We start from the raw sequence: 57671 nt of genomic DNA, 5'->3' as shown, positions 1-57671 counted from the left end.
GTCCATAAACTTGTAATAAGCATTTGCAGACCAGATATACTGATTAGGAACATATCGGTAGCCCAGGGAGAAATAATCTGAATGTTGTGGTTTAATCGTTTTTGAGGCTGGAATCCAGGGTTCCAGGGAAGAAAAGGCCAGGGTACTATTTTGAATCAGCTGCAGGTATTGATAATTCCGGTTATAGGTAAAAAAATAGCGCTGGTCTGCTGTCGGAAGATAGCTGAAATTTAGGCGCGGTTCTGGATTTACAAATAACTTTATCTCATGTATTTTCAACCTGTTTCCTTGTGGGTCAAACACATTATTACGCAGCTCATTATTTTTAAACAGGCTCAGGCGAAGGCCGTAGTCCAGTTCAAAATGTGGACTTAAACTGAGGCGCTGGGCATAATACAGTGCAGCCTCGAAGCTCTGGTCTCCACGGATATTAAATTCATCATTTGGCGATTGCTTTACCTCTCCGGGGTTGAACATATGATAGATACCAGATCCCCCAAATTTAATCTGATTCAGTGGGCTGAGGTAATACGTATAATCTGCTTTCAGGGTGACATCTCTCACCCGCGTTAGCCACTGTGTTTTTTGCGATAAAGTATCTGCATTCAGGTCCAGCACATTATTGTAATTGCTATAGATCAGAGATACATTCTGGAAGATGGTGGAGTTAAAAACATGGTTCCAGCGAAAGGTGGAAGTCAGGTTTCCCCAATTGTTGGTATAGGCATTTTCAGAAAGCAATTTATCTTTTCCGGCATATACAGAATAGAAAATGGTATTGTTCTGATTGAGCTTATAGTTCGCCTTGGCATTGATGTCGTAGTAAACAGAAAAGGGATTAAACAATTTAAATTTGCTACGAAAAACGTCCAGCAGACTTCTTCTGAAGGCGAAGATAAAAGAGCTTTTATCCTTTACGATAGGTCCTTCAGCGGCGATACGGGCAGAAAGGAAATTGAGCCCTCCGGTTAAATGAAACTCTTTATTGTTCCCTTCGGTCATGCGGTTGATCACGACAGCCGAAAGTCGGCCCCCAAAATTTGCGGGGATGTAATCTCTGTAAACCTGGACATTATTGACCACATCCGGATTAAAAACGGAGACCAGTCCATATAAATGTGAGGGATTATAAACAATGGCCTCATCCAGTAAAATCAGATTCTGATCGGAATTCCCTCCTCTTACAAACATTCCGGAGCTGCCTTCCGACAATGCTTTGATGCCATTCTGCATTTGCAGTTTTTTCACCACATCAATTTCTCCGGCATAATAAGCGGCATTATTTAACTGACTGGCGCCAAAATTCTGCTCATTTAAAAGAATTGGATTTGGGTTAATGTTACTGGATTTGATTTCAACTTCCTCCAATCGATTGGTCTTTAAAGTAAGTTCCAGATTGAGTTGGAGGTCCTGATCTAAGCGAATATTTTCTTCCCTTGTTTGAAAACCGGTATTGGAGACCAGTAGCTGATGGATGCCTTCGGAAATAAATAGAGAAAAGAAACCATATTGATTGGTATTGATGCCCAGCCCCAGGTGGGGAAGATAAACAGTAGCGCCAATCAACACCTCTCCACTAGCCTGGTCACGAACATGGCCACTGATGGTCCATTTCTTTTCTTTCAGGGGGCTGATCACGATATCATTCCCCACCAGTTTAAAGCCCAGATTAGTTCCAAACAGGACCTGACTTAAAACCTCCGACAATGGGGTTTGCAGAAAATTCAGGGGAATTGTTCTTTTATTTCGCAATAAATCCGGGTCAAAGGCAAAGCTACATTTTGCTTTTTCTTCTAACAGGTGTAATACCCTGATCAGGGAGTCAGCAGGTCTTTGAATACTGACAGGCTGACTTAGTATCGTTTTATGCTGCGCGAAGGCAGCAGATGTACTAACCAAAAAGAACAGTAAAAAGAGGCTAAAGATCCGCGAAGAGAAAGTCATTATTTTACGGATAAAACGAATTTACCACCGGCCTTAGAAAGCTTACAATCTAATGAGGCAGAGATTACTTCAAGCGCATTATCCAGGTCCTGATACTGTAGTTTAGCAGTCAGTTTTCTATCTTTCAGGCTTTGTCCTTCGATCTCAATCTTCGTCTGGTACACTTTTTCCAGCTTTTGAACCACCTCTTGTAGTGGAACTTCTGTGAAAACAAACCTTTTGTCGAGCCAGGCTTTATAATTAAGATCCGGATTATCCAGGGCAACCAGGGTTTTATGTGTTACATCATAAACACCTAGTTTCCCGGCAGTCAGATTCACCTTCCTGGCGGTACCAGATTCCCGGAACTCCACTTCCCCTTCTTCTACGATAACCGTCGATTGCGCATCGTTTCTACTGATATTAAAGCGTGTTCCAATATCTTTTGCTTCCATTGCGCCCATTTCCACTCTAAACTGTGAGTCGGAATTGGCGGCCACCTGAACAAAAGCTTCTCCTGTTACCAGCACCAGTTTACGGTCTGCCAGGAAATTATTTTTGCTATAACTGATGATTGTTCCGGCATTAAGTTTCAGGTCTGTCCCATCCGGAAGCACCACATTGCTGAGCACTGCTGTTCCGGTATTGATCACAACATCCTTATTTTTCCAAAAAAAGTAGCCATAACCGAGTGTTGATAAAATCAGTAATGTAGCGGCGATTTTCATCCAGAAATAAGGCAGGGTTTTATTTTTTATCAACTTCAGTGGCTGATCTTTTATGCGGTTTTCTGTTGTATTTTCTATAACTACAGGAGATGCCTGCTGGTTAAGTTTCTGATCCAGTATAGTCCAGGATTGATGGGCATCAACCTCATGGCGTTCCACCAATTTATCCAGGTTGGTCTGCAAGCCATGAAATTCCTGATAGAGTGTTTCATTTTCAACAGCATCCTTCCTCCATTGATCGAGGATTATTTTATTTTCCGCACTAATTGTTTCTTCCAGATCTTCTATGATCAGAGAAAAAATAAACGATTCATTAGCTTCATTATTATTCATAGCAGGCGGTTTATCGTAAAATCACTTTTAGCATCAGAAATATCGACATCAGTATTGCTCCGGATTTCGCTAGCTCTACTCTCAATTTCTGAAAGCCATAGGTCAAATGGTTTTTAACAGTTTTCAAAGAAATATTCATCTGATCTGCAATTTCCTGTTGTTTTAATTTACCAAAGCGGCTGAGGTACATTACCTCTTTGCATTTGGGCGGCAGCAATTCCAAAGCCTCCTCCAGATTTCTCAACAGTAATTCTTCCTCATTGCGTCGGTCGTCTTCCGGATTTTCAGGCTGTTGAAGGCTAACATATCCTCTTTGCTTTGCAGCATTCCGCTTTTCCTTTTTCAGGAAGTTGAGGGAGGCATTTACAATTGACCTGAACAAATAACTTTTCATCGCATACTGAATATTTAACTGACCGGCTTTATTCCAAATATTAATAAACAAATCATGTACAATTTCTTCTGCAGCTTCTGTTTGCCCTACATACCTGAAGGCCAGGGCAAACAACTGCCGGTAATACTTTTTATAAAAGGCTTCAAATACCTTTTTATCTTTATTTCTGATGGCATTCATCAGCAACAAATCATCATCAGGAGCGGTATTCATCGGGTCATTGCTCATGATCTGCCTTTAAATTTGTTTCAAGGTAAGAACTCCTGAAACTTCAGGTGATCGTTGCAAAGTATTGATGACTACAAACCAGTACCCCTTCAACAGATTTCGCTCTTGCAGCGGAGTTAATACAATTACTCCTGACAAAGGCCCCGGTTTAGTTGTTTCCGCCGGCAATTTTATCTCCTGTATTAAGGTCCCCTTTGAACCTTTTACGCCATTTCGAAAACTGATCTGCTCAGGAACAATAGCGTCATACTCCAGAGAATAGCTTAATAATTTACTCCCCTCATCATATTTGCCTTTCAATACTGCTGTACCTTCCGAATCCGTATTCGCACCTTTTTTATCTATTCTGGCGGTAACCACATAAGACCTTACAGGGGGTTTAATTTTCTGACTGCTTTCCGATTGCTTTTTACAGCCTCCAAAAACCATGACCATGCATAACACCCCTATTTTGAACAACGTAAACCCCTGACCTTTAACACCCCTCATATTAGTATTTTAACAGGCAACTAAAATACTAATTTATTAAAGATCCGTAGGGTTACATTTTATTAATATATAAATCCATATTGAAAAGATCTTTTGGTGTAAAAATTCTTATAATAACCCCGCAAAGAAAACACCAGATAACGGCGCATAACATTCCTCACCCATGCAAATTCATTATTTATGTGATAAGGAACCAATCCCTCTACAGAGATTTTAATTTGATTTTCTGCAATAGAAAGTGCGTGTACATAAGGTTTGTAAATATGTTTGATCTGATTTCTGCCCAAATGATATCCGGCTGGTGCAATCATATAGCTATTGTTCGAAGAATAACTAAAGCCATGATAATGATAGAATACCAGATCGAATTCCTGATTTCCGGATAAAACCTGTCCCTTTGATTTCCCTGATTTAAGCTTAAAGGCATACTGTTGAACATTCCATGGCGCGATACCGGCACCCAGATGCTGACAAACATGTACGCAGCTGAATCGCGTTGTCCAATCGTCCAGATATTTCTGATCTCCAAATTTACCGTCCTCCATCCTGGCATAGCACCATTCTAAACAAGCAGAAACCCACCAGTTCAATACTTCCATCCCTTCTTTTGTATTTTTAAAGGTCATAAATTGCACACAGTAAATCCCACTTGTGCCAGACTGGTCATAACAGGGCGTGTACCGATGTTCCGTAATCAGCACTGATTTCTCCCCCATCTCTTCGATTAAAACCTGTGGATTGCTAAAAAAGAGCAGGTCAGCATCCACATAAGTGCAATGATCCAGTTTAAAATGCTCAATACAATGCTTAATTGTGTAAGAACCGGCAGTCCAGCAATACTCCTGCTCCGTACGCGTTGGTTTTACCGCCAATAGCGCTTCATTTTCAAATTCCTGCAGGGAGATGATGGTTGCTTTTGGCAATGCCATGTTTGACAATGCTTCATAGCAATGGGAATCAAACGCAAAGATATACAGGTGAAAATCAGGGCAAAATTGCTCGAGAGAACGATACATTGCCAAACCACGGGAAAAATAAGTAGTATTAAAAAGTGTACAGAAGTTAAGCATATATTGATTTGTTTTGAAAGTAAAAACCTTTGTCGTAACCCAGTTCCTGCCCATTGATTTGCATGGTTTCTTCTCCTTTTACGTAGGAGGTAAATTCAGCGACCAGCTGGTAATGATCCTGAAAATGGTTCAGAAAACGGGGCTGATTAAAGAACCAGGAGGGATAAGAAGCCTCATAAATTTCCGGCGGCACAATTTGCAAGGTGAGTCGATCCTGATCACCATAATGAAAGGCGGTACGGTCGAACAGTAAAAAAGGAAATTGATAACTGGCCAGCTGACTCAAAAACTCATGGGGTTCTTCCAGATATTGTGTTACTGAAGAGAGCACCACCAGGTCGATCGCATTCGCTTTCTGGCAATCGGCTATGCTGTGGTAAAACTTAAGCCGGTCGTCTTCAAAATGTTCTTTTCCGGTGGCTACGTAGTGATCCTGCTCTACCACATTCCAGCTGGCACAGATTTCCGGTGTTAAAAATTCTTTAATCTGGAAATAGGTACTGCCGAGTGAACCTCCAAAATCAAGCACATGAAGTGGTTTCTTTTGGAGTGCAGCGCTATGCAACAAAAAAGAGATTAATGGAAATGGATATTGTTTCTCATTAAAGTTGACTGAGTCTCTTTCATATACCGCTTCCCCGTTTTTCACTTTCAGAATGGCTGTTTTTGTTTTTTCAAGAATCACTCCTGCGTCATATCCGCTGGTTTCTGCGGCTACTTCTGCCCAGGAGGAGTAATCACCGAACCATCCATACAATTGCTTAGGACTTTTTGCGAAGAGGCTTTTAAACATATTTAGAGGGATTTTAATCAATTTTACCTCAAGGACAACCGATCATTAAAAAAGTCCTATAGGTTTCCCGGAATATTTCATAAAATTTTCTTTCCGTTTAAGACCCTGCCACTTTGTCATTTCTGAAATTAATTGTGTATTTTTGGAACCCAGAAAAATGTTAACCATTTATGATTGATTTACAGCTTACCGATAAGACACACGATGAAGAGCGCCAGGGCGAGGCTTTAGTTATTGATGCACCAGAGGTCCTTAATGGCCGAAAGTTGTACATTGAAAGCTATGGCTGTCAGATGAATTTCGCAGATAGTGAGATTGTGGCCTCGATTTTAAAAGATCAGGGTTTTGAGACCACTAGTGATTATCACGAAGCAGATGTAGTATTTATCAATACCTGCTCTATCCGCGAAAATGCGGAGCAGAGAGTCCGCAACCGACTGTCGCAGTTTTCTGCGGAAAAACGCAGAAACCCGAAATTGGTGGTTGGCGTTTTAGGGTGTATGGCAGAACGTTTAAAATCAAAATTTCTGGAAGAAGAGAAATTGGTGGATATGGTGGTTGGCCCTGATGCTTACCGCGACCTTCCTCAATTGATCAACCAGGTGGAAGATGGCCATAAAGCCATCAATGTGTTGTTATCACGCGAGGAAACTTATGCGGACATTAGTCCGGTCAGGTTAAACACCAATGGCATCACTGCCTTTATTTCGATCATGCGTGGTTGTGATAACATGTGTTCTTTCTGTGTAGTTCCATTCACCAGAGGACGCGAGCGTAGCAGAGATCCTTACTCGATCCTTGCAGAAGCACAGGATTTATTCGACAAAGGCTATAAAGAGGTGACCTTACTTGGACAGAATGTAGATTCTTACAAATGGAAAGGTGCCGATGCGGAAGAAACTGCGGAAATCGAAGTGAATTTCGCACAATTACTGGAAAAAGTAGCTTTGATCAGTCCTGAGTTAAGGATTAGATTTTCTACTTCACACCCTAAAGACATTACTGACGAGGTATTATATACCATCGCCAAATACGATAACATCTGTAATTATATCCACCTGCCAATCCAATCAGGAAGCACCAGGGTATTGGAATTAATGAACAGAACTTATACCAGAGAGTGGTACATCAATAGAATCGAAGCCATCAGAAGCATTATTCCTGGTTGCGCAATTTCCTCAGATATCATCGCCGGCTTCTGTACAGAAACGGAAGAAGAACATCAGGAAACATTGAGCATCATGGATTATGTAGGTTATGACTTTGCCTTTACCTTCTCTTATTCTGAAAGACCAGGTACACTTGCTGCAAGAAAACTGGCAGATGATATTCCTGAACCCGTGAAAAAACGCAGGTTAGCGGAGATATTATTGAAAGCACAGGAAACTTCTTTAATGCGCCTACAACAATTTGTTGGAAAAACTGTTAGAATTTTAGTGGAGGGTACTTCCAAAAAATCTGATCTTGACCTTTGTGGTAGAAATGACCAGAATGCGATGGTAGTTTTCCCTGCAACGCCGGGTGTTAAAGGTGGTCAATATGTGAATGTTTACATTGACCGTTGTACCTCTGCAACCTTATTAGGAACCATTGCCGTTGAAGTACCTGAAATTGTTTAATCAATAAAGACAAATTACTTTGGACATACAAGACATTAAAAACCGGTTCGGCATCATCGGAGGTTCTCCGCTATTGAACCGTGCAATAGATATCGCCAGACAAGTTGCGCCAACAGACATGTCTGTACTAATTACGGGAGAAAGTGGAAGTGGTAAGGAGGTTTTCTCCCATATCATTCACCAGATGAGTACCCGCAAACATGGTGCTTTTATTGCGGTCAACTGTGGAGCTATTCCGGAGGGAACAATAGATTCAGAGCTTTTCGGACACGAGAAAGGCTCTTTTACCGGTGCTCATGAAGCCCGTAAAGGATATTTTGAAGTGGCCAATGGAGGAACGATATTTTTGGATGAGGTTGCTGAATTGCCATTAGGCACGCAGGCACGCTTGCTGAGGATTCTGGAAAGTGGCGAATACCTGCGCGTAGGTTCTTCTAAAGTACAAAAAACTGATGTCAGGATCATTGCAGCGACCAATGTTGACGTTTATAACCGCGTTAAATCTGGTAAATTCCGTGAGGATTTATACTATAGATTGAATACAGTGCCTTTGCGCATTCCTGCTTTACATGAGCGTAAGGAAGACATTTACCTTTTGTTCAGAAAATTTTCTGCTGATTTCAGCGATAAATACAGAAGTCCGGGAATTCAGCTGGAACCAGATGCGATACAAATGCTCAGCAATTACAGCTGGCCGGGTAACGTCAGACAGCTGAAAAACATTGCCGAACAAATCTGTGTATTAGAAAAAGAACGTAATGTAACGGCTGCGGCCTTGCTAAACTATATTCCGAATGAAAGTGCGACCAATTTGCCGATGGCAATCAATGGCAGTACTAAGGAAGACTATACCGAGCGCGACATCCTTTACAAGGTGCTTTTCGACATGAAAAAGGACATGATGGAGTTGAAAAAACTGGTTGCGGAGATCATTCAAAGCGGCGGAAATACTTCCCATGTCATCGCAGACAATACGCATTATATTAATCAGCTTTATCAGGAGGTAGACCAAACGGTTAATGAGCCTACGTTTACCATTAAGAAGCCGGTTCAGAATGCGCCTTTAGATTATAATTATACGCAGGAAGCGGAAGAGGTGGAAGAGTCTTTGTCGCTCATCGATAAAGAATCTGACCTGATCAAAAAGGCATTGAAGAAACACAAGGGAAAACGCAAGTTTGCGGCACAGGAACTTGGTATTTCGGAACGTACGTTATATAGAAAGATTAAAGAATTGAATTTAAACTAGAGGAATGAAAAAGATATTGTTGTTGCTGGTTGTAGTTGCTTTTAGTTCCTGTTCCATTAAGTTTAACGGAACTTCTATCCCTACGGAAATGAAAACGGCGAATGTGCTCTTTTTTGAAAACAACGCGACTTTAGTTGTTCCGACTATGGCGACTAACATCACGGAGGCTTTAAAAAACATGATTCGTAACCAGACCCGTCTGAATATTACGACCAATAATCCTAATGCGGTGTTTTCCGGGAATATTACCAATTATGACATCCGTCCAACTACGATTATTGATGCGAATAACAGCGGAGTTGCGAATACTTCTCCAATGAACAGGATGACCATTCGGGTGAATGTAAAATACACCAACAACCTGGATCCTAAGGCAAGTTTTGAGGAACCTATTGAGCGGTTTATTGATTTCCCGACTACAGGTGGGAATTTTACGCAGCAGGAGCCGGAACTGAATAGAAAAGTGATTGAATTAATCACACAGGATATTTTTAACCGTGCATTTGAAAATTGGTAGCATTTGAAAATTCAATTGTTAACTTAGCAACGTGGAGCAGGAAATAGACATGAGACAAGAACTGGAAGTATTATTAGCGGAACCTGAAAAGGTAAGACCCGATCATGCGCCTATGCTCAAAGATCTGGTGTCGAAATATCCTTTTTTTCAACCATTACATCTTTTACTGGCGAAAGCGAGTCTGGAAAGTGTAGAAAAGAATAGTGTACTTGCTACCGCAGCCTTATATACTAATGGGCAATTGCTTCATAATTTCCTCAATGAGCCGGAATATCTTGTAGATACTAAATTCAACGTTGTTTTTTCTCCTGCTTTTGACCAGCTGAGCAATCAGCCGGAAGCGTTAGAGGAGAACTTGCTGGATGAAGTACCTTCGGAATCTGAGGAAACGAATCCGGTGATGGAAGACTTAATGCCGGAGACCGACGATTTTGTATTGGAGAACATTGTTTCTACTGACTTTTTCGCTTTTCAGGATAACTTTAGTCCGGAGCCGGTTCCTGAAGCTGTTTTACAGGAAGAGGAGCGCATTGCGGCATTAGAAAAAGAAATCGCCCAACAGGAAGATCCGGTGGTGGTCAGCAAATATGATGACGACCAGTTGCCTTTCACCTTTTTGTGGTGGTTACATAAAACAAGAAAAGAATACCAGCAGATTTTTCAGCCTTATACCACACCAAAGGTGGCTGTTGAAGCCGCGTCGGGTAATTCTGCGGAGACTGGCAAGTCTAATGAGTTGCAACAACAGTATGTGGAGCACATCTTCCATTTACAGAGTCCACTGGCAGAGGAGCCTTCAACGGAATATATTCCGGGGAATCTGCACCATAAAGGAACGGATATCATTGATAGTTTCCTGAAGAATGATCCGCAGATCAGTCCGCCAAAAGCGGAACATATTAACACAGAGAACAAGGCTAAAAAGAGCGCAGAGGATCATAACGACCTTGTCTCGGAAACACTGGCCAAGATCTACATTGAACAAATGCTTTACGACAAGGCCATAGAGACTTATGAAAAATTAAGTTTGAAGTTTCCAGAAAAAAGCCGTTACTTTGCCGACCTTATCCAATCCATAGAAAAGAAAATTTAACCATATAACCGATTATGCTATTTTTAATTATTTTACTAATCATTGTTTGCGTTGCCTTAGGCCTATTTGTTTTGATACAAAACCCTAAAGGTGGTGGTCTTGCAACAGGCGGAACCGGCAGCAATATGTTTGGCGTTCAACGTACAGGTGATGTTCTTGAAAAGGGTACCTGGGTATTATTGGCATTAATCGTAGTGCTTACTTTATCTATTACGACTATTGCAAAAACAGGTGGATCAGCGGCATCAGCTGTAGATTCTAAAATCCAGGAACATTTGGACAAAACGCCTACACCATCTCCACTAGGAGGAGCTGCGCCAGCTACAACGGCTCCGGCAACTGCTACTCCAGATTCTGCAAAGAAATAAGAGATTCTCAAAAAGATATCTAAAGTCCGGTATGCATATGCCGGACTTTTTTTGTGCTTTCATTTTTCTCTCCTTTATCCACAATTCTGCCACTCTGACACGAAAATAGTTTTCGTCTAATCTATTAGCTGACAATGCCGTGTAAATTTGGCAAGGCAGCCTGCCTGGCATAGAAACTGATGTAGCTGGGGCACGTAATACTTTTACATTAATTTTAAAATTAAAAACAGAATAAGTTATGGCTTTAAACATTAAACCCATTGCAGATAGAGTAGTAATTGAAGCTGCTCCTGCCGAAGAAAAAACAGCTTCGGGTATCTTTATCCCTGATACAGCTAAAGAAAAACCTCAACAAGGAACAGTAGTTGCAGTAGGTCCTGGTAAATATGCCGAGGCTACTGGTAACTTAATCCCATTGAGCGTTAAAGCTGGAGATGTGGTATTATATGGTAAATACGGTGGTACTGAAATTACTTTCGAAGGTAAAGAGTATCTTATTATGCGTGAGTCTGATCTTTACGCTACACTTTAGTCGTTGAATTAACCTATTCAACCTTATTACAATCAATCATTAACAACAATATTTTAAAATGGCAAAGCAAGTAAGATATAATGTAGAAGCCCGTGACGCCCTGAAAAGAGGAGTTGACATTTTGGCTAATGCGGTAAAAGTAACTCTAGGTCCAAAAGGACGTAACGTAATTATTGACAAGAAATTTGGTTCACCTTCTATTACTAAAGATGGTGTTACTGTAGCAAAAGAGATCGAATTAAAAGATCCTATTGAAAATATGGGTGCTCAAATGGTTAAAGAAGTTGCTTCTAAAACTGCGGATATCGCAGGTGATGGAACGACTACTGCGACTGTATTGGCACAAGCAATTGTAACTGCTGGTATTAAAAACGTTGCTGCTGGTGCAAATCCAATGGATTTGAAACGCGGTATCGACAAAGCGGTTACAGCAATCGTTGCTAACTTAAAAGCACAATCTCAGACAGTAGGTGAAGACAATAACAAAATCAAACAAGTTGCTTCTATTTCAGCAAACAATGATGAAGTTATCGGTTCACTAATTGCTGAGGCAATGGGCAAAGTAGGTAAAGATGGTGTAATCACTGTGGAAGAAGCAAAAGGTACTGAAACTGAAGTAAAAACAGTTGAAGGTATGCAGTTTGACCGTGGTTACTTATCTCCATACTTTGTAACTAACGCAGATAAAATGGAAGCGGAATTAGAAAGCCCTTACATCTTAATCTACGACAAAAAAATCAGCAACATGAAAGAATTGTTGCCAATTTTAGAGAAACAAGTACAAACAGGTAAACCATTATTGATCATTGCTGAAGACTTAGATGGCGAAGCATTAGCTACATTAGTAGTGAACAAGATCCGTGGTTCTCTGAAAGTTGTTGCTGTTAAAGCTCCAGGTTTCGGTGACCGTAGAAAAGCAATGTTAGAAGACATCGCTATCTTAACTGGTGGTACTGTAATTTCTGAAGAAAGAGGTTATAAATTAGAAAATGTTGACCTTAGTTACTTAGGTACTGCTGAGAAAGTTCTTGTTGATAAAGACAATACAACGATCATCAATGGTGCAGGTAAATCTGAAGACATCAAAGCTCGCGTTAACCAGATCAAAGCTCAAATCGAGACGACTACATCTGATTATGACAAAGAGAAATTACAAGAGCGTTTGGCTAAATTAGCTGGCGGTGTTGCAGTTCTTTACGTTGGTGCAGCTTCTGAAGTTGAAATGAAAGAGAAAAAAGACCGTGTTGATGATGCTTTACATGCAACTCGTGCAGCTGTAGAAGAAGGTATTGTTGCAGGTGGTGGTGTTGCTTTCATCCGCGCAATCGAAGCTTTAGAAGGCATGAAAGGTGTGAATGATGATGAGACTACTGGTATTGCAATCGTTAAACGTGCAATCGAAGAGCCATTACGTCAAATCTGTCAGAATGCAGGTATTGAAGGTTCTATCGTAGTACAGAAAGTTAAAGAAGGTACTGGTGACTTCGGTTACAATGCCCGTACTGATGTATATGAAAACTTAATCGCTGCCGGTGTTATCGATCCAACTAAAGTAGGTCGTGTAGCATTAGAAAACGCAGCTTCTATCGCAGCGATGTTGTTAACAACAGAATGCGTATTAGCTGACGATCCGGAAGATGCTCCTGCTGGTGCAGGTATGCCTCCAATGGGTGGTGGTGGTATGGGTGGAATGATGTAATTCCAATCCAAAAACATTTAAAAAGCCCCGGAATTTCGATTCCGGGGCTTTTTTTTATGCGGAACGTTAGTTATTAATTTAAATTGTTAACATTAGCAAAAAAAGTTTTAAATTCATCTAAATATTATTTAGATGGCAAAACGTTCGCTATTTTTAACGCTTGTAGTATTCTTTACTACGCTCTTGAATTCTTATTCACAAATCACGACAGTAATAGTCGATCCGGGGCCGTATACTCCGGGATCCAGTATAGCGGCAACTTTCAAAATAGACTCTGCTAGTCCCAATTGCATCAGGACCAACAATGATTTTGAACTGTACCTCTCGGATGCTAATGGTAATTTTGTTTCCCCTACTCCAATCGGAACATATAAAGGGTTTTATTCTACGTTTGTAAATGGGACCATCCCTTACCTAACGCCAGCGGGGACAAATTATCAATTGAGAATTAAATCAACCAGTCTCGGAACATTTACCGGTCCAACAATACCGATCACTATAGTAACTGGAAAACCTGCTGTAGAGGCAAAACTAACCTCTTTATCCACTATTGGGACAAATCCTACTGCTTTTGGATCCTGTAATACCGATGAGAGAAATCCTCTTACTACATATAGTTTTAACAACGAGTCTACGGCTGCAAATGCAACTGTTAGTATTACAAATGAGCTAGCTACCCCTCCCACAACCGAACAATTAACATTCAGCTCAAAAGGCGACGACGGAACTCAAATCTTTGATGCAAAACTTGCACATTATACGATGTATGTGAAGGCTATAATGACTGATGGAACCATCGGAACAAAAGCCTATTTTTTAGTAAATAACCTTGCAGTTACTGCATTTACAACAACCAGTGGAAATACCGTTTGCTTTCCTACCGGGACGTTTGAATACAGGGTGACAACTTCGATTGCTGAGAATGGCATTGGCTTAAACTTTCCAGGAAATATTTACCAGATAGATTGGGGAGATGGAAACATTAATGACTTTACGTACTGTGATATTGTAAAAAACGGGAATAAGGTAAGTCACTCTTTTAGCAAATCTTCCTGTGGTTTACAATATACCTCAGGTACCCAAATTATATACAATGCTTTTGCAGTAAATGTTGGACTGATAAGTCCATTTTGTGCCAAAACCGGAGCACCTCTTTCTACACCGGCAAGGGTAGTCACCAGACCGAAAAATGAATTTATCGCACCGACCATTGCCTGTTTAGATGACGAAGTCCTCTTTCGAAATTCGTCAACCGCAGGAGAACAAGGAAATATCAGCTCCGCAGGCTGTAGCCCAAATAATATGTCATACACCTGGTGGGTTGATGGCGTAGCTATTGCATCAAATAAACCAAGATCCTTCGATTTCAAACATACTTTTACGACAAACGGCCCTCATGTTGTTAAGCTAACCTCCAACACACTCGGTGGCGGTTGTGTAGCAGACGATTTTTCTTTACCAATTTGTATTCAAAAGAAACCAACACCGATTTTCACTTTACCGGCTACAACTATTTGCCTCAGCTCTGGAACAATTACACCCACTAACAATTCCATTTTTGATAACATTTGTATCCCAAACGTAACCTATACATGGAATGTGAGTCCATCAACCGGAGTTACATACAATGTTAACGCCAATGCTCCTCAATTTACGTTTACCATACCAGGAATATATAACATCACATTAAAGGCAGAATCAGGTGCTTGTGCAGCAATCAGTCTCCCACAAAGAGTCGTTGTAAACGCACCTCCCTTTGCTGATATGTCTGGGCCAGTGACAATTTGTAAAACTGGACCTTTAACCTTCGATGCATCCGATGGCATAACAAAAACGATCGTCAGTGGTACACAAGAAATACTACCTGCCACCTACTTCTGGGAGGTAAGTGGTGGCGCTTATTCCTTTGTTGGTTCTTCAACGCCAAACTCCCAATATCCAACAATTAACTTTTCCGAATTCAAAATCTATACTGTCAAACTAACTCATACTAACAACTGTGGTACTTTCTCGGATAGCCAGGAAATCAAGATTTCTGCGGCTCCTGTTCCTGAAATTGACTTGGTTCCTCAGATCTGCTATGATGCTTCTGTCACATTAAATGCCAGGATAACCAATGGCAGTTTCAGTTCTTATATGTGGAGCAGCACAGCAGGTGGAACATTTACGAATACCAATACCTTAACCCCAACATTTACGCCATCCCCTGCTGAACGTGACGCAGGTAGCGCAACTATCACCTTAATGGTTAACACAGGTATTGAAGGAGAGTGTAAGTTCGTCCCGGGAACAGTCACTATTTTAATTTCCCCTAAGAACTCGGGTAGAAATGCGGCGCAGGAAATTTGTTCGGGAACATCAGCCAGTTACGACCCTTCATCAAGTGGTAGTCTTCCATTGAGCACCTTCAAATGGACTGCCCGTAATTTGGATGGGAATGCGACAGGTTTCAGCACTAGTACAGGTACAGGCATTATAAATGAAACCCTGTTAAATATAAGCCCGACAGTGAATGCGGTAGTTGTTTATGAAATCACCCCAATGGCAAACAACTGCGATGGTATTCCATTCACCTTTACAGTTACCATATACCCTAAACCATCTGCAATTGCGACAGCTGCCGAAGCTACCATTTGTAGTGGTAAGCCATCCGGAATCAGCTTAACCCCAACTTTACTAAACACAAAATATACCTGGATAAGTAGTGCTACCGGCGGAATAACAGGCCAGAACCCGCAGCTGATCGCTGCAGCAAGCACCTCAATAAATGATGTGTTGATCAATACTGGACCCACACAAGGTACAGTTACCTATGACATCACCCCAGTCTATAATGATTGCCCTGGTGTAGTATTCTCTATTACTATTAAAGTAGATCCTGCCATAACAGACGCAAAAGCAGGTCTAGATGAAGAAATTTGTGCAACCAACGTCTATACGTTGGCAGGGAATCCCGTTAAAACAGGAGAAACAGGCACCTGGACACTCAGCTCAGGTCCCAATGCCATAACTTTTATAGATATAGATGAGCATTCTCCAACTACTACTGCACAGGGATTAGTTGCTGGAGGAACCTATGTATTCAAATGGACCATCACAGGATCAGGCGTATGCGATCCTACGTCAGACGAGGTAAGCATCCATGTGAATGAGCCAACAGTTGCAGGAATTATTAATGGAGGGACTGTCAATGGCGGAACTACTGTTTGTTCAGGAACCAATACCGGTCAAATTAACCTGACTGGAAATAGAGGTTCTGTTGTCGAGTGGAAAAGCTCTATTGACAATGGTTTAACCTGGCAGACTGCTGCCGGAAACAATACTACTGGTACTTTAACTTATAATAACCTGACCACAGCTACTCAATATTATGCAGTGGTTAAAAACGGAAGTTGCCCGGAGGCAAGCACCAATACTATCACGATTAATGTTGCACCGCCAACCAGTCTGGCTAATGCCGGCCCGGATCAGGAATTATGTGAAGTGGTATCGGCCGACCTGAGCGCAAATGCACCTGCTGCCGGAGAATCCGGTCGTTGGGAATATGTTAGCGGTCCTGCAGCACCAACTATTGTAAGCCTTACAGATCCAGAAACCAAGGTAACAAATCTTCAAATTGGTGGAACTTATGAATTTAAATGGATTATCACCGGTAATGCACCCTGTGGTCCAACAGAAGATTTCGTCATCATCAAAAGTCTGGAACCAATTGACCAAAGTATCAGCAACCCACGTCCTGTTATTTGCTATGATCAGACCATACACATCACTGGAATTGCGCCCACTGGTGGCAACGGCGTTTATACCTATATCTGGGAAAGTAAAACACCTACGGGTTCCTGGACAGTAATTCCTAATGAAACTGGTCCAAACCTTGATATAACGCTCAGAGAAAGCATCAGTTTCAGAAGAATTGTGAATAGCGGTTCCTGTACGAAAACCAGTAACGAAACTGATATTATTGTTCAGCCGCCAATCACTAATAATGTAATTTCTGCGGACCAGAGCATTTGTAATGACGTTGCTCCTGCTGTCATTACAGGAACAACTCCTGTAGGATCCGATGGCAATTTCTTTTACATCTGGGAGTCTAGTACAGATGGAGGAGCCACATGGGCAAACCTAAATTCTTCTGGTCCGGATTACCAGGCACCAAGATTAACCACTACTACTGCCTACCGCCGAATCGCGTATACAACGATCTGCAATGGTGCTCAACGAAGCATCAGCATTCCGGTTACGATTACCGTTAGACCAGATCCAATTGCCTTTTTTACTGCTACTAATCAGACTGGCTGCGCACCTTTCCTGATTAACTCAGCTAATGTAAGGGCAGCAGAACACCCATTGATCAATGACATCTATACCTGGTATATCAATGATGTACTCCATAATACAGGTCCAATTTTCAGTGACTATACTATCACCGAAAATGGACAGCCCATCACCATCAAACTAGTGGTAACACCTAAGGTAGGTTGTAATACCAAAGAGTATATCCTGGTTTTCAATACCAGACCAGCGGTTCCTGCTTCGTTTACCCAGAGTGATACCGAGATTTGTGGACCAGCGGGGGTAAGATTTGTCAATACTTCCTTGCTAAGTGCTGGAGCTACCTTCTTATGGGATTTTGGAAACGGACAAACCTCTACCCAGGCAAACCCTGCACCCGTTAATTTTAATCCAGATCCGGCAGGGAGAGACCTGACCTATACCATCAGTCTAACTTCTACTACACCATGCGGTAGCAACACAGTTACCTCTACCCTCCTGGTTAAAGCTGTACCGATTGCTGTATTCTCTCCAAGTAAAACGGTAGGATGTTCGCCGATGTTGGTTAATTTCAGCAATACCTCTCCGGGAGGAACGAACACTTATACTTATGATTTTGGTGATGGAAGTCCTACAATTACCACAACAAATAAGCTCCAACCGATAAGCCATACCTACAATACTACAGTTACCACAACTTTTGTTGCGACCATGACAGCAGTAAATGATTGTGGAACCGATATCAAAAGGTATAACATTCAGGTTTCTCCACAAAACATCACCCCTGAACTGGTGGTTGATGCCAATGAGAAAAAAGGATGTGCACCATTAACCGTAAATTTCGACAATAACTCTATCGGGGCAACGCATTTCACATTCGACTTCGGAGACGGCGGAACCATGAATACCACGGCACCAGGAAGGGTGCAACACATATTTACCAAACCAGGTAAGTATACCATCACCATGACCGCCTTTAACAATTGCTCAGAAATTATCGAAACAGAAGAAGTGGAAGTATTGGAACAGCCTCTTGCCGCTTTCAACGCAGACATCACTCTGGGTTGTGCCGGACTTGCCGTCCAATTTAAAAATACTACTCAGGATGGCTTCAGCTATGTATGGGACTTCGGCGACGGAACTACTTCCAACGAATTTGAACCTAGACATGTTTACAATGGAGACAAGGAATATTATACCGTCACCCTGACCGCAACCAACACACTAGGTTGCAGCATCGCTGTCAGCAGGAATCAATACATCCATATTGTTCCGCCTCCCGTAGCGGCCTTCTTTGTGAACCCTTCTACCCTCATCAGCATCCCTGATTATACCTTCAAATTTGAAGATGAGAGTACCAATGGCCCGACCACCTGGGCATGGGACTTTGGAGATGGAACGACCTCTGAGAAACAACATCCGATCCATACTTATCCAGATACAGGAACTTATAAAGTAACCTTAACTACCTTCAATCAACAAGGTTGTTTCACCAGCACCTTTAAACATGTTACGATAAAAGGCGTTCCGGGCTATCTGTTTGTACCGAACTCCTTCATTCCCGGTAGTGAGTATCCGGAATTGAGAACCTTTAGCGCCAAAGGATCGGGAATTGCCACCTGGAAATTCAGTGTTTTCAACAAATGGGCTGAGCTCGTGTGGGAAACCACCAAATTAGACGAAGGCAGACCCGCAGAAGGTTGGGATGGCAATTATAAAGGCAGTCCTGCGCCACAAGGCGTTTACTATTGGAAAATAGACGTAAAAATGATCAATGGAACGGAATGGAAAGGCATGACTTACGACAAGTCTGCCCCAAAACGTACAGGTGCAATACATTTAATCAGATAGCCATGAAAAGAGGACAGCAATTGACAATGATCATCCTGATGATGGGGGCCAGCTTATACGTTCAGGCACAAGACCATATTTATTCTCAGTTTTTTAATGCGCCAATATATCTAAACCCCGCTTTAACAGGACAATTTGAAGGAGATATCCGCGTGAACATGATCTATAGAAATCAATGGTCGGGACTTAGTGGCGATTTATCTTATATCTCGGCCTCCGCAGATTTAAACATCCCAAGTTTTGCAGGTGGTGTAGGTCTGATTTTTAACCGCAGCAGCGAAGGAACTGCATTTCTGGTTAAAAACAACGCAGCCATGACTTATGCCTACAGTGTAGGTAGTGATGATTTTCTAGTTTCCTTTGGGATACAGGCCGGTTTCACCAATCGCCAGATCAACTGGGATAAACTGGTATTCTCTGATCAGATCGACCGTAGATTAGGTTACATTCCCGGAAGTGTTTCTTCTGCGCAACCACCGCAAATCGACAATAAAATCTTCTTTGATGCCGCAGCAGGTACAAATATTATCGTCCATAATTTTATGATTGGACTAGGTGTTCATCACCTCAATCAGCCCGACGAATCCTTTACGGGAACAGTCGCCAAGCTACCAATGCGTTTTAGCGCTAATGCCAGTTACCGCCTTTCTTTAAACCCATATAGTGGTTACGGTGATGATGAAGGCCCCTATATCATTCCTTCGGTTGTTTATTACAAACAGGAAAAATCAAGCTCACTAAGCCTGGGTGCACAGTTTAAATACAAAAGTGTAAGTACCGGGCTCTGGTACCGCAACAACTCACAGAGCGGTCCGGATGCGGTTGTATTCTCGCTCATATTCGACCTGTTTAAAGGCAATCGCAATGGCGAAAAATTAAGATTAGGGATCAGTCATGACGCCACCACTTCCGGCATCAATTACACCAATACCAGCGGAACAACGGAGGCAAGTATTGGTTATGAGAAATATTTCCCAAATAGCTCCAGCTATAATAAATTTAATGGGCTACGCTGTTATGACTTCTACTAACCGGCATCTACTTTCAGGCAAATCTTTGTTACCTTTAGCTGAGAAATAAGCTATGGACAACATTTTAGAAAGCAACCACTTCCTGACGCAGGCAGAAGTCAACAAGTTTTTACTCGCCACGCTTTTGTGCGGCCTGATTGGCGCGGAAAGGGAGCTCAGAAGCAAGCAAGCCGGATTGAAAACGATGATCATGATCGGATTGGGTTCTACCCTTTTCACCATTCTATCGATAAAAATCGGGATGACCAGCCATGACCGGATCGCTTCAAATATTGTCACAGGAATTGGTTTTCTCGGAGCAGGGGTCATCTTTAAAGAAGAGAACCAGGTAAAAGGGCTGACTACAGCCTGTGTGATCTGGATTGTTGCCGCAATTGGTATGGCCACCGGTGCCGGCTATTATGAACAGGCGACCGGCGTAACTTTAATCGTTCTTGCCGCATTACTGGTCTTTCCTTTTCTGGAGGAAATGGTAGAACAACGATTCACCAAACGAGTGTACCGCATCGTCAAGAAATATGAAGATGAGAGCCTCGAGAAATACGAAGAAGACCTTAAAGGTTCGGGATTAAGGCTAACCAGGGGGAAACAGGAACTGGCCAACGGCACCATCAGTGGGACCTGGGTGGCCATCGGAAGTCCCAAAAATCACAAGCGATTTGTAGACCGCATGCTCCAGGACAAAAAGATCATTGCCTTTGATTTTTAAGGTCCTTAAAGGGTCACAAAATCATTCCAAAGCAGCATTTATCACTTAAACCATCCAATTAGTAGCCTAAAATGTCACTTAACTATCTTAGCTTTGTATTATGCAAAGGGAACAGATCTCAGTTTTTGATATTTTTAAGATAGGTGTTGGGCCATCCAGCTCACATACCTTAGGTCCATGGCGGGCTGCTCAACAATTTACTGCATTATTAAAACAGAAAGATCTGCTGGAACAAGTAGATCAGGTCAAGATCTTATTATACGGTTCCCTCGCTAAAACCGGAAAAGGTCATGGTACCGATGTGGCTATCCTTTTGGGGTTAATTGGCGCAGATCCGGTAACCTTTGACGTGAATTCTATTGATTCTACCGTAGAAGAAATCAAAACTTACAAAGTATTGAACTTAAACGGCGAAAAGGACATCCCTTTCAACTACGAGGAAGACCTGGTTTTTCTTTTCTTTGAAAGCCTTCCCTTCCACCCCAATGCGGTTACTTTTCAAGCCTTCTTAAACACCGGAAAAGCCATTTCTGAAACCTATTATTCTATAGGTGGCGGTTTTGTGGTGAAAGAAGGAGAAACAGGTAGTGATAAAGAGCAGGTAGAGCTTCCCTTCCCTGTGGAGAAAGCCGCAGATCTTTTGCACTGGTGTCTGACTACCGGATTGAAAGTTTCGGAAGTAGTGATGGAGAATGAACTGGCCTGGCGTACCGAAGCGGAAACCAGAAAAGGCATCATGCAACATTTCAACGTGATGAAGGACTGTACTTACAGGGGTTGTCATACTGCGGGCTTCTTACCCGGCGGACTAAACGTAGCCAGAAGGGCCTGTGCTTTGAATAAGAGATTGGTTGGCAACCATGCCTATACGAATTATGACAGATGGTTGATGGCGGTCAGAGCCGGTGGAAATGGCTTCAACTATATCCTGGATTGGGTGAGTTGTTTTGCCCTGGCGGTGAATGAAGAAAATGCTTCATTTGGTCGTGTAGTGACTGCACCTACCAACGGTGCTGCGGGCGTAATCCCGGCAGTTTTACAATATTATATTGCCTTTTGCGATGGCTATACCGAGGAGAAAATCGTGCAGTTTATTGCCTGTGCTTCTGAAATAGGCAGCATTTTCAAAAAAGGAGCAACAATCTCAGCGGCAATGGGCGGCTGTCAGGCAGAAATCGGAGTTTCTTCCGCAATGGCCGCAGCAGCATTAACAGAATGTTTAGGCGGTTCTCAACGTCAGGTATTAATGGCGGCAGAAATCGCAATGGAGCACCATTTAGGTTTAACTTGTGATCCGATTGGAGGTCTGGTACAGATTCCATGTATCGAAAGGAATACCATGGGCGCAATTAAAGCCATTACTGCCAGTCAGCTGGCCTTGCAAAGTAATCCTGATAAAGCAAAAGTAAGTTTAGATGCAGTAGTGAATACCATGTGGGAAACGGCACTGGATATGAACTCCAAATATAAAGAAACATCAGATGGTGGTTTGGCCACCAATATTCCAATCAGCTTACCGGAATGTTAACCGGACAATACTGATATATTTATTAAAGGGCTTAGTTTATTTTAAGCCCTTTAAAATTTTTGATTCTAACTGAACTGCCCAATCGAGGTACATTTTTTCTGAAGGATGTAATCCATCTGAAGCCACTAAAGATTCGTCTGATTTTGCCAGACGCGAAGCCGGAGTGATGTCCGTATAACTGACTCCTTCCGCCAGTGTTTCTTCTCTGTTGATCATATTAAAAGCATCTATTTCTTTCGCAATATCTTCCGTATCCCGGCCACTTTGACGGCCAAAAGGAGTAGCTCCCCAATCCGGAATAGAAACTACAAATACCCGTGATTTTTGTCCGCCGGCAAATGCGATTGCCGTTTTCAGCAAATCCCTGAATTCAGCACGGTAAGTGGTTTTCGACGCTCCACGGTATTGATTGTTTACCCCGATCAACAAGGTAACGATGTCAAATTGCTGTTGAATTCCCGCAGCTTTTATTCCTTCCTGTAGTTCGGAGGTTGTCCAGCCTGTTTTGGCAACAATCACTGGTCTACCCACATCCAGCCCTTTATCATTTAAGCGTTTACTCAGCTGATGCGGAAAACTGCCGGACAGCGGAAGAGCCTCTCCAATCGTATAAGAATCGCCAATGGCTAAATAAGTCAGGGTATCTGCAGGCATCATGGTTTTTATATTGTTTTTTTCGCAAGCCAATAATACCAATAATAACAGAGATATCAGAAAGGGTTTCATAATTAGATATACGGGAAAGGCGATCTCACAGTTTTATAGCAACAAGCTAAGCATGAAGATGTCCTGTAAACATTTTATAACCGTAATTGACCAGGATGATCGTTCCTGTGAACACATAGAGGACCTTAATCAATTTATCGGAGTTCCCTTTATAAAAGTAATGAGCTGGCAAAGCGATGCTGAAAGTAAGTAGCAGTGGTATTGTCGGGGGATAAAGATGAAAACTCTCCTGCCATTGCCCGTTGATTAAGGCAAGCATTGACCTTTGAAAGCCACATCCCGGACAATCCAGTCCTGTCAGGTATTTGAATGGGCAGGGAATAAAAAAGCGATCCGCCTGACCTATAAAAGAAGACCAGCCGAATCGCAGATATATCAATAAGTTATACAATTAAGCCTGAGGCGTAGTTGGTGGTTGATTAAAAGGGTTATTCCCGCCTCCGAATGGGTTATTCATTCCATTGAATCGCTGTGCTTCCGCAGCTGAAGGCCCAAGGTATTTAGCTGGTCCGAAGCCTAGCAAGGGTACAAAAATGAAAGAAAATAATACCAATCCAACAGTATACCCCTCATCCTTACCGAAACTTTTGCTCAGTAGGTTCAAAAGCCAGATGCCAAAGATCGGCGCGGTACATGGGATTAGTAACCAGAGAATCCAGATGGTTGGCTTACCGACAATCTCAACCAGGACAATCATATTGTAAATGGGAATGAGTGATGCCCAGCCCGGTTTTCCGGCTTTTTCGAATATTTTCCACATGCCGATGATGTTCATCAAACCCAGGAAAAGCATAAACAGTACGAAGCCTGTTGAGAAAAATCCGAAACTTTCGGAAGGAACGTAAGTGTAATCCATATTTCGTTTTTTTATATAAAGATAATATTTACAGTCAAAAAAACAAGAAATAATTACGGTTAACGATAAGAATATTAGAATAGCTCCATTTGAAATAACTGAGCGATATGTCCTTTCAAAACACCCTTCACTTCTTCCATATCCAGTTTACGACCTAACTCGCGTTCCATGGAAGTCACATCTTTATCATCGATGCCACAAGGGACAATATTTTTGAAGTAGCTGAGGTCTGCATTGACATTGAAAGCAAAACCATGCATGGTTACCCACCTGCTGCATCTTACTCCCATTGCACAGATTTTACGTGCTTTATCAGTATCTGCATCTAACCAAACACCGGTAAAGCCGGGCGATCTGCCTGACTCAATACCATAATCTTTTAGGGTTAACATGATGGCATCTTCGAGTGTGCGGAGATAAAGATGAATATCTGTGAAAAAGTTATCCAGATCGAGGATCGGGTAGCCTACAATTTGTCCGGGGCCATGGTAAGTAATGTCGCCACCCCGGTTTATTTTATAATAAGTAGCTTCTTTTTCTATCAGCCCCTGTTCATCCAGTAACAGATTTTCGGGATGACCACTTTTACCAAGTGTATACACATGGGGATGTTCTACAAAAACCAGGTAGTTTGGTGTTTCCAGCTCCGTACCATTGTTTCTGTTACCGGTTTTAACCGCTATCGTCTGATTAAAAATCAGCTCCTGCTTATCCCAGGCCTCCTGATAATCGGTCAGTCCCCAATCTATGAATGCTACTTTCTTATTCATCATTTGAAAATTAAGCGACTACATAACCCAGCATATAGCCATCAGCGGTTTTAAAGTAGTTGACGGTTAGTTCTTTCATTCCCTCGGGAAGTGTGACCAACGCATTCAGACTACCTTCATTTTTAAGCTTGAAAGGTTTGATGTAAATGTCCTGTTTGAACTCGAGACCTTTTCTGCCATTCCATTTATAGATGGCTTCTTTGGCACACCAGCAAACGTAAAGGCCGTTGATATTATCTCCAATTTGCTTCTGAGCAAGCTCGATATCAGAAAGGAACTTATGTCTGATACTTTTGATCTTATGTTTGATCAATTCGATATCTACTCCAACTTTCCTGTTTTTACCAATAATCACCGCTGCATAATCATAAGAATGACTCAGGGAGATATGGTAATCGAGGTTGGGCAGGAAGGGCTTCCCATGCTCATCCATCTGACAATCAATATATTCAGATGTATTTAGCATGGTTCTCAGCAGCACACGAGTACTTAACCAGTGCAGCAGGCGTTTCCCGTTGCTTAAAGAGGAAATAAAATCCAGCTCATGCTGTTTCAATTGTAGGCCGGAAAGCAACTGCTCTTCGGTCTCTTCGATTTTCCATACAGCAAGTATGGTATTCTCGTCAATATTTTTATTAAAAACTACGGGCATCTCTATTTTAGAAAACTATGCAAAAGTATCTTAAATTAATCATAATTTAGCCCAATACTTGATAAAATGATACTTTCCGACAAACGAATTCTCGAAGAAATTGAGAAGGGTACCATCATAATTGAACCTTTTAAACCCGAATGTCTGGGTACAAACTCCTATGACGTACATTTAGGCAAATACCTGGCTACATATACCGATAGAGTCCTTGATGCCAGGGCGCACAATAAAATCGAAAACTTCGAGATCCCAAAAGACGGATTTGTGCTGCAACCGGGTACACTTTACCTGGGCGTAACCCTGGAATATACAGAAACACATGCACACGTTCCATTTCTGGAAGGGAAGTCCAGCACCGGACGCCTGGGTATAGACATCCATGCAACGGCAGGAAAAGGCGATGTAGGTTTTTGTAATACCTGGACACTGGAGGTTTCATGCCAGCAACCGGTAAGAATTTATGCAGGAATGCCAATTGGTCAATTGATCTACTTTGGTGTAGACGGCGAAATTGAAACCATGTACAATACTAAAGGAGACGCAAAATATAACAATAAGACCACTAAACCAGTGGAAAGCATGATGTGGAAAAACGAGTTCTAACAGCTTAATTCTCTTTCTTTTAAATTTACTTTAAGCCTCAATATTTGTATATTGAGGCTTTATTATTTGTTATTAATGCTCATAACTTATGAAACGTAAATTCCGTTATCCCCTTTTGTTAATTACCGGCGTCTTCTTCGCTTTTGCGGCAGGAGTACTGAATGATAACTTTGATGTACTCCTCGAAAGAATGAAGGAATTCAATCAAAAATATCCTCAGGAAAAAGTCCACTTGCACCTCGACAAGCCGTATTACGCCATCGGAGATAACATCTGGTTTAAAGCTTATCTCTACAATGCAACCACTCAGGACCCCTCCGGTATCAGTAAAATACTATACGTAGAATTGATTAACGAAAGAGACTCCGTCAAACAGCAATTGAAACTCCCTGTGATGGCTGGGGCAACCTGGGGTAACTTTAGTCTGCCGGATACACTGACACAAGGAAATTACAGAATCCGCGCCTATACCCAATGGATGAGAAATACCGGTCCGGAGTTCTTTTACGATAAGACCATTAAAATAGGGTATTCCTGGACCAATCTGGTTTCCACAAATACCACTTACAACTATAGCAAAGAAGACAAAGGAGAAAAGATTGATGCCAACATCAGCTTCAAAGACAAAGACGGTAATCCTTACGCGGGCAATGACGTCAGGTATGAAGTACAGCTGGATTCAAAAAGCCTCCTAAAGGGCAAAGCGACCACCAACAACCAGGGAGAAATTTCCTTAAGCTTCTTAAATAACCAAGCTGATATTAATAAAAAAGGAAGAATTATTGCCACGATCACCTTACCGGAAGACAAGAAGGTAACCCGTGAAATTCCGATTAAAGCGACCTCCAGATCTGTGGATGTCCAGTTTTTCCCGGAAAGTGGAAACCTGATCAATGGCCTTCCTACTAAAATCGCGGTAAAAGCGGTCAATGCATCGGGCCTTGGCGAGAACATCAGCGGGATCATTCTGGATGAAAACGGAGTGGAAGTCAACAGCTTTGAAACCAAATACCTGGGCATGGGAAGCTTCGTGATCAACCCACAGGGCGGTGTCAGGTACCATGCGAAGGTTAAATTTGCTGATGGTTCTGAAAAAGACATTAACCTGCCGGTGACTCAAAGCTCTGGTTACGGCATGACGGTCCTCGCCACCGATAAAGACAAAGTAACCATCAAAATCATGAGAAGTGACGACCTTAGCGGGCCTGTAAAACTCAGACTTGTGGGACAACACAATGGCAACGTACTTTTCAGTCCTGTTGTCAACATTACAGATCAGCTGGCTACCGTCAATATCCCAAAAAAAGACCTCCTGGAAGGTATCTTACAGCTCAGCCTGTTTTCTGAAAGTAATCAACCTATTGCCGAACGCCTTGCTTTTATTTACAATTCAGCGGACCGCGCAAACGTACAGTTGTCTACCGAAAAGACCGTGTATGCAAAAAGAGAGAAAGTCGACATCAAGCTGACCAGTACTTTTAACGGAAATCCGGTCCCTGGAATGTTCTCTGTATCAGTTACCAATAACAATGCGGTGAAGCCGGAACCGGAAACTGAAAGCAATATCCTCAGCAACCTGTTACTTACCGGAGACCTGATTGGTTATATTGAAAAGCCCAATTATTACTTTATAGAGGAAAGCCCGGAAGTGATCCAAAACATGGATAACCTGATGCTGACTCAGGGATGGCGCAGGATATTATGGAAAAATGTGATCAGCAATACCCCACCTATCATCAGATTTCAACCGGAAAAATCACTGGGTATTAGTGGTGTGGTTACTAACTACTCAGGCAAACCCTCTCCTAACAGCAAAGTCACCCTCCTTTCTACAGCAAATGGGTTTTTCGCGCTGGATACGCTGACGGATGCACAGGGAAAATTTAACTTCGACAATCTGCTTTTCCTGGATGACCCTAAATTTATCGTACAGGCCAGAACCGAGAAAGGCAAAAAAAGACTGGACATCACAATGGACGTCGTTCCTGGACAAGTGGTTACCAAAAGCAAGAATACCGGAGATATAGAAATCAACGTTAATGAGGCATTGTCTGCTTACCTGAAACAAAGTACTAACTATTTCAACGACCAGAGTAAGCGTGGTATGTTACAGAAAACCTTACAGTTGAAGGAGGTGAAAATCACGCAACAAAAGCAGCAGGCTAAAAATTCTCAGAACTTAAACGGGGCAGGCAGGGCCGATGCCGTCATTACTGCGGAACAGCTCGTTGCCTGTAACACACTGTCCATGTGTTTGCAAGGTCGTGTGGCCGGGTTAATGATCATGAATGGAAAAGCTTATCTATCGAGGAGCGGTGGAAGGGCGGCTATGGCTATCGTATTGGACGGGATGCGTCTGGACGATGCCAATCTGGATGATATTAATGTAATGGATATTGAAACTGTTGAAGTTCTTAAATCGATTGGAAACACGGCCATTTATGGTAGTGGAGGCGTAGGAGGTGTATTAGTTATCACTACTAAACGTGGCGGTGGTAATTATTCCAGTACTATTACCCCGGGCTTGATCGTTGTTACTCCTAAAGGTTACAACGTTCCAAAAGAATTCTACTCACCTAAATACGATGTTGAGGAGCCTAACAGGGCACCTGATTTAAGATCTACCGTATATTGGGGTCCGCAACTACTGAGCGGTGTGGAAGGAAAAACTAATTTCACATTTTTCAATACTGACGAACCGGGAACCTATAGGGTAGTTTTGGAAGGAATGGACCTGATGGGACACCTGGCAAGAACAGTTTATACTTATGAAGTAAAATAATAAATATATGAATACGATAAAAGTCACCATAAAAGACCATTTAGCACTGATTACTTTAGACCGTGGAAAATCGAATGCCTTAAACCGCGAAATGATCACCGAGCTGAATGATATGATGAACAGCATTTCTTCGGACCCAAATATTGCAGGAGTAATCATCACCGGAAAGGAAAACTTCTTTTCTGCCGGATTAGACCTGATCGAACTGTATAATTATTCTGAGGAAGAAGCAGAGTCATTCTGGCATCTTTTTCTGGACTTTACCGCTAACATTACTGCTTTCCGCAAACCACTGGTAGCTGCAATCAATGGCCACAGTCCGGCGGGTGGTTGCGTCATTGCACTGGCTTGCGATTACAGGGTGATGTCAGAAGGAAAGGCAATTATCGGACTAAATGAAGTACCGGTAGGCATCATTGTTCCCGGCAGTATTTTTAGCCTGTATTCATTTTGGATTGGCACTGCTCATGCCACCAGAAGCTTGCTGGAAGGCAAATTATTTACTCCGGAGGAGGCCCTTAAAATCGGCCTCGTGGATGAATTGATCAATCCGGCAAGCATTATCACCGCAGCGGAACGCAAGATCAGAAAATACATGGCCATGGAAAGAAACACCTGGGAGCAAAGTAAGCTGAACATCAGAAAAGACCTGATCGCTGCAACGCGTGCCAACCAAACAGAAGCATTGGCTATTATGTTGAAGCAATGGTGGGCACCTACCACCAGAAATATTTTGAAAACCATCATTGATAACCTGCAAAAAAAATAGCTTATGTACAACCAACCTATGTTAAGAGATGATGCTTTAAAAGGAAAAACGATCGTAATCACTGGCGGCGGAACCGGCCTTGGTAAAGCGATGGGAATGTATTTCCTGACATTGGGCGCCAATCTGGTGATCACCAGCAGAAAAGCTGAGGTCCTGGAAAAGACAGCCGCAGAGATGGAAAAAGAAACCGGTGGCAAAGTTTTGGCCGTGGTATGCGATGTCCGCGAATATGAGCAGGTGGAAAATGTGCTTGCCGAAACCCTGAAAACCTTTGGTCGTGTAGATGTTCTGCTGAACAACGCTGCAGGGAACTTTATCTCGCCAACAGAAAGACTCTCGGCAAATGCTTTCTCTACTGTAATTGATATTGTATTGAAAGGTTCTGTGAACTGTACGCTGGCCTTTGGCAAGCACTGGATCAAGGAAAAACAAAGTGCTAATGTATTAAATATTGTCACCACCTATGCCTTTACCGGCTCTGGTTATGTAGTACCTTCTGCCTGTGCAAAGGGTGGTGTCCTGGCCATGACGCGTTCTTTGGCCGTAGAATGGGGTAAATACGGCATCCGTACCAATGCCATTGCACCGGGACCATTTCCTACCAAAGGAGCCTGGGAACGTCTTTTACCTGGAGATCTGGCGGAGAAGTTCGACTTTAAAAACAGGGTACCATTGAAACGTGTTGGGGAACATCAGGAGCTGGCCAATCTGGCTGCCTTTCTGATCAGCGATTTCGCGGGATATATTAATGGGGAAGTCATCAGTATTGATGGCGGAGAATGGTTGCAAGGTGCCGGTCAGTTTAACGGACTGGAAGCCATTCCGGATGATATGTGGGATATGTTTGCCCAAATGACAAAATCTGCTAAAGGGAGTTAATCCTTTAGCAGTAAATGATAAATTACCATCTTATTAAAGCACTGGCCCAGGTAAAACCTGATCCAAAGGCGGCCAGACAAACCAGGTCGCCTTCTTTAATTTTCCCCGCTTCCCATGCTTCACATAAAGCAATCGGCACAGAAGCCGCGGTGGTATTTCCATATTTCTGAATGTTATTGAATACTTTGTCGTCGCTCAGTCCCAGCAACTGCTGTACATATTGACTGATCCTTAGATTTGCCTGATGAGGAATCAGCATATCCAGATCTGCCGGTGTCAGGTTATTGGCCTCTAATGCTTCTTTAATCACTTCCGGAAACTTCACTACTGCCTTTTTAAACACGGCAGGGCCATCCATATACGGAAGAGCGGCACCACTTTCCAGCTGTTCGGTGGTCATAAATAAACCGCCCAATTCCTGATCCGGATAACCAGGCTTATCTTTCAACCATTTATTGGCACTGGCACCGGGATAATACATAGCCAGAATCTCTGCATCAGCACCATCGCTATGCAGATGCGTGCTCATGATCCCCTGTCCGTCTTTTGTAGCAGGCTGTAACACTACTGCTCCCGCCCCATCACCAAAAATCACGGAAACATTTCTGCTACGGGTTTCAAAATCCATCGCAAAAGAGTGTTTTTCGCTACCTACCACGAGAATATTTTTATACATCCCCGTTTTAATGAACTGATCGGCGATAGAAAGGGCATAAACAAATCCTGAACATTGGTTTCTCACATCCAAGGCCCCAATCTCCTTCATTTTCATTTCGCGTTGCAGCAAAACGCCACAACCAGGAAAATAATAGTCGGGACTTAAGGTTGCAAAGATGATAAAATCGATGTCTTGTGCGGTAGTTCCTGCACGTTCGATGGCAATTTTCGCGGCTTCTACCCCCATTGTGGTGGTGGTTTCTTCCAGGCGATCTGCAAATCTGCGCTCTTTTATTCCTGTGCGTTCCTGTATCCAGGCATCATTTGTATCCATGAAACGGGACAAATCATCATTGGTATAAACATTCTTAGGCACGTAATATCCTATTCCGGCGATTTTTGAACGATGCATGATATTTGGATTTAATACAAATTTTAAGCAAAATAAACTTTAACTACAACATTATTTTGAAATTAGCTTATTTTTGTAAGATGTCAACAGAAACAAAAGAAGAAACCTTTACACTAGAAGAGATACTAACCTCGTTAAAAACCGTGCATCGGTTAATCCTTTGGAATGATGATATAAACACATTTGACCATGTCATTTACTGCATGATGAAATACCTGGATTATTCAGAAAGCCAGGGTGAGAAAATTGCTTTGGAAGTCCACAACAAAGGGAAATGTGCGGTATTAGAAGGATCCTTCACAGAAATGGAAGTTTACCGTAAGATTTTACAGCAAGAAGGTTTAACCGTTACTGTCGACTAAACCTCCCTTATTTCTTCTTTTAATGCCGGTAACCCATCTATTTTAATCAAGTTGTTGAATTACGGCGCTAAGCTCCTCTTGCGTGCTTTGCGTCTTATCTTTGGCGTACCAGCTATGAAGTTGCTCAGCGATGAGCATCATATCTGTGCTTTCTTTCTTCCATTCTGCCAGCAGGGTTTGCAGCACTTTCGGTCGCGGGCCCCATTGAGAAAGCACCTTTCCGGCATCATCTAAAATCAGCAATACGGGAATCGCACGGCCGCCATTTGTTAAATGCGCATCTATTAATGGCAAATTCTGATCTCTCAAAACAAATTTAAGGCTTAATTTCTCCGGACAAGCGCTTGCAATCTTATTAAAAACCGGAACAATCTGTGCGGCATCACCACACCATCCTTCAGAAATCACCAGAAAACGATATTGCTTTTTCAGTTTTTTCAGAGCTTCCAATAAATCAGGATTTAACGTCACCGTTTTATCTACCCTGTTCATTCTCTGCACATTCATCTTTGTATAATGTAGCATGGCATCGCTATGGTCTTCGCCTGTTGTTTTCTTTTGCGACAGCAATTCATTCACTAATTCGCGGTAAGCAGCATAGCTGATCCCTTCGTTTTCAAAAATATTAGGGTAATTAATCATATTTAGCTGTAATAAAATAGTTACGACTCCTTTTTTAAACCTCCGGACCTTTTCTTTGTCCATCCTAAACAAAACCAAAACTAAGAGAGAAAGTTCCGATGAAGAATCCGTTACACAAAGTACTATTTTTAACCCTTGCCATTTGTATTACAACTGTAAAACTTAATGCCCAAACTACCGGCGACGGCAAGATTACCGCGAAAGTGGTCGATGCCAAAACCAATGAAACCATTCCATTTGCTACGGCCGTCATCATTGACAGAAAAACCAAAGCCATGGTTAAAGGTGTTCAAACTGATATCAACGGAAACTTATCCCTTGTTGGTTTACCAAAAGGAGTTTTCACCTTTAAATTAAGCTATGTAGGCTATCAGACCATGGTACGCGATTCGATATCGATCAATCCCACAATCAAAGACATCAACCTTGGCACCATCAAAATGAAAACTGCCAAAGGAACCGCGTTGAATGAAGTGGCCATTACCGCCCAAAAAAGCACAATGCAACTGGGCGTAGATAAAAAAGTCTTTTCTGTAGACCAGAGTTTAGTGAGTGAAGGTGGCTCGGCCTCCGATCTTTTACAAAACGTTCCTTCTGTACAATCGGATATGGACGGAAATGTAAGCTTAAGAGGCTCTACAGGTGTTAAAGTACTGATTGATGGAAAGCCTTCACTGATTGCCGGCGGAAATGTGGCGCAAATCCTCCAATCTATTCCGGCAAGTTCTATTGAAAGCGTAGAGCTGATCACCAACCCATCTGCAAAATATGATGCCGAAGGACAGTCGGGTATCATCAATATCGTCTTAAAGAAAAACAAGAAGCTCGGACTAAACGGAAGTCTGGCTTTAACTGCCGGAAACCGCGACAACTATAATGCGAGCACCAGTTTAAGTTTCCAAAATAACAAAGTAAACCTTTACGGAAATTACAGTTACCGCTATGGCAACCGTCTTGGTGGTGGTTTTAACAACATCACCTATCGGGACCCTAACTCAGCTACGGCCTTTGCCAATCAGAATACCGACTCTAAATCTTTAGATAAAGGGCACAATGCGAAAGCAGGAATGGATTATTACCTGACGGATAAAGACGTTATCAGCTTCTCTGCGGGCTTTAACCTGAGAGACAACGACAGAACTGAACTATTGACCATCGACAAGTTAAACCCGCTGTATCAGCCATTAGAGCTAAGCAGAAGAACAAATACCAATCTTGGATCGGGCGGCAGTTACGACCTGAACCTTGATTTTAGCCATAAGTTTAAAAAACCAAAAGAGGAGCTGACCTTCAATCTGAGCTTTTCTGAAGGAGACAACGACAATTTACAACTGTACAATACAGAAATTTACAACATCAATGGTACAGCAGTAAATCAACTTCCAGAATTGATTCGTAACGATGGAAGCGGAATCAACAGAAATTACAACTTCCAGACTGATTATACCCTTCCGCTTGGTAAAACAGGAAAACTGGAAGCCGGTTACCGCAGTCAGATCCGCATTGCAGAGAACAGTACTTTTTCAGAAATGTTCGATAATAATGCCGGAGAATATCAGCCGAACCTGGATTTAACCAATGATTTCAACAGCAAGGATCAGGTACATGCCATTTATGCCAACTACCAGAACAGCGTTAAAAACTTCGGTTATCAGGTAGGATTAAGAGCGGAGGATGCCACATTGGACACCCGTTTAGGTGTATTCAGCAATGCCGGACAACTGAGTTATATCCCTGGAAAAGTAGCCTATACCAGGTTATATCCAAGTGTTTTCTTAACGCAGAAATTATCAAAAGAACAACAAATACAACTGAGCTATAGCAGAAGGGTAAACAGACCGAGAGGCTGGGATACCAACCCATTCCTGGACGTTTCAGATCCTTTAAACTACCGTCAGGGAAATCCAAACCTTAAACCGGAGGATGTACATGCCTTTGAATTGAGCTACAGCAAATACTGGCCGAAGATCACCTTCATCTCTACCGCTTACCTGCGTCAGACAAATGATGTGATCCAGAGAATCAGAACAGAGCCTGATCAGGACGGAATTACCATCACTACTCCTGAGAACTTAACCAAAGAATTGTCCAGCGGACTGGAATTAATCGGTCGTTTTGATGTGCTTAAAGCCTGGAATTTCACGGCCAATGCCAATTTATACCAGAGTAAAATTGAAGGTGTTCCTGCATTTGGGATTATCGAAAACTCAGGCTTCACCTGGAATGCCAACTTAACCAATAACATCGTTTTACCTTACAACGTTACCTTGCAAATCAAAGGAGACTATCGTGCGCGTCAGGTGATGGCACAAGGTACAAGAAACGCGATGTATGGGGTAGATGCAGGTGCGAAATACGATTTCAAAAACAAGAAAGCTTCTTTAAGTCTGAATGTAAGAGATCTTTTCAATACCCGTGCATGGAGCATGACCACCAGCACCGCAAACTCGCTGGTTGATTTCAAACGTTTCATGCAAGGCACAATGGGAAGTTTAACCTTCTCTTACCGTTTTGGAAAGAGCGATTTCAGTTTCAAGAAACCCAAAAAATCAGACCAGTCGGAAATGCGTTCCGATGAAGAGTCATTTTAAGTATATTTGCGTCCATGGAAGAAAACAATCCCTGGACTACTCTGGAAAGCCGTAAGGTCTATGAAAACAACTGGATCGGACTAACAGAACACCAGGTGCTCAATCCATCAGGAGGCAAAGGAATATATGGCGAAGTACATTTTAAGAACCTGGCCATAGGAATCCTTCCTTTAGATGACGAATTGAACACCTGGCTTGTTGGCCAATATCGCTTTCCGCTGAAAGCCTATAGCTGGGAAATCCCTGAGGGCGGAGGACCATTAGATGCCGACCCATTAGACAGCGCAAAGCGCGAACTGGCTGAAGAAACCGGCATCATCGCTACGGAATGGGAAGAAATCCAACGCATCCACCTCTCTAATTCTGTAAGTGATGAACTGGCCATTATCTATATCGCCAGAGGCCTCACGATGGGTGAGTCCGCTCCCGAAGAAACCGAAGAACTTCAAATCCGTAAACTCCCTTTCGAAGCCGCCTATCAGATGGTTTTAAATGGAGAAATTACCGATAGCATGAGCGTTGCTGCCATTCTAAAAACCAAAATAATACTTCAGGAAACTCATATTTAACGATACAACAGCCCCTTTTATGAATAAGTTCTTAGGATATATTTTCAGCCCGATATTTTATCTGTTATTCCTGATCAGCCTACTGGTTTTTCAACCGGTACAATGGATTTGTTTCCATCTTTTTGGCTATAAAGCACATAAAGCTTCGGTAGACGCGCTGAATTTTTGCCTGACCTATTGCGACCTTTTTATGGGCGCCTCCGTTACCTTTATCAATAATCAGGACCTGCCAACGGACCGCCCGATTATCTTTATTGCCAATCACCAGAGCATGTACGACATACCAGGTCTGATCTGGTTTTTAAGAAAACACCATGTGAAGTTTATCTCCAAGATTGAACTGACCAGGGGCATCCCTTCGATCTCTTTCAACCTGAAACATGGTGGCGGGGCCAATATCAACCGTAAAGACAGCAAACAAGCCGTTGGAGAAATCATTAAACTGGGAGAGCGTATGAAAGCAAACAACTGGGCGGCGATGATATTTCCTGAGGGTACACGCGCCAAAGACGGAAAACTGAAACCCTTCCATGTAGGTGGTATTGCAACCTTACTCAAAAAAGTACCGAATGCGCTGATTGTGCCGATTGCTATTGAAAATTCCTGGAAAATGGTACAATATGGAAGTTATCCACTAAATTTTGGGGAAAAGATCCGATGGACGGTTTTAACACCGATTGAACCTGCCGGTAAGAACCCTGAAGAAGTAACTAAGGAAGCAGAAAAGGCCATTCGCCACAAATTGGGCCAATAGCCTTTACTTTTATTTAAATATTCTTGTTGTCGATCCGCTTGAAAAACTCATCGCGATAAGTGTCTCCAATTGGAATAACCTTACCGAAAATGGTGATCCTGCTGCGTTCAATACTTTCAATTTTATCCAGGGAAATGATATAAGATTTATGCACCCTGATAAACTGACTGCTCGGCAGGGTTTCTTCCATCTTTTTCATGTTTTGGAGGGTAATCACCCTTTCCGCTTTCGTATAAATGGAGATATAATCTTTTAACCCCTCGATATAAAGGATGTCATCCAGCTGAATCTTCTGGATTTTATGCTCTGTTTTCACAAAGATAAAGTCCTGTACCGGATGCGCGGTAGGCGCTGCAGGTACCACCGGAGCAACTGCTGCCGGAGGAGGAGCTTGCTCCAGGTTCTTCTGCTGCTGATTGTGTACCTTTTCTACGGCTTTATAGAACCTGTCGAACGCAATTGGTTTTAACAGGTAGTCAGAAACATTCAGATCATAACTTTCTAAAGCGTATTGAGAGTAAGCGGTAGTCAGGATATAATTAGATTTGCCATTCGCAATTTTTAGAAACTGTATTCCCGTAAGTTCAGGCATTTGAATGTCCAGAAACACCAAATCGATCCCACCTGCCTGTACCAATTGTAAGGCTTCAATCGCGTTTTCTGTTCTTTTGACCAATTCCAGGAATGGTACTTTTGACACATAATCTTCTATAATATCCAGCGCCAATGGTTCATCATCGACCGCAATACATCTTAATTTTGTCATAAATCTAGCATTAATTCACTCGTGTAATGGGTAGCCGAATTTACAATATTTAATTTATATCTGTCAGGATATAACAATTGTAACCTTCGCTCTACATTGTTCAGGCCTACGCCACCCACCTCATCTTTGTTGTGTTGGTTTTTCTTATTGGTGATACTGAAATGGAGGATCTTTTGATTCGCGATGATGTTGATCCTGATCGGATCTTTAGGATCATTAGCGACACCATGCTTAAACGCATTCTCCACAAAAGAGATTAAAATGAGGGGAACAATCTGCTGATCATCAATCTCCCCGTTCAGTTCAAACTGCACCGAAGCACCGTCTTTGAACCTCAGTTTCTGCAAGGCGATATAACTGTGCAGGTATTCAATTTCTTTGCTGAGGGAAACCCAGCTATCATTGCTTTCATAAATCATGTAGCGCATGATCTCTGAAAGCTTTAATATCGCATCTGCGGTTTTATCAGATTTCTGGTAGGCCAGCGAATAAATATTATTCAGGGAATTGAATAAAAAATGAGGGTTTAACTGCGACTTCAAAAACTGAAGTTCCATCTCTTTCTTTTCAGATTCCAGGTCCCGCTGGATGCGTTCATTGCCAAACCAGTCGATTCCAAATTTAAGCAGGGAGCTGACCACCACAAAGAAGCCGGAAGTAAAAATGGTTACCAGTGCATATTTACCCAGGGCCATAAACTCCTTTTGACCATGATCCGTCATCAGTAAAACAATATCTGCATTTAAACTTGCCAATACCGTTTTAATGGCACTCATCACCACAATCAACAATAAGATGGCGCCCATATAAAGGCCATACTTCTTCTGCTCTTTAACCAGCAAAGGAATCAACAACGTATAATTGATATAAAAGATAGAGATATTGATCAATCCGGAATAGCCAAAATTAACGGCAATGGTATAAATGGTTTGAGGTTCTTTAGAAGAAAGCACCACCAAAACGAGAAGGATCAAAATAAACGCCCAAAAAATCAGATGGACAATAAGAGGGCCTTTGTTTTTCATTTAATTATTTTTGTGATCTAAAGTATAAGGCCTGGGTTATTTCCTTTGTCCCGAATTGCTACAGGCCATAACTTATAGGCCTAAAGTAAATTTTTCCAGCTATTTCAGGCAATGGCTTTCGACGAACGGGCATTTTTTTTCTACCAAACCTGCAAAAGGACCAATTAATCACAAAACTACGCTAAACAGGCGTTTATCTAGGATAATTTGTGCTTGGTCTAAAAGATTTTAGCAGCATTTTAAATTTTGTTCTATTTGTTTCATCAAAACGAAACGATTATGAAAACTGCATCTATAAATACAAACATCATGAAAAGATTAGCAAATGTATCACCGTTCTTATTGTTATTGGTACCTGTATTCATGATGATGGTGTTGACCATTGCCACTAGCATCAGTCATGCACAAGATGAAGAAATCGCAGCAAAAGCAAGTACTTCTGTAAAAGGAATTGTACAGGTGAGCAACATTTCTTACAAATAAAGAATTTCCAACTCCATTAGAAGGCAGCTATGCCATAGCTCCGCTAAAGGGTAAAATATAGTTTTTAGTTTTAGTTAATAGTCAGAAAATGGTGGTCTTGTACCGCCCTTTTCTTTTTACAGCAGGTCCCATCCGCTGTAAGTTTCGTCGTAAACCCCGGGAACCATTACAGGCCAGCAGTCCTGTAATAATTTAGCGAAGAAAGTACAAGTCATTATCTTTTGCTGTAAATTCAGGTATTCATCAGGAAAGCAAGAAAAACTAATATATGAAGAAACTGACCTTAACACTGCTGGCTATCAGTTGCAGTATCTCCCTGTTTGCGCAGGAAAAAGCAGACTTACCAGCGATACAAAAGATCCGCAAGGAAGGCCTTGAAAACTCAAAGATAATGGATATAGCTTTTCAGATCACTGATGTGGCTGGACCAAGACTCTCCAACTCACCGGGATTAAAGCGTGCTCAGGACTGGGCTGTGCAGCAATTCACGGCCTGGGGACTAAAAAATGTCCATCTGGAAGCCTGGGGAGAATTCGGAAGAGGCTGGCAGATCGATAAATATTATGCCGCCACCACCCTTCCCTATTACCATGCCATTATCGGTGCGCCTAAAGCCTGGACACCAGGTACCAAAGGAGCGATCAAATCTGAAGTTATTCTGATTAAAGCGGATACCATCACCGACCTCGCCCCTTATAAAGGAAAACTAGCCGGCAAAATCGTGCTCTTTGATCAGATGACCCTGCAACCTTTAGCACCTTCCTACAAACCGGATGTAGTCCGCTACAATGACTCCACCTTAAACAAAATGGCGGAAGCGGAAGTGCAAGCCCAGGGGCAGCGTTCTCCGAGACCCGGAGCCTCAAACAACATGATGGCCCAGATGATGAAAATGAGAGCCACACGAGCCGCTATGGCCAGTTTCATGAAGGATGAGCAAGTGGGCATGATCCTTTCTTACGCCAGAGGAAGCTATGGTACCTTCTTTACCAGCAATGGTGCTTCTTTTGCGCTGAATGCAGCAGCCGTTTCGCCGGAACTGGAAATCTCTGCAGAAGATTATCTCCACATTTTACGTTTGTTACGTGCCGGACAAAAAGTAGAAATGGAAGCCGACATTAAAACCTCCTTTTACGACCAGGACCCTCAGGGCTACAACGTCATTGCAGAAATTCCGGGTACCGATCGAAAACTGAAAGAAGAAGTGGTGATGATTGGCGGACACTACGATTCCTGGCATTCGGCAACGGGCGCTACGGATAATGCCGCAGGTGCAGCCGTGATGATGGAAACCATGCGCATCCTGAAAGCCATCAATTTTAAACCGAAACGTACCATTAGAATCGCCCTGTGGAGTTCAGAAGAACAAGGCCTATTTGGCTCCAGAGGTTATGTAGCCAAACATTTTGGAGATCCCAAAACGATGGTACTCACTAAAGACCAAAAAAAGATCAGCGCTTATTATAACCTTGACAATGGAACAGGCGCCATCCGCGGCATCTATGCCCAGGGTAATACTGCTGCTGCCCCTATTTTTAAAGAATGGCTGAGTCCGTTCAAAGACCTGAATGCAAGTACAGTGACCCTTGGTAATACCGGAGGCACAGATCACCTCGCTTTTGATGCGCTGGGCATCCCCGGATTCCAGTTCATTCAGGACCCAATGGATTACAATACCAGAACGCACCATAGCAACCAGGATACTTATGACCGCTTAGCAGAAGAAGACTTAAAAAGAGCAGCTACTATTGTCGCCTCTTTTGTGTATCATACCGCAGAGCGAAAAGAACAGATTCCTAGAAAGGAACTGCCTAAAGCACCGGAAACACAAAAAAAATAAAAACCTAAATATGGCAAAGAAACCTCCTTCATGGAGGTTTCTTTGCTTCCGGTAAAATATATACTTACAAAACCTTTGAAAACTAAGATATTAGTTTTAAGTTTATACTAAGGTTTTAGTTACAGTGCCTGTTGACGAGCAGACATGATCCTTCAGCCAATTATAACACCGGTAAAAAACAAACACGATGGAGATTAAAGATTTAACAAAAGCAGAAGAACAGATTATGCAAATTCTGTGGCAGATTGAAAAGGGGTTTGTGAAAGAAGTAATGGATTATTTACCTGAGCCAAAGCCAGCCTATAACACCGTATCTACAATCATCAGGATACTGGAAGTGAAAGGATTTATCGGGCATGAGGCCTTCGGAAAATCACACCAGTACTTTCCCCTCATCAGCAGAGAGGACTACAAGCGCCATGCAACAGAAAAGCTATTGGGAAACTACTTTGAAAATTCAGTGGAAAGCATGTTTTCCTTCTTTGTAAAGGAAGAGAAACTAGACCTGAGCGATGTGGATGAAATTCTTAAAATGATTAACAAAATTAAAAACAGACCGAGATGAGTTGGGCACATTATATCCTGCAAGCCAATATCTATCTAGTGATATTTTTTGGCTTTTATAAACTATTTCTTGCAAATGAGACGTACTTCAGCATGAACAGGATTTACCTGATCATGGCTGGAATCCTGTCCTTAACCATTCCTTTTTTGCGAATCGAATGGTTTACCCGACAACCCGTAGCCCAGCCTATTTATAGTGGGGTGGATCAGCTACAGGAATTCGTACAGGTCAGTGTCAGTCCTGATGCCCCCGAAAGGTTCAGTACAGGGAATTTGCTGGTATTGGTTTATATCGCCGGTATAATGATATTTACCCTCCTCTTTCTTTATAAACTGGCAACAGTGTCGCGCCTTTTAAAGCGCAAGACTACCGGAAATGCTTTTTCCTTCTTCAGTAAAAAGAGAATAGATCCTGCCCTTCCGGAAATAGACACGATCAACAGGCATGAAGAGATTCATATCCGTCAGCTGCACAGTCTTGACGTTCTGTTTTTTGAATTGCTGAGCATATTTACCTGGTTCAATCCCATCATTTATGGTTACAAATCCGCCGTTAAAAACACCCATGAATACCTGGCAGATGAGGAAGCTGCTAAATTCCAGGGAGACAAGGAGCAGTATGCCCTATTATTGCTGAGCAGGGCTTTCAGTATTGCACCGCATACCCTGACAAATACTTTCTTTAATAAATCACTATTAAAAAAGAGAATATTTATGCTACATAAACAAAGATCAACCAGAACGGCCATATTGAAATACGGGTTATTCCTCCCTCTTTTTGCCACCACACTGATGCTTTCTGCGGCCACAATCCGCAGTAATGAAACCATCATTGCAGTAACAGAGGAGATTCCATTGAACGAACCTTTAGCTATCGTAAAAGAAGTGATTGCAGCGCCGGTAACGGCCGTCCTGAGCACAAAAAAAACAACACCTGCCAAAGTCATTGATCCAAAAGATCCGGCATGGCAAAAATTCTATAATTACTTAAAAATGAACCTGCGTTACCCTTCCGAAGCCAGAGCAAACGGAATACAAGGGAATGTCCTGGTTAAATTTACCCTGAAAGACGGCGATTCTGAACTCATCAGTGTACCAAACAAATTAGGTTCAGGAATTGAAGGCGAAATATTGAAAGCCCTGGTCACTTATAAAGGTTTTACCACTGCGCAGAACGGCACTTATACCCTTCCGATACAATTCAGACTGTCGGGCAGCAAAACGCTTGTCAAAAACCCAACCCTGGCTACGGTTAAAGGTGCGACCAGATTAGCTCCGGTAACAATCACCGCATATGGCAGCGTAGGTGAGAAAAGACCAGCTATTGATATGGCTAAAGTAGGCAATGATGTAAATGACACAAAAATTTACGACTTTGTTTCCGTGGAACAGCAACCTGCTTTTCCGGGAGGCATGGAGAATTTCTATAATTACCTGAAATCAACCGTCAAATATCCGAAACTTGCTCAGGAAAACAACATACAAGGCAAAGTGTTCCTATCCTTTACCGTAGAAAAAGACGGCTCACTGGTTGATATTAAAGTAGAAAGAAAGCTCGGTGGTGGCACAGATGAAGAGGCGGTAAGAGTCTTAAAAGAATCTCCGAAATGGGTTCCGGGCATCACAGATAACAAAGTAGTGCGTGTAAAATTCAATATCCCGATCAGTTTCACACTATCGACTCCGGAAACAGATAAAAAAGAGAAAACAGGGATGACTATAGGTAAAGGTAAAGGCGTTAGCTATTCTAAAATCACCCTCCGGGGTTTAGGCCTCGATCCTGCCAATGAACCTCTGGTGTATATTAACGGAAAGAAAACCGAGCTGAAAATGAAGGATCTAAACCCGGACAACATCGAATCGATAGAAATTCTTAAATCAACCGCTGCTACTAAATTATATGGCCCGGAAGCTATACGTGGCGTTATCCTGGTGACCAACAAAAAAACAACAAGTTTCGACTTCGTACCAAACAAAGATTAGTAACCCCCAATCACCACAAACCAATAAAACCAACAAAAACCCTTTTAAAACACGAAAGCCCAGCTGTAATAGCCGGGCTTTCGTGTTAAATATCCTTGTCTCGTTATTTAAAGCTATTAAATAGATTCCTCAGATACAAATTTTGCTGATAAAAAGTCTCTATTCATTCGTGCAATATTCTCTAAAGAAATTCCTTTAGGGCATTCTGCTTCACAAGCCCCGGTATTGGTACAATTACCGAAACCTTCGGCATCCATTTGTGCTACCATACTTTGAACTCTGCGGTAACGTTCCGGCTGTCCCTGAGGCAATTGCGCCAGCTGAGAAACCTTTGCAGAAACGAATAACATCGCAGAAGCATTTTTACAGGTTGCTACACAAGCACCACATCCGATACATGCAGCAGCTTCGAAAGCTGAATCCGCCTGTACTTTTGGAATAGGCAGGCTGTTTGCATCCTGAGCATTACCTGTATTCACTGAAATAAATCCTCCGGCTGCAATAACGCGGTCAAATGCAGTACGGTCTACCGTTAAATCTTTGATTACCGGGAAAGCTTTCGCTCTCCATGGTTCCACAACGATAGTATCTCCATCTTTAAAAGAACGCATGTGCAACTGACAAGTTGTTACGCCTTCTTTTGGTCCGTGAGGACGGCCGTTGATGTACATAGAGCAGGCACCACAGATACCCTCTCTACAATCGTGATCAAAAACAACCGGCTCATCACCTTTAGAAATCAACTCCTCGTTCAACACGTCAAACATTTCTAAGAAAGACATATCAGGAGAAATCTCTGACAACTTATAATCCACCAATTTACCATTGGTTTTGCTATTCTTCTGACGCCAGATTTTCAGCGTTAAATTCATATTTCCTGTACTCATGATATTGAGATTTTAGTACTTGCTATTTATAACTTCTTTGTGCAACCTTGATGTTACCGAACTTCAACTCCTCTTTATGCAGGTTGAAAGTCACATCTCCTTTGTATTCCCATGCGGATACATAAGCATAGTTTTCATCATCACGGAGTGCTTCACCTTCTTCTGTCTGGTATTCTTCTCGGAAGTGACCACCACAAGATTCATTTCTGTTTAAGGCATCAATACACATCAACTCACCTAACTCGATAAAGTCGGCCACACGACCCGCTTTTTCTAATTCAGGATTGAATTCATTGGCTTCACCAGGAACGCGTACATCCGACCAGAAGTCTTTACGTAACTGCTGAATCTCCGCAATTGCTTCCGTTAATCCTTTAGCATTACGGGCCATACCACATTTATCCCACATGATCTTTCCTAATTTCTTATGGAAATGATCCACAGATTTAGTTCCTTTAATCGCGAATAACTGATCAACAATACCTTTCACACTAGCCTCAGCCTCCACAAATGCAGGGTGATCCAATGGAATTGCTTTGGTAGCAATCTCTTTAGATAAGTAAGCACCAATAGTAAGCGGGATCACGAAGTAACCATCTGCAAGACCTTGCATCAATGCCGAAGCACCTAAACGGTTTGCACCATGATCTGAGAAGTTAGCTTCACCTAAAGCGTACAATCCTGGAACTGTAGTCATCAGGTTGTAATCTACCCATAGTCCACCCATTGTATAGTGAACAGCAGGATAAATACGCATTGGCAACTCATAAGGATCTTCACCGGTGATTTGCTTGTACATATCAAACAGGTTACCATATTTTTCCTTAATCACCTCACGGCCTAAGCGCATGCAGGTTTCTTTATCAGGATTATGGAGATTTTGTTTATTAGCTTCAATACGACCGTAACGTTCTGTATTTGCTTTGAAATCCAGATATACAGCCAGTTTAGATTTACCTACACCATAACCTGCATCACAACGTTCTTTTGCAGCACGGGAGGCCACATCACGAGGTACAAGGTTACCGAAAGCAGGGTATCTACGTTCTAAATAATAATCTCTTTCCTCTTCAGGAATATCGATTGGAGAACGGTCATCACCTTTTTTCTTAGGCACCCAGATTCTTCCGTCATTACGTAATGACTCAGACATCAGGGTTAATTTACTTTGGTGATCTCCTGAAACAGGGATACAAGTAGGGTGAATCTGCGTGTAACATGGGTTACCGAAGAATGCACCTTTTTTGTGTGCTTTCCAGGCTGCTGTTACGTTACTACCCATTGCATTGGTAGAAAGGTAGAATACGTTACCGTAACCACCACTACCCAGCAATACTGCATGGCCGAAATGGCGTTCCAGTTCACCGGTGATTAAGTTACGGGCAATGATACCACGTGCTTTACCATCAATTACTACAACGTCCATCATTTCATGGCGGGTAAACATTTCAACCTTACCCATACCAATTTGACGCTCTAAAGCGCTATATGCTCCTAAAAGCAATTGCTGACCGGTTTGACCCGCAGCATAGAATGTTCTTTGAACCTGTGTCCCACCGAAAGAACGGTTGTCTAAAAGACCACCATACTCTCTGGCTAAAGGCACACCTTGTGCCACACACTGATCTATAATGTTTGCACTCACTTCTGCTAAACGGTAAACGTTAGCTTCACGGGCACGGTAATCACCACCTTTAATGGTATCATAGAATAAACGGTAAGTACTGTCACCATCATTCTGGTAGTTTTTTGCGGCATTGATACCACCCTGAGCAGCGATAGAGTGTGCTCTTCTTGGTGAATCCTGGAAGCAGAAACACTTCACTTTATAGCCCATTTCAGCTAGAGTTGCTGCTGCAGAAGCACCTGCCAACCCTGAACCTACTACAATAACTTCGATGCTTCTTTTATTTGCCGGGTTAACTAATGGCATAGAGGACTTTAATTTAGTCCATTTTTCCATTAAATCACCTTCCGGTATATTTGCATTTAATTCAGCCATTTTATTTAAGCTTTATATAAGTTCAAAAATTATTTAATAAAACCTGCGTAAATAGCGACAGGCATAATAGCAAATAGAATTGCGATGATAATTGAATACCATACACCTACTGCTTTTATTATTGGCGTGTATTTTTTATGGTTCCATCCTAAAGTCTGGAATGCGGAAGCAAAACCATGTAATAAGTGGTAACATAATGAAGCCATTGCCAATGTGTATAAGATCACCACCCAAAGGGTTTGAAATCTTGCTACCATTACTGCAAAAAGGTTCTCATGTCCTGCTGCATCAACTGTAGGAATTCCTGTAAAACGAGAAACTACCCAGAAGTCAGATAAATGCACGATCAGGAAAATTAAAAGGATAGTTCCTAATAATCCCATTGATCTGGAATACCATTTACTGTTTGCTGCGCCATCAACTACTGCATACTTTACCGGACGAGCGGCCTGGTTTTGAAAAACCAAACGTAAACCCTGGATAATGTGTGCTAATAACCCTGCCATCAACACGACTTCCATCGCTCTGATCAGCCAGTTTGTAGCCATAAAATGTGCCCCTACATTGAAGGTTAAGCCACCGTCATTTACAAATATCAATAAGTTGATAAAGCAGTGAACTGCGAGAAATGAAATAAGAAACAGGCCGGTGATACCCATTATTAGTTTTTTTCCTATAGACGAGGAAAAAGCGTTTCCGAAACTAGCCATTTGATTGTATTTTAGTTCTATTCATGCAAAAGTATTTAATAAAAGAATTAATTGGTTAAGGATTGTCATAAAAAAACGACAATCGGCCTATTTAGAAACGTTCTATTCTTTGCTACCCTAAAACCCGCCTCATTCCTTGCAAAATGGCATCCGACCAGCAAAAAAAAACGGGAAGCAGTAAATACTGCTTCCCGTTTAAATCATTTATGAAACCTTCGGACTTAGAAAGTGAAGGAATAATTCTGACCATCGGCACCTACACCTGTGATCGTAGTCATTCCGTTTTTCGAAGTCGGCAATGCTGCTTCAACATCTTTTGCAGAGTTTACCGGTCTACCGTTTACACCAGTAATCAGCAATCCTTTTGGAATCTCCAGAGAATCGAATAATTTACCTGGCTCAACAGCAGTTACCACAACTCCTGATTTAGCACCTAATTTTGCTTTCAGCTGTGCTGGAGCTGGTGCAAAACTAGCACCCAGTTTACCAATCGTTGCACCTGTAGCTTTACCTGATGCTGCAGTTTTAGGCGCATTTACACTACTTTCACCTTTTAAGGTTACGGTAATATCTTTCAAGGCACCATCTCTTAAAATACTCAGGTTGATTTTATCACCAGGGCTCATACGACCAATTTTTTCCTGTAAATCAGGAGAGTCAAAAATTGGCTGACCTTCTACCTTTTTGATGATATCACCTTCTTTGATACCCGCAGCGGCACCGCCACCATTTGCAACTACCTCTTTAACGTATAAACCGTTAATGTCTTTAACTTTCAGACTTTCCGCAACATCTGCATCCAGCGGCACGAAAGAAACGCCGATATAACCACGTTTTACGGAACCATACTTCCTGAAATCATCCAGGATCTTTTTAGCAAGGTTCACTGGAATAGCGAAACCATAACCTTCGTTAGTACCTGTTTGTGAAGCAATCGCTGCATTGATACCAATCAATTCACCGTTAGCATTCACCAGGGCACCACCACTATTTCCAGGGTTAATCGCGGCATCAGTCTGAATGAAAGACTCAATACTGGTGTTCACACGTTGAGGCGCTTTACCAGTTCTGCGGTATTCTTCATACTCTTGTTCTGTAAGCTGGTTTTGTTGTCTCGCAAGGATACCAATACTTCTGGCTTTTGCGCTCACAATACCTGCAGTAACGGTAGTTTGAAGATCCAGCGGGAAACCTACTGCCAATACCCATTCCCCAATCTGCACATTATCAGAGTTACCCATTTTTACCACTGGCAAACCAGTTTCTTCCACCTTAATTAAAGCAAGGTCAGTATTTGGATCTGTACCAATTACCTTAGCCACTACCTTACGGCGGTCGGAAAGGATTACCTCAATTTTATCTGCATTTTCTACCACGTGGTTATTGGTTACAATATACCCGTCCGGAGTTAAAATAACACCGGAACCTGAAGCCGCTCTAGGCGCACGAGGCATACTACGGCCACCACGGCCAAAGAATTCTTCGAACATGTCTGCTGCAGAACCAGCTGATTGCTCAGAACTTTTACCACCATAAGTAGTTTTAATGTGTACAACGCCAGGTGATACCGCCGCCGCTGCCTGTACAAAATCTACCGCACCTGTCGAAGAAATCTTCGCAGGGTTGTTGGCGAAAAGTACATTTTGTTGCTCAGCGAATGTCTGACCACCCTGATTACCTTCTAATAATTTATAGCCACCTAATGCAGCCGCTCCACCAAATAATGCGGCCAATGCTATCAATCCTATTCTTTTCATTTGTCTCCTTTTTTTTGTATGTTTTTAATTAACTCCAATTCCTTCTGATTCAACCAATCTACCCGATTGGCGAAAAGCCAGAAGTATTTATTTTTTTTACCCGTTAAGAACTTTTCTTTTCAATGGATTAGTCAAATTTAATACCAGATCAACGATATTTGCATTAGTAACAGGCGATTAAAACTGTTAAAAAATGTTAAAACAGCAACCACAGACCGTTTATGAAAACCAACTTCTTTAAGTACCAGGGCGCAGGAAATGACTTTATTCTAATTGACAACCGGGATTTATCTTTCCAATATAAGGATAATAATACGGTTTTAGACCTGTGTAACAGGCGGTTTGGCATCGGAGCGGACGGATTAATGCTGCTTCAGAACCATGAAACCTATGATTTTGAGATGTTATACTTCAATGCAGACGGAAACCCGGGAAGCATGTGCGGAAACGGTGGAAGATGCATCGTTGCCTTTGCCAAGTACCTGGACATCATTGATATAGAGACTGAATTTTTGGCAGTCGACGGCCCGCATTATGCCAAAATTTCAGCAGAAGGCGATTGGGTAAATCTACAAATGATCGACATAGATACCATAGAAAAAGACGGAAATGCCTATGTTTTAAATACTGGCTCACCACATTATGTATTACAAGTGACTGGCTTAAAGGACAAGGATGTCTTCAGTGAAGGAAAAGCCATCCGCAACAATGAAACCTATAAAGCAGCAGGAATCAATGTGAATTTTGTAGAAAATCAGGGTGATCATTTCTTCGTACGCACGTTCGAAAGAGGCGTAGAAGATGAAACTTATGCCTGTGGAACCGGTGTAACCGCGGTAGCCCTATCTATGGCACAACATTTAAAACAAGAAGGGCATATAGAAACGCCAATCAAGGTATTAGGAGGCGATTTAAGCATCCAGTTTGATTATGACGGCTCAAAATTCCGCAATATATTTTTATGTGGACCGGCAGTGCAGGTTTTCAAAGGAGAAGTTAATGTATAACTACTCCCCTTCTGCAAGGTGTGCCGCCACACCGATTTTTATTTCACCAAACGTATAGTCCCTACCCAGATGTTCCCTGATCGGATTCATCTGGAGGGTTTTTAAGTCCTGAATCGCTTTGAGAATCTTATCCAGCTTCTTTTTACCGATGATATCTTTGGCGGAAACCTCATGCTTCGCCACATAAAACGCAAGGTGCCCTTCGATGGTACCGATTACCATTTTACGCTCCGAAGCAATCTCAGATAATGTTTTTCCCGCTTTCAGCATTTCCAGAGAAACCTCTTTCGTATCTACTTTAGGTTCCTTTTCCACCTTTGGCGCAGCAGTCTTCCCTTTTACAGCCTTACCTTTCTTAGCGGTAAAGTCCAGTTTACCCGGAACAGCGAACACTTTAGCCATGGTAGCGGCTCTTTCCTCCTGGCTCATCAAGGCGGTAACATCCTTTTTAGTAAACTCCGTTCCGTTGATCGTAGAATTCAGCATGGCCGTTGCTTTTCTTATTTTCTTATACTGATCATAAAACAAAGCCTCCATTTCCAAAAGTTCGGTTAGATAAGCGGTTACCTGTTTATCCAGTTTTACCAACTCCATACGTTCAAAAATACGCTTAGAAAAGCCGACTACAATCGGGTTGAAATAGTTTTCCGCAGCGATGGTTCTTTCCAGTAAGGCCGTCCTGCCTTCCGGCGTATCTACTGCATACATGCGTTGAATCTGGCTCAGAAATTTATTGGCATTTGCCTTCACCTCACTCAGATCTTTCAGCAGCTGCCCTGCCCATTTCACATGTTTTTGCTTGGCAGATTTATTAATATCCTTGGTATAAGAATGTACATGCTCGTACACATAATTGTCCAAAGGAGTTAAGTCAAAACACTGCAACAGGTAAGACCTCAGGAAAGCATCACTTTCGGTCAGGATCTGTGTATCCAGACTCAATTGGTTTTCTTTAGTTTTCGAAAAGAAAGATACGTTTTGATCCTGGCGGATTCCGGAGCCTGAAATTCTGGAAGTCAGGATCAGCCCATCCAGTGAGCGGAGACGGGATAGCGCCACATAAATCTGTCCGGGTGCAAAAGCACTACCGATATCGATAATCGCCTTATCGAAAGTTAAACCCTGACTCTTATGCACGGTAATCGCCCAGGCCAGTTTCAAAGGATACTGTGTAAAGGTACCAGCGAGCTCCTCTTCAATCTCTCCGGTTACTTTATCTGTAGTATATTTAATATTTTTCCAGGTATATTTTTCCAGGATAATCTTCTCATTTGTTCCTTCTGCCTGCACCTCAATCAGGTCTGTTCTAAGTTCGGTAACCACGGCAATCTTTCCATTGAAAAACCGCTGTTCACCGGTAGGATCATTTTTAATAAACATTACCTGTGCCCCTTTTTTGAGCTCTAAAATATGCTCTGCGGGATAGGCGTATTCGCTAAAATCGTTCTCAACTTTAGCCGTATACAGGTAAGAAGATGCATTTAGCTCATCCAGTCTGTCCTTATTTAAGGTATCGGCCTTATTATTATGGGTAGTTAGTGTAATGTATTTATCGTTGACAGCAGGCTTAAAATCAGCCTTATAATATTGATCCAATAAGGCCACATCCTGAGCGGTCACCTCATTATTACGCAGGTTATTGAGCAGGTTGATAAAAACCTGATCTGCCTGTCTGTATATTTTCTCCAGCTCGATATAAATCGGCGGATTATTATGCAGGGCGAGGGCATCGAAGAAATAGGCAGAGTTATAAAACTGCCCTAAAAGGTTCCATTCCGAAGATTTAACAACTGGTGGCAGCTGGTGTAAATCACCGATAAACAAAACCTGTACTCCTCCAAAACTTGCGGTATTGTTCCTTCTGATATAACGCAACACCATATCTATGGCATCCAATAAGTCTGCGCGCAGCATACTTACCTCATCTATGATCAGCAATTCCATATCAATCAGTACTTTTCTTTTTGAGGAAGTCATGTTTAAATGGCGGACGATAGATTTAGGGGTATTGTACTGCTGGTTATAATGGTCGCCATCTGCGGCGGGAGCTTTAGGCAGGTAGGTGCCAAAAGGCAATTGGAACAAAGAATGAATGGTCACACCCGCGGCGTTAATTGCTGCAATACCCGTCGGCGCCGCGATCACTGTCTTTTTATGAGTCAGCTCGATCAGGTTACGCAAAAAGGTAGTTTTTCCGGTGCCGGCCTTTCCTGTTAGAAAGATGTGTTTAGAAGTATAGTTTACGAATCTAGCAGCAAGCTCGGCGGGGTTTTGTTCAGACATATTATAGGCATCAATTAAAAATAAACCATCTTTAAATTGTTGTGCTCAAAGATAAGAAGAATGCTGTTAATTAATAATGATTAAAAATCAATCGTTTTACGACATAAAAGACAGGCTTCCTATTCCCGCAAATCAGCAGAATATTAAGCTATAAACAAAATGAACCCGACACCAGGCCGGGCTCATCAAATGATTTTTATATTTTCTTTTGAATTTTATTTCTGTTCCTGAATCTTTTCAAGGAGAGCAGCCATTTCTTTTACACGCTCCGGATATTTCGCAGCCAGGTTGCTTTTCTCTGCTAAATCTTCTGTCAAATGATACAGCTGTGCGATTGGCAGGTTTCCGGTTTCAATCCCGACATCCTGCATAAAAGCGGCGCCTTTACCAGGAACAATATATTTCCAGCCGTCTTTCAAAAGAGAGATGGAAGCTCCTTGTTCTACAAGTACCGACCTACCCTTCGGAGATTTTCCAGTAAAAGCATCCAGTAAATTCTCACTATCCGGCGCATCGCCGGCAGGAATCGATTGTCCGATCAACTTTGAAAAACTTGCAATTAAATCCATCTGGCTCACCAAAGCCGAAGATACCTGTGGCTTCACCTGACCCGGCCAGCTCAGAATAAAAGGAACCCTTGTCCCGCCTTCCAGCGCACTGTATTTACCACCACGCAATACACCGGCAGGCTTATGCCCGTTCAGTTTAGTTACCGCCTCATCCTGGTAACCATCGTCCAGTACCGGACCGTTATCACTGGTAAAAACAATCATGGTATTTTTATCAATGCCCAGCAATTTCAGCTGTTTCATGATCTCGCCAATCGTCCAGTCTAACTGTAAAATCGCATCTCCACGCAAGCCTAACCCACTTTTCCCTTTAAATCTTGTGGCTGGCATACGCGGCACATGTGGCTCAGTTAAGGCGTAATATAAAAAGAAAGGTTTTTCCTGATTTTTTTCGATAAAGCCCTGTGCAACATTCAAAAACGTAGTAGAAATCTCTTCATCCACCCATCTGGCCATCTTACCACCGCTCATATAGCCGATACGGCCAATACCATTTACGATGGTTTGGTTGTGTCCCTGACCTGGAGAACTTTGCATTTTCAGCAATTCAGGATGATCTTTTCCAGTTGGGTCATTCCCTACCTTTTTAGCATAATCTACCTGAATAGGATCATTGGCATCTAAAGCCAATACTTTATGGTTTTCCAGAAATACGGTAGGAACACGATCCGCGGTAGCGGGAAAGATGAAAGAATAGTCAAAGCCCACCTCATTAGGTCCGGGTTTCAGTTCGCCATTCCAGTCTTTAGCAACAGTCTCTCCTATTCCAAGGTGCCATTTGCCGACAATTCCCGTTTGGTATCCTGCTTTTTTAAACAAATTAGGCAGGGTAGTTTTATCAGTAGGTATAATTAAAGCGGCATCACCAGGCAAAATACCTGTTCCTTTTTTCCGCCATGGATATTGGCCGGTCATGAAGGCATAGCGTGAAGGCGTGCAGGTTGCTGAAGTAGCATGCCCATCGGTAAAGCGAATTCCTTCTGCCGCAAGGCGATCTAAATTTGGTGTATTGATTTTTGTGGCTCCATAACAACTCAGGTCGCCATAACCGAGATCATCCGCACAAATAAAAATAACATTGGGTCGGTTCTTAGTGGTTTTCTTAGCAGACTGGCCAAAGGCGGTACACGCCAGTGCCATAGCAAAAAGGGTTAAAAGGCTCTTATTCATTTGTGTGTGTAGTTTAAGCAAGCCCTAAGTTAGAAACAATAGGGCTTGCTAATGATAAATTATTTCAGATTTGGGTTGATGCTTACCTCCGACTGCGGGATAGGCCACAGTTCATCCTGTCCAACACGAAATGCTTTTGAGGTCACATACCAACGGCTATAAGGATCCACCGTACTTCCTTTCTTACGGAGGTTTGTTGCTCCGGGAAATGCAGCTCCATAAAAATCCCCGTTCAATACCTGTCCGATGTTTTTCCACCTCAGCAGATCCCAATAGCGGATCCCCTCCAGTGCCAGCTCATTTCTACGCTCGCGACGTAGAATTACACGCAGTGCTGCCGGGTTCATTTCTGTAACGCGTGGCATGTTCACCGTACTGCGGGCCCTTACTTTATTTATAGTGGCATCAAGCAGAGCCTGATCCCCGGCTTGTCCGGCTTCCAGTTTCGCTTCCAGATAACCCAACAATACTTCCGCATAGCGGATGATCGGCAGGTCGATACCTGAATTTTGTAAATCTCCACCACTAAAGGCTTCACTATTGAATTTCTTTAAAGCAAAACCTGTTCTGGTTCCCTGCTTCGTAGTCGTCAATTGATCCGGGGAACTGGTCGCATCAGGATGACTATTGTAGGTGATGTTTTTAAACGGTTGTCCATTGGCAAGCACTGTAAATTTCAACCTTGGATCACGGTTTAAGGCAGGGTTAGCGGCATTATATCTTGGATCACTAAAAGAGAAAGGCGTACCATCGGTAAACTCATAAGATTCTACCAGACTTCCCAGCGGACATTCCAGCATAAAGCCACCCAGGATAGCTGGATAATTGTGCTGCATCATCCCATTTGGCGCCAGATCCTGCAGGTATTGTGTAGCAAAAATGATCTCTTTACTCGTTTCGTTTGTCCCGTTAAACAAGCTCTCAAAATTAGGGTCAATGAGGTTATCCCCAAAGTCGATGATCTGTTTATAGGTAGCAGCGGCATCCGGCCATTTTTCTTCTGCCAGGTACAATCTACCCAAAAAGGCCAGGGCAGCTTGTGCGGTTGCTCTACCCCTGTCAGTGCCTGCCATCTGTCCATATCGCGGCAATGCAGCTGCCGACTCTTTAAACTCCTGTTCCGCAAAATCCTGAACCGCCTGTTTGGTTGCCTTCGTTACGGTATTCGCTTCTGATGGCGTCAGTGTTTTTTGTACCAAAGGTACAGAACCAAAAAACTGAGAAAGGTAAAAATACTGACAAGCTCTGATAAAGCGTGCTTCGGCTATCATCCTTGCTACAATAGCTGGATCAATCGCTGCTTTGGAAATATTTTCCAGAAAGTAATTACTCCTGGCAATCCGCGCATAGCTTGCCGTCCAGTAATTCGCCAGATAGCCATTGGTAGCCGTCAACGTCCCATTCGTAAGGGTATTATAGCCTGAGTTATCACCACGCCTGTCATACGCATTATCAGTAGCAAACTCGGTATATAATAACCCGTGATAAGACCACCAATCAGTAGCAGAATACTCTGCACTGGTCGGATTTACTGACATTTGGATATTTCCTTTGTACAACCCTGCCAGCGCAAGGTTTACATTGGCCTGGCTGGTCCAGAAAGCCTCCGTAGAAAACTGCGCCAATGGTGATTTATTCAACTCCTTTTTACAAGAGCTTAGTATTCCCGGGATCAACAATACCGGCAACATAAATTTATATAGATAGGTAACCTTCATTTTAATAGATTTTATTTAGAAATTAACATTTAGACCAAGCGTATAATTCGCCATAATGGGATAATAGCTACCTCCCGTATTGATTTCCGGATCCCAGCCTTTAGGATAATTACTGAAGGCCAATGGGTTTTGTGCGGTGGCATAAATCCTCAGGTTTTCGATACCCGCTTTCTTTAGACTCTGGCTGTTAAACTTATAACCCAACTGTATATTTCTAACCTTCAGATAATTTCCATTCAGCATCCAGAAAGAGGAAGTCAGTGTATTTGCAGTCCCCTGATTGGTGATGGCCTCCAGGCGTGGATATTTCGCATTTGGGTTTGGATTATTTACCGACCAATGGTCCTCCGCCTGCCATTTCTGAATATTACCATTCTGATAGAAAGCATAACCGGCATAATCGCTCAAATAACCATTTACTTTGGCCACCCCTTGCAGGAGGACAGAGATGTCAAAATTATGGTAAGCAGCAGTCAGATTGATTCCATAGCTGTACTTAGGAATTCTGCTGCCCAGCACTGTACGGTCATAAACTGCGTCTACTTTACCATCAGGCAGGCCGTTCGGACCGCTGATATCCTTATAGCGGATATCGCCCGGCTGAACTTTTGGATTGATACTTTTTTGATCTGCGTAACCGGCAATATCATTGGCATCCTTAAATAAACCTTCTGCAACATATCCATAGTAAAGATTCATTGGGTAGCCAATAAACAAGCTACTTCCATTACCTGTTAAGCCATTCAACTGACTGATGTTTCCTACACCAAGATCAAGTACTTTATTGTTGATGATGGAAAGATTGGTGCTGATATTGAAAGAAAATTCACCAATCTGATCACGGTATGCCGCCGTTAATTCCCAGCCCTTATTGCTTAACTTTCCAGAGTTCTGCACCCCTACATTAAAGCCCAGTACTTTAGAAACACTGCCCGAAGGACTCACTAAGATATCATAAGTATAACGGTCAAAATAAGTGACAGACAGGTTCAGCTTCCCTTTAAATAAGCTGGCATCAATTCCTGCATCTTTCGTCCGGGTAGACTCCCAGTGAATGGTCGGATCTGTTAAGTTCACATAAGCAACTCCGGAAGATAAAGCTCCTCCTATAGGATAATTATATCCCGGGTCTAGTTTCCCCTGGTAAGGATAATAATCTTGTGAGCCATCAGCACTTACAATATTCTGATTACCGAGCACCCCGATAGAAGCTTTTAACTTTAGATCTGTCAGCCAGCTGAGTTTGTCTTTCAAAAAGGATTCTTCAGAAATCCTCCAGCCTAAAGCCATCGCAGAAAATCCTGCATATTTCTTATCTGTAGGAAAGCGGGAAGAACCGTCGTACCTGATCGTCCCTTCGGCAAGATATTTACCGCCATAATTATAGTTCAGTCTGCCGAAATAAGAATCCAGCGCATACTCCGCAGCGTTTCCGCTATTCTTTTGAGTATTGGCATCACCAGCATTTAATTCGGTCAGGCTGTTACTGTTGTAACCTGTTCTATTTGCCGCGAAAGAAGAAAATTTATTATATTCATAAGAATGTCCCAGCAATACACCAAACTCATGTTTGCTGATCACTTTTTTATATTCTGCCAGTTGCTGTAAAGTTTTATAAGTATTCAGCCCATTCATCTGGCTTAATGAACCTGGCCCGAGGGTGACCACCGAGTTCAGACGTTGATTGGCCAGGAATCGTTGTGAGTTATCATTTAACTGCGTATAACCGGCAACAACGGATAATTTCAGGTCTTTGATTACCTCCCAATCCAGGCGGGTATTGACCAATAAATCCGTTTGTTTATCCTTATAAAAGGAATCATTATTCATATAGGAAACAGGTGTTCCTTTTCCCACTACGCCCAATCCATAATCTCCATTGCTGAGTTTATTCACATAAATAGCCGGAACCCTGATCACCTGACTGATACTGGTAAGCATATTGTTCCAGTCTAAAGTAGCAGGTGGTGCGGGTTCATGATTCAGGTATTGCGCTCCCGACAAACGAGTGGTTAATTTTAAGTTTGGTGTAATCGTGTTTGTCATATTGAACCGCAGATTATAGCGGTTATAATCATTGTTTTTCACGATCCCATTTTGATACAGGTAGCCCATCGACAAGAGATACTGGGTATTCTGTGTGCTATTGGAGAAGGAAAGATTATGTCCGGTTTGAACCGTAGATTTCTTCAACACCAGGTCCATATAATCTACATTCGGGTAGTTATCCGGATCAGAACCATCTCTATATTTCTGGATCTGTGCTGGCGTGTACGCACCTGGTACTGCCTCATTCATTAGTGTCGCATAATCCGCAGAATTAACGAATTCCGGATAAGCTGTGGCCCTTTGTGTTCCGAAGTAACCATTGTAAGCTATTTTTATCTTTCCGTCTGAGCTTTTACCGGTCTTTGTGGTAACCAGAATCACTCCGTTAGCCGCACGGGAACCATAGAT

At 42.4% G+C, this 57671-nt stretch carries 47 protein-coding genes (2 of these 47 cut by a window edge); 24 read left to right on the top strand and 23 right to left on the bottom strand.

The features are described from left to right. The 6 genes from OQX61_RS04350 to OQX61_RS04325 all read right to left on the bottom strand — a co-directional run. Positions 1–1944: the 5' portion of a TonB-dependent receptor gene (locus OQX61_RS04350; protein ID WP_265840455.1), read on the bottom strand. The gene continues 606 nt to the left of window position 1, outside the view; the window shows 1944 of its 2550 coding nt (coding positions 1–1944); its start codon is at positions 1942–1944; its stop codon lies beyond the left edge, outside the window. Further along, on the bottom strand, positions 1944–2984 hold the full coding sequence (locus OQX61_RS04345) for a FecR domain-containing protein (RefSeq protein WP_265840454.1): 1041 nt from the start codon (positions 2982–2984) through the stop codon (positions 1944–1946). Before OQX61_RS04345 ends, OQX61_RS04350 begins: the two co-directional genes overlap by 1 nt. A 10-nt stretch (positions 2985–2994) precedes the next feature. Further along, positions 2995–3606: an RNA polymerase sigma-70 factor gene (locus OQX61_RS04340; RefSeq protein ID WP_265840453.1), complete on the bottom strand. Its 612-nt coding sequence runs from the start codon at positions 3604–3606 to the stop codon at positions 2995–2997. Positions 3607–3615: 9 nt separating this feature from the next. Continuing rightward, positions 3616–4095, bottom strand: coding sequence for a hypothetical protein (locus OQX61_RS04335; protein ID WP_265840452.1), 480 nt, complete (start codon positions 4093–4095; stop codon positions 3616–3618). A gap of 62 nt (positions 4096–4157) precedes the next feature. Continuing rightward, positions 4158–5165 (bottom strand): glycosyl transferase, encoded by a 1008-nt coding sequence (locus OQX61_RS04330; protein ID WP_265840451.1) that lies wholly within the window; start codon positions 5163–5165, stop codon positions 4158–4160. Beyond that, positions 5158–5958 carry a TIGR04325 family methyltransferase gene (locus OQX61_RS04325; RefSeq protein ID WP_265840450.1) on the bottom strand — a complete coding sequence of 267 codons (801 nt, stop codon included), beginning with the start codon at positions 5956–5958 and terminating at the stop codon, positions 5158–5160. The genes OQX61_RS04330 and OQX61_RS04325 overlap by 8 nt, the downstream gene beginning before the upstream one ends. Before the next feature lie 170 nt (positions 5959–6128). Between OQX61_RS04325 and miaB the strand changes: the two genes are divergently transcribed. The 11 genes from miaB to OQX61_RS04270 all read left to right on the top strand — a co-directional run bounded on the left by miaB (position 6129) and on the right by OQX61_RS04270 (position 22426). Next, complete coding sequence (miaB, locus tag OQX61_RS04320; protein WP_265840449.1) at positions 6129–7577, top strand: tRNA (N6-isopentenyl adenosine(37)-C2)-methylthiotransferase MiaB; 1449 nt, start codon at positions 6129–6131, stop codon at positions 7575–7577. A gap of 19 nt (positions 7578–7596) precedes the next feature. Continuing rightward, positions 7597–8826, top strand: a complete 1230-nt coding sequence (locus OQX61_RS04315; RefSeq protein ID WP_265840448.1) for a sigma 54-interacting transcriptional regulator — start codon at positions 7597–7599, stop codon at positions 8824–8826. Positions 8827–8830: 4 nt separating this feature from the next. After that, positions 8831–9343: an LPS assembly lipoprotein LptE gene (gene lptE, locus OQX61_RS04310; RefSeq protein WP_265840447.1), complete on the top strand. Its 513-nt coding sequence runs from the start codon at positions 8831–8833 to the stop codon at positions 9341–9343. Positions 9344–9374: 31 nt separating this feature from the next. Next, positions 9375–10436, top strand: a complete 1062-nt coding sequence (locus OQX61_RS04305) for a hypothetical protein (RefSeq protein ID WP_265840446.1) — start codon at positions 9375–9377, stop codon at positions 10434–10436. Positions 10437–10450: 14 nt separating this feature from the next. After that, a complete protein-coding gene (gene secG / locus OQX61_RS04300; protein ID WP_265840445.1) occupies positions 10451–10804 on the top strand; it encodes a preprotein translocase subunit SecG in 354 nt (117 codons plus the stop codon). Positions 10805–11042: 238 nt separating this feature from the next. Further along, positions 11043–11336 carry a co-chaperone GroES gene (gene groES, locus OQX61_RS04295; RefSeq protein WP_265840444.1) on the top strand — a complete coding sequence of 98 codons (294 nt, stop codon included), beginning with the start codon at positions 11043–11045 and terminating at the stop codon, positions 11334–11336. A 58-nt stretch (positions 11337–11394) separates the two neighbouring features. Then, positions 11395–13035, top strand: coding sequence for a chaperonin GroEL (groL, locus tag OQX61_RS04290; protein ID WP_265840443.1), 1641 nt, complete (start codon positions 11395–11397; stop codon positions 13033–13035). A gap of 132 nt (positions 13036–13167) precedes the next feature. Beyond that, positions 13168–19158, top strand: coding sequence for a PKD domain-containing protein (locus tag OQX61_RS04285; RefSeq protein WP_265840442.1), 5991 nt, complete (start codon positions 13168–13170; stop codon positions 19156–19158). Between the two features lie 2 nt (positions 19159–19160). After that, positions 19161–20189 carry a PorP/SprF family type IX secretion system membrane protein gene (locus tag OQX61_RS04280; RefSeq protein ID WP_265840441.1) on the top strand — a complete coding sequence of 343 codons (1029 nt, stop codon included), beginning with the start codon at positions 19161–19163 and terminating at the stop codon, positions 20187–20189. Between the two features lie 52 nt (positions 20190–20241). Further along, entirely contained in the window at positions 20242–20898 is a 657-nt protein-coding gene (locus OQX61_RS04275) for an MgtC/SapB family protein (protein WP_265840440.1), read from the top strand. Positions 20899–20998: 100 nt separating this feature from the next. After that, positions 20999–22426, top strand: coding sequence for an L-serine ammonia-lyase (locus tag OQX61_RS04270; protein WP_265840439.1), 1428 nt, complete (start codon positions 20999–21001; stop codon positions 22424–22426). Between the two features lie 36 nt (positions 22427–22462). On the opposite strand, the gene OQX61_RS04265 is transcribed toward OQX61_RS04270, so the two are convergent. The 5 genes from OQX61_RS04265 to OQX61_RS04245 form a co-directional block, all read right to left on the bottom strand. Further along, positions 22463–23152, bottom strand: coding sequence for an SGNH/GDSL hydrolase family protein (locus tag OQX61_RS04265; RefSeq protein ID WP_265840438.1), 690 nt, complete (start codon positions 23150–23152; stop codon positions 22463–22465). A gap of 46 nt (positions 23153–23198) precedes the next feature. Next, positions 23199–23531 (bottom strand): DUF2752 domain-containing protein, encoded by a 333-nt coding sequence (locus OQX61_RS04260; protein ID WP_265840437.1) that lies wholly within the window; start codon positions 23529–23531, stop codon positions 23199–23201. 12 nt (positions 23532–23543) lie between these two features. Beyond that, the gene (locus OQX61_RS04255; RefSeq protein WP_265840436.1) at positions 23544–24008 is read right to left on the bottom strand and encodes a DUF5684 domain-containing protein; all 465 of its coding nucleotides are present in this window, start codon (positions 24006–24008) and stop codon (positions 23544–23546) included. A 74-nt stretch (positions 24009–24082) separates the two neighbouring features. Further along, positions 24083–24778, bottom strand: a complete 696-nt coding sequence (lipB, locus tag OQX61_RS04250; RefSeq protein WP_265840953.1) for a lipoyl(octanoyl) transferase LipB — start codon at positions 24776–24778, stop codon at positions 24083–24085. 10 nt (positions 24779–24788) lie between these two features. Beyond that, positions 24789–25430: a 4'-phosphopantetheinyl transferase superfamily protein gene (locus tag OQX61_RS04245; RefSeq protein ID WP_062550659.1), complete on the bottom strand. Its 642-nt coding sequence runs from the start codon at positions 25428–25430 to the stop codon at positions 24789–24791. A gap of 66 nt (positions 25431–25496) precedes the next feature. Between OQX61_RS04245 and dcd the strand changes: the two genes are divergently transcribed. The 4 genes from dcd to OQX61_RS04225 all read left to right on the top strand — a co-directional run bounded on the left by dcd (position 25497) and on the right by OQX61_RS04225 (position 30463). Further along, on the top strand, positions 25497–26033 hold the full coding sequence (dcd, locus tag OQX61_RS04240) for a dCTP deaminase (RefSeq protein WP_265840435.1): 537 nt from the start codon (positions 25497–25499) through the stop codon (positions 26031–26033). A gap of 88 nt (positions 26034–26121) precedes the next feature. Then, positions 26122–28815, top strand: a complete 2694-nt coding sequence (locus tag OQX61_RS04235; RefSeq protein WP_265840434.1) for a TonB-dependent receptor plug domain-containing protein — start codon at positions 26122–26124, stop codon at positions 28813–28815. 7 nt (positions 28816–28822) lie between these two features. Beyond that, positions 28823–29584 (top strand): enoyl-CoA hydratase/isomerase family protein, encoded by a 762-nt coding sequence (locus OQX61_RS04230; protein ID WP_265840433.1) that lies wholly within the window; start codon positions 28823–28825, stop codon positions 29582–29584. A gap of 3 nt (positions 29585–29587) precedes the next feature. Next, positions 29588–30463, top strand: a complete 876-nt coding sequence (locus OQX61_RS04225) for an SDR family oxidoreductase (RefSeq protein ID WP_265840432.1) — start codon at positions 29588–29590, stop codon at positions 30461–30463. A 22-nt stretch (positions 30464–30485) separates the two neighbouring features. On the opposite strand, the gene OQX61_RS04220 is transcribed toward OQX61_RS04225, so the two are convergent. Then, positions 30486–31532 carry a beta-ketoacyl-ACP synthase III gene (locus tag OQX61_RS04220; RefSeq protein ID WP_265840431.1) on the bottom strand — a complete coding sequence of 349 codons (1047 nt, stop codon included), beginning with the start codon at positions 31530–31532 and terminating at the stop codon, positions 30486–30488. An 80-nt stretch (positions 31533–31612) separates the two neighbouring features. Between OQX61_RS04220 and OQX61_RS04215 the strand changes: the two genes are divergently transcribed. Next, on the top strand, positions 31613–31894 hold the full coding sequence (locus OQX61_RS04215) for an ATP-dependent Clp protease adaptor ClpS (RefSeq protein ID WP_265840430.1): 282 nt from the start codon (positions 31613–31615) through the stop codon (positions 31892–31894). A gap of 42 nt (positions 31895–31936) precedes the next feature. Here OQX61_RS04215 and OQX61_RS04210 read toward each other — a convergent pair whose 3' ends face one another. Then, complete coding sequence (locus tag OQX61_RS04210; RefSeq protein ID WP_265840429.1) at positions 31937–32536, bottom strand: thioredoxin family protein; 600 nt, start codon at positions 32534–32536, stop codon at positions 31937–31939. A 98-nt stretch (positions 32537–32634) separates the two neighbouring features. Between OQX61_RS04210 and OQX61_RS04205 the strand changes: the two genes are divergently transcribed. From OQX61_RS04205 to OQX61_RS04195, 3 genes are read left to right on the top strand one after another with little or no spacing between them, the layout of a single operon-like run. Then, positions 32635–35127 carry a TonB-dependent receptor gene (locus OQX61_RS04205; protein ID WP_265840428.1) on the top strand — a complete coding sequence of 831 codons (2493 nt, stop codon included), beginning with the start codon at positions 32635–32637 and terminating at the stop codon, positions 35125–35127. A gap of 14 nt (positions 35128–35141) precedes the next feature. Beyond that, entirely contained in the window at positions 35142–35696 is a 555-nt protein-coding gene (locus tag OQX61_RS04200) for an NUDIX hydrolase (protein ID WP_265840427.1), read from the top strand. 19 nt (positions 35697–35715) lie between these two features. Next, a complete protein-coding gene (locus tag OQX61_RS04195; RefSeq protein WP_265840426.1) occupies positions 35716–36450 on the top strand; it encodes a lysophospholipid acyltransferase family protein in 735 nt (244 codons plus the stop codon). A gap of 13 nt (positions 36451–36463) precedes the next feature. On the opposite strand, the gene OQX61_RS04190 is transcribed toward OQX61_RS04195, so the two are convergent. Continuing rightward, positions 36464–37216 (bottom strand): LytTR family DNA-binding domain-containing protein, encoded by a 753-nt coding sequence (locus OQX61_RS04190; protein WP_265840425.1) that lies wholly within the window; start codon positions 37214–37216, stop codon positions 36464–36466. Then, positions 37213–38241, bottom strand: coding sequence for a sensor histidine kinase (locus tag OQX61_RS04185; RefSeq protein WP_265840424.1), 1029 nt, complete (start codon positions 38239–38241; stop codon positions 37213–37215). The genes OQX61_RS04190 and OQX61_RS04185 overlap by 4 nt, the downstream gene beginning before the upstream one ends. Before the next feature lie 309 nt (positions 38242–38550). Here OQX61_RS04185 and OQX61_RS04180 point away from each other — a divergent pair, with 309 nt between their 5' ends. The 4 genes from OQX61_RS04180 (at position 38551) to OQX61_RS04165 (ending at position 43111) form a co-directional block, all read left to right on the top strand. Further along, a complete protein-coding gene (locus tag OQX61_RS04180) occupies positions 38551–38724 on the top strand; it encodes a hypothetical protein (protein WP_265840423.1) in 174 nt (57 codons plus the stop codon). Positions 38725–38992: 268 nt separating this feature from the next. Beyond that, entirely contained in the window at positions 38993–40564 is a 1572-nt protein-coding gene (locus OQX61_RS04175; RefSeq protein WP_265840422.1) for a M20/M25/M40 family metallo-hydrolase, read from the top strand. A 187-nt stretch (positions 40565–40751) separates the two neighbouring features. Next, positions 40752–41129, top strand: coding sequence for a BlaI/MecI/CopY family transcriptional regulator (locus OQX61_RS04170; protein WP_265840421.1), 378 nt, complete (start codon positions 40752–40754; stop codon positions 41127–41129). Further along, complete coding sequence (locus OQX61_RS04165) at positions 41126–43111, top strand: M56 family metallopeptidase protein (RefSeq protein WP_265840420.1); 1986 nt, start codon at positions 41126–41128, stop codon at positions 43109–43111. Before OQX61_RS04170 ends, OQX61_RS04165 begins: the two co-directional genes overlap by 4 nt. A 116-nt stretch (positions 43112–43227) precedes the next feature. On the opposite strand, the gene OQX61_RS04160 is transcribed toward OQX61_RS04165, so the two are convergent. The 4 genes from OQX61_RS04160 to OQX61_RS04145 all read right to left on the bottom strand — a co-directional run bounded on the left by OQX61_RS04160 (position 43228) and on the right by OQX61_RS04145 (position 48467). Further along, positions 43228–43998: a succinate dehydrogenase/fumarate reductase iron-sulfur subunit gene (locus OQX61_RS04160; protein ID WP_265840419.1), complete on the bottom strand. Its 771-nt coding sequence runs from the start codon at positions 43996–43998 to the stop codon at positions 43228–43230. A gap of 22 nt (positions 43999–44020) precedes the next feature. Next, positions 44021–46000, bottom strand: a complete 1980-nt coding sequence (locus tag OQX61_RS04155; RefSeq protein ID WP_265840418.1) for a fumarate reductase/succinate dehydrogenase flavoprotein subunit — start codon at positions 45998–46000, stop codon at positions 44021–44023. Positions 46001–46029: 29 nt separating this feature from the next. After that, positions 46030–46710, bottom strand: a complete 681-nt coding sequence (locus tag OQX61_RS04150) for a succinate dehydrogenase cytochrome b subunit (RefSeq protein WP_265840417.1) — start codon at positions 46708–46710, stop codon at positions 46030–46032. Positions 46711–46931: 221 nt separating this feature from the next. Next, positions 46932–48467: a Do family serine endopeptidase gene (locus OQX61_RS04145; RefSeq protein ID WP_265840416.1), complete on the bottom strand. Its 1536-nt coding sequence runs from the start codon at positions 48465–48467 to the stop codon at positions 46932–46934. A 221-nt stretch (positions 48468–48688) separates the two neighbouring features. Between OQX61_RS04145 and dapF the strand changes: the two genes are divergently transcribed. Continuing rightward, positions 48689–49474, top strand: a complete 786-nt coding sequence (gene dapF / locus OQX61_RS04140; protein ID WP_265840415.1) for a diaminopimelate epimerase — start codon at positions 48689–48691, stop codon at positions 49472–49474. On the opposite strand, the gene OQX61_RS04135 is transcribed toward dapF, so the two are convergent. The 4 genes from OQX61_RS04135 to OQX61_RS04120 form a co-directional block, all read right to left on the bottom strand. Continuing rightward, the gene (locus OQX61_RS04135) at positions 49475–51757 is read right to left on the bottom strand and encodes a helix-turn-helix domain-containing protein (RefSeq protein ID WP_265840414.1); all 2283 of its coding nucleotides are present in this window, start codon (positions 51755–51757) and stop codon (positions 49475–49477) included. A gap of 215 nt (positions 51758–51972) precedes the next feature. Further along, a complete protein-coding gene (locus OQX61_RS04130) occupies positions 51973–53496 on the bottom strand; it encodes an arylsulfatase (protein WP_265840413.1) in 1524 nt (507 codons plus the stop codon). A 59-nt stretch (positions 53497–53555) separates the two neighbouring features. Then, positions 53556–55214 carry a RagB/SusD family nutrient uptake outer membrane protein gene (locus tag OQX61_RS04125; RefSeq protein ID WP_265840412.1) on the bottom strand — a complete coding sequence of 553 codons (1659 nt, stop codon included), beginning with the start codon at positions 55212–55214 and terminating at the stop codon, positions 53556–53558. Between the two features lie 15 nt (positions 55215–55229). Next, positions 55230–57671 carry the 3' portion of a TonB-dependent receptor gene (locus OQX61_RS04120; RefSeq protein ID WP_265840411.1) on the bottom strand. Its footprint extends 966 nt past the window's final position, so only the last 2442 of its 3408 coding nucleotides appear in the window; its start codon lies beyond the right edge, outside the window; it ends in the stop codon at positions 55230–55232.

It is taken from the genome of Pedobacter sp. PLR, from assembly GCF_026239675.1.
Taxonomy (GTDB): Bacteria; Bacteroidota; Bacteroidia; order Sphingobacteriales; family Sphingobacteriaceae; genus Pedobacter.
This window is presented reverse-complemented; position numbering and strand designations above follow the sequence as displayed.

Bases quoted from the DNA above. Each gene is read 5' to 3' on its own strand.
- OQX61_RS04345 (WP_265840454.1), bottom strand. From the start codon at position 2,984: ATGAATAATAATGAAGCTAATGAATCGTTTATTTTTTCTCTGATCATA.
- OQX61_RS04340 (WP_265840453.1), bottom strand. From the start codon at position 3,606: ATGAGCAATGACCCGATGAATACCGCTCCTGATGATGATTTGTTGCTG.
- OQX61_RS04335 (WP_265840452.1), bottom strand. From the start codon at position 4,095: ATGAGGGGTGTTAAAGGTCAGGGGTTTACGTTGTTCAAAATAGGGGTG.
- OQX61_RS04330 (WP_265840451.1), bottom strand. From the start codon at position 5,165: ATGCTTAACTTCTGTACACTTTTTAATACTACTTATTTTTCCCGTGGT.
- OQX61_RS04325 (WP_265840450.1), bottom strand. From the start codon at position 5,958: ATGTTTAAAAGCCTCTTCGCAAAAAGTCCTAAGCAATTGTATGGATGG.
- miaB (WP_265840449.1), top strand. From the start codon at position 6,129: ATGATTGATTTACAGCTTACCGATAAGACACACGATGAAGAGCGCCAG.
- lptE (WP_265840447.1), top strand. From the start codon at position 8,831: ATGAAAAAGATATTGTTGTTGCTGGTTGTAGTTGCTTTTAGTTCCTGT.
- secG (WP_265840445.1), top strand. From the start codon at position 10,451: ATGCTATTTTTAATTATTTTACTAATCATTGTTTGCGTTGCCTTAGGC.
- groES (WP_265840444.1), top strand. From the start codon at position 11,043: ATGGCTTTAAACATTAAACCCATTGCAGATAGAGTAGTAATTGAAGCT.
- groL (WP_265840443.1), top strand. From the start codon at position 11,395: ATGGCAAAGCAAGTAAGATATAATGTAGAAGCCCGTGACGCCCTGAAA.
- OQX61_RS04285 (WP_265840442.1), top strand. From the start codon at position 13,168: ATGGCAAAACGTTCGCTATTTTTAACGCTTGTAGTATTCTTTACTACG.
- OQX61_RS04280 (WP_265840441.1), top strand. From the start codon at position 19,161: ATGAAAAGAGGACAGCAATTGACAATGATCATCCTGATGATGGGGGCC.
- OQX61_RS04275 (WP_265840440.1), top strand. From the start codon at position 20,242: ATGGACAACATTTTAGAAAGCAACCACTTCCTGACGCAGGCAGAAGTC.
- OQX61_RS04270 (WP_265840439.1), top strand. From the start codon at position 20,999: ATGCAAAGGGAACAGATCTCAGTTTTTGATATTTTTAAGATAGGTGTT.
- OQX61_RS04265 (WP_265840438.1), bottom strand. From the start codon at position 23,152: ATGAAACCCTTTCTGATATCTCTGTTATTATTGGTATTATTGGCTTGC.
- OQX61_RS04255 (WP_265840436.1), bottom strand. From the start codon at position 24,008: ATGGATTACACTTACGTTCCTTCCGAAAGTTTCGGATTTTTCTCAACA.
- lipB (WP_265840953.1), bottom strand. From the start codon at position 24,778: ATGAATAAGAAAGTAGCATTCATAGATTGGGGACTGACCGATTATCAG.
- OQX61_RS04245 (WP_062550659.1), bottom strand. From the start codon at position 25,430: ATGCCCGTAGTTTTTAATAAAAATATTGACGAGAATACCATACTTGCT.
- dcd (WP_265840435.1), top strand. From the start codon at position 25,497: ATGATACTTTCCGACAAACGAATTCTCGAAGAAATTGAGAAGGGTACC.
- OQX61_RS04235 (WP_265840434.1), top strand. From the start codon at position 26,122: ATGAAACGTAAATTCCGTTATCCCCTTTTGTTAATTACCGGCGTCTTC.
- OQX61_RS04230 (WP_265840433.1), top strand. From the start codon at position 28,823: ATGAATACGATAAAAGTCACCATAAAAGACCATTTAGCACTGATTACT.
- OQX61_RS04225 (WP_265840432.1), top strand. From the start codon at position 29,588: ATGTACAACCAACCTATGTTAAGAGATGATGCTTTAAAAGGAAAAACG.
- OQX61_RS04220 (WP_265840431.1), bottom strand. From the start codon at position 31,532: ATGCATCGTTCAAAAATCGCCGGAATAGGATATTACGTGCCTAAGAAT.
- OQX61_RS04215 (WP_265840430.1), top strand. From the start codon at position 31,613: ATGTCAACAGAAACAAAAGAAGAAACCTTTACACTAGAAGAGATACTA.
- OQX61_RS04210 (WP_265840429.1), bottom strand. From the start codon at position 32,536: ATGATTAATTACCCTAATATTTTTGAAAACGAAGGGATCAGCTATGCT.
- OQX61_RS04205 (WP_265840428.1), top strand. From the start codon at position 32,635: ATGAAGAATCCGTTACACAAAGTACTATTTTTAACCCTTGCCATTTGT.
- OQX61_RS04200 (WP_265840427.1), top strand. From the start codon at position 35,142: ATGGAAGAAAACAATCCCTGGACTACTCTGGAAAGCCGTAAGGTCTAT.
- OQX61_RS04195 (WP_265840426.1), top strand. From the start codon at position 35,716: ATGAATAAGTTCTTAGGATATATTTTCAGCCCGATATTTTATCTGTTA.
- OQX61_RS04190 (WP_265840425.1), bottom strand. From the start codon at position 37,216: ATGACAAAATTAAGATGTATTGCGGTCGATGATGAACCATTGGCGCTG.
- OQX61_RS04185 (WP_265840424.1), bottom strand. From the start codon at position 38,241: ATGAAAAACAAAGGCCCTCTTATTGTCCATCTGATTTTTTGGGCGTTT.
- OQX61_RS04180 (WP_265840423.1), top strand. From the start codon at position 38,551: ATGAAAAGATTAGCAAATGTATCACCGTTCTTATTGTTATTGGTACCT.
- OQX61_RS04175 (WP_265840422.1), top strand. From the start codon at position 38,993: ATGAAGAAACTGACCTTAACACTGCTGGCTATCAGTTGCAGTATCTCC.
- OQX61_RS04170 (WP_265840421.1), top strand. From the start codon at position 40,752: ATGGAGATTAAAGATTTAACAAAAGCAGAAGAACAGATTATGCAAATT.
- OQX61_RS04165 (WP_265840420.1), top strand. From the start codon at position 41,126: ATGAGTTGGGCACATTATATCCTGCAAGCCAATATCTATCTAGTGATA.
- OQX61_RS04160 (WP_265840419.1), bottom strand. From the start codon at position 43,998: ATGAGTACAGGAAATATGAATTTAACGCTGAAAATCTGGCGTCAGAAG.
- OQX61_RS04155 (WP_265840418.1), bottom strand. From the start codon at position 46,000: ATGGCTGAATTAAATGCAAATATACCGGAAGGTGATTTAATGGAAAAA.
- OQX61_RS04150 (WP_265840417.1), bottom strand. From the start codon at position 46,710: ATGGCTAGTTTCGGAAACGCTTTTTCCTCGTCTATAGGAAAAAAACTA.
- OQX61_RS04145 (WP_265840416.1), bottom strand. From the start codon at position 48,467: ATGAAAAGAATAGGATTGATAGCATTGGCCGCATTATTTGGTGGAGCG.
- dapF (WP_265840415.1), top strand. From the start codon at position 48,689: ATGAAAACCAACTTCTTTAAGTACCAGGGCGCAGGAAATGACTTTATT.
- OQX61_RS04135 (WP_265840414.1), bottom strand. From the start codon at position 51,757: ATGTCTGAACAAAACCCCGCCGAGCTTGCTGCTAGATTCGTAAACTAT.
- OQX61_RS04130 (WP_265840413.1), bottom strand. From the start codon at position 53,496: ATGAATAAGAGCCTTTTAACCCTTTTTGCTATGGCACTGGCGTGTACC.
- OQX61_RS04125 (WP_265840412.1), bottom strand. From the start codon at position 55,214: ATGAAGGTTACCTATCTATATAAATTTATGTTGCCGGTATTGTTGATC.